Source organism: Streptomyces sp. NPDC050546, assembly GCF_044457425.1.
Taxonomy (GTDB): Bacteria; Actinomycetota; Actinomycetes; order Streptomycetales; family Streptomycetaceae; genus Streptomyces.
This window is the reverse complement of the sequence record NZ_JBITGX010000006.1, coordinates 324,980-382,650: the sequence shown is the minus strand read 5'-3', so window position 1 is coordinate 382,650 and position 57,671 is coordinate 324,980. Positions and strand designations below refer to the sequence as shown.

Sequence of the window (57,671 nt, the reverse complement as noted above, 5' to 3'; positions counted from 1 at the left end):
GAGAGGCCACGACCACCGCGGACTTCGTCAAGACACCTTGAAACGAGGTGACCATGTGACTCCTTACCAGTACGCGTCGGTAGCGCTGACGAATCGTCAACCTACGGAGAAAGACGTAGGAGTTGCTCGTACAGTTGACGTGTTCGACGCCCCTTTTCATAGACGGCCGCTCACACCGGGTCGTAGACCCGCTCGAGCTTCTGCGTGCCGCTGCGGGTGCGGTAGGAGCGGGTCCACTTGGCGGTCGCGTCGCGTTTCGCGCGGTCGGACAGGACGTAGTAGTCCATCTGCGCGCGCTCGGCCGTGATGTCCAGGACGCCGTAGCCGTGGCGGTCGGTGTCGACCCAGTGGACGTGCCGGTTGGCGGCGCGGATGACGGGTGAGGCGACCGCCGAGACCGTGCCCTCCGGGACCTTGACGATGTCGTCGAGGTTGTCCGAGGTGACCGAGGTGACGACGAACTCCGTGGCGGCGGACGGGGAGAGCGGGTACGTGCCGGCGTCCACCGGCACGTCGTTGGCCCAGGCCATGTGGATGTCGCCGGTGAGGAAGACGGTGTTGCGGATCGCGTTGGCGCGCAGGTGGGCGAGGATCTCGCGGCGGTCGTCGGTGTAGCCGTCCCACTGGTCGGTGTTGAGGGCGAGGCCCTCCTGCGGCAGACCGAGCAGCTTGGCGAGGGGCTTCAGCAGATCGGCGGAGAGCGAGCCGATGGCGAACGGCGAGACCATCACCGAGTTGCCGACCAGCCGCCAGGTGGTGTCGGACGCCTTCAGCCCCGCCTTGAGCCAGTCGAGCTGGGCGCGGCCGGTGAGCGTGCGGTCCGGGTCGTCGACCTCGCCGTTGCCCACCTTGACCTGCTGCGAGCGGAAGGACCGCAGGTCCAGCAGCGAGAGGTCGACCAGCTTGCCGAAGCGCAGCCGACGGTAGGTGGTGCCCGCGATCGCCGGGCGCACCGGCATCCACTCGAAGTAGGCCTGCTTGGCGGCGGCCTGGCGGGCGGACCAGGCGCCCTCCGCGCCCTCCGTGTGGTTCTCGGCGCCGCCCGACCACGCGTCGTTGGCGAACTCGTGGTCGTCCCAGATCGCCACCACCGGGGCCGTGGCGTGCAGGGCCTGGAGGTCCGGGTCGGTCTTGTACCGCGCGTGCCGGATCCGGTAGTCGGCGAGCGTGACGATCTCATGGGCCGGGGCGTGCGGGCGTACGACCTTGCCCCGCGTGCCGTACTCGCCGGTGCCGTACTCGTAGATGTAGTCGCCGAGGTGCAGCCAGGCGTCCAGGTCGCCGCGTGTCGCGAGATGGCGGTACGACGAGAAGTATCCGGCCTCCCAGTTGGCGCAGGAGACCACGCCGAAGCGGAGGTTGGTGACGGCCGCGTCGGCCGCCGGGGCGGTGCGGGTGCGCGCGGCGGGGGAGTCGGTGCCGCCACAGGAGAAGCGGAACCAGTAGTCGGTGGCCGGCCTGAGGCCGCGGATGTCGGCTTTCACCGTGTGGTCGGAGGCGGCCCTCGCCGTGGTGGAGCCCTTGGCGACGATCGTGGTGAACGACCGGTCCTCGGCGACGACCCAGCTCACCTCGGTGTCCGGCCCCAGTCCGGAGCCGGGTATCGCCTCCGGGACGGGGGTCACGCGGGTCCACAGCAGGACGCCGTCGGGCAGGGGGTCACCGGAGGCGACACCGTGCAGGAAGGCGGGAGCCTGGTCGGCGGCGCGCGCGGGCAGGGAGGCGGCGAGCGGCCCGGCCAGGACAGCGGTCGCCGCCGCGGCCTTGACGACCGTACGGCGGCGGGGGTTGAGGGAGTTGAAGCCCTCGGACGTCTTCGATGATCTGTATCGACTGGTCACGGACGATCAGGTTACTGATCGGTATGCACCAGAGCGGGCGAACTCCGGAAAGTTCGCCCGCTCTTCACGCGGTGGCCCGTACCGGACCCGCCGTCACTTCTTGAGGGCTTCGCCGACCACCCTGTTGAAGTCGGCCACGGTCATCAGCGGCGTGCCCTGGCTGTCGGCGGTGAGCTGCTTGCCGTCCATGGCGAAGCCCGGGGTGCCCTTCACGCCTTCCTTGTTGTCGTCGAAGGTCTTCGACATGGCCATGGCCCAGGCGTCGTAGGTGCCCTTCTCGACCGCGTCCTGGAACTTCTTGTTGCCCTTCAGCTCGGGGACGCTGTCCGCGACCTTGATCAGGTAGCTGTCGTCCTTGAACTCGTCGGTCGTCTCCTCCGGGTGGAACTTCGCCGAGTACAGGGCGGCCTTGTAGTCGAGGAACGCCTTGTCGCTCACGTTCAGTGCGGCGCCCATGGCGCTCAGGGCGTTCTTGGAGCCCTCGCCGTTGTCCTTGTTGTCGATGAACGTGGCGCCGATGAACTGCATCTTGTACTTGCCGTCGTCGATGTCCTTCTTCACGGTCGGGCCGACGGTCTGCTCGAACTGGGCGCACACGGGGCAGCGCGGGTCCTCGTAGACCTTCAGGGTCTTCTTGGCCGATTCCTTGCCGATGACGACCGTGGTGCCCTTGGTGCCCGTGGTGTTGGCGGGGGTGACGACCTTGGCGTCCTTCTGGCCCTCCCAGTAGCTGGGCTTGTTGGCCTGGACGACCGCGTAGCTGATGCCGCCGGCTATCGCCAGGACACCGACGATGGAGCAGGCGACGACGATCTGCCGCTTGACCTTCGCGCGCTTGGCCTCGCGCTCGCGCTCGACGCGCAGCCGCTCGCGGGCCGCCGTCTTCGCCGCCTGGGTGTTCCGCTTGCTCATGGTGATGTTCTCCGTAAGGGGACGCGCACACGTGGGTGTGCGGAATGCGTAGGGGGACTGCCTGTGCTCGAAGAGCTCGAAGGCTCGAAAGTGCGGGATGCCTCAGCCGAAGGCGGGCGAGCACGGCGGTCCACGCCGTCCCAGGGAGTACGTGAGGATCCGGTCGCGGGCGGTGGGCGTGCGGTCGGTGGCGCGCGACGGCAGACACCGCCCGGCCGGAGCCTGCTCCACCGCGCCCGCGGCGACGGCCAGCAGCAATGGCCGGAAGGTCGTGGCCCCCACGGCCCGCAGCAGCTGGGCCAGGGCCCGCTCGCCGCGGCGCAGCCAGACGGCGGCGGCCAGGCCCACGCCGATGTGCGCGCCGAGCAGCAGCCAGGCGGTGGCCGGGTCGGCATGCGCGACCGCGGCCGCGAGCCGGTCGGTGCCGGTGGCCCCGGCCATCCGGGCCAGCGGGGTGCCGACCTCGCCGCCCCCGCACAGCACGTCCAGGCCGACCGAACGCAGCGGACCGGCGACCGGGCCGCCCGCCCGGCCGTAGCAGGCGTGCTGACCCGTGGTGAACACCGTGTCGGCGGCCAGTTCCAGCGGGATCAGCAGGGCCGCGATCCTCCCGAAGGAGCGCTCGCGGCCCGCCAGGGCGTACGCGATCACGAACACGGCGGCGGCGACCGCGGCCACCGTGCCCATCGGGAGCGGGACCTGGGACAGCAGCACGTGCGACGCGGTGCTGAGCGTCACGACCACTGCCGTGAACAGCGCCGCGCGTACGGCTCTGAGCTGGATCCCGGATATGTCCATAGCGAAAGGAGAGTCTGTCATGGGGGCCGGTAAGGGACCCCTAAAGGATGCCTGTGGGAGAGCGGACGGCGAAAGCCCCGGCTACAGGCCCGGGATCCGGCCGTTGCGGAACAGGTCCACGAAGGTCTGGTGGTCGGCGCGCGCGCGTGCACCGTAGCTGTGCGCGAAGTCGACCAGCAGCGGCGGGAAGCCGTCCTCGTCGGCCGCGATCGCCGCGTCGATGGCCCGCTCCGTGGAGAACGGCACCAGGGACTCCCCGGACTGGTCGTCCGCCGCCGAGTGCATCGTGGCCGTCGCCCGGCCGAGGTCGGCCACCACCTGGGCGATCTCCTCCGGGTCGTCGATGTCGCCCCAGTCGAGATCCACCGCGTACGGCGAGACCTCGGCGACCAGCTGGCCCGAGCCGTCCAGCTCCGTCCAGCCCAGCCACGGGTCGGCGTGGGCCTGGAGGGCGCGCTGGGAGATGACCGTGCGGTGCCCCTCGTGCTGGAAGTAGTCGCGGATCGCCTGGTCCGTGATGTGCCGGGAGACGGCCGGGGTCTGGGCCTGCTTGATGTAGATCACGACATCGTTCTCCAGGGCGTCGCTGTGGCCCTCCAGGAGGATGTTGTACGACGGCAGCCCCGCCGAGCCGATGCCGATGCCGCGCCGGCCGACGACGTCCTTCACCCGGTAGGAGTCCGGGCGGGCCAGGGAGCTGTCCGGCAGCGTCTCCAGGTAGCCGTCGAAGGCGGCGAGGACCTTGTAGCGCGTGGCCGCGTCCAGCTCGACGGAGCCGCCGCCCGGCGCGAAGCGGCGCTCGAAGTCGCGGATCTCCGTCATCGACTCCAGCAGGCCGAACCGGGTCAGCGAGCGGGCGTCACGCAGCGCGTCCAGCAGCGGGCCCTGCGCGGTGTCCAGCGTGAACGGCGGCACCTCGTCGCTCTTCGCACCCGTGGCCAGGGCGTGGATCCGCTCGCGGTAGGCGACGGCGTAGATCGTCACCAGCTCGGAGATCTGCTCGTCGCTGAGCGCCTTCGCGTACCCGATCAGCGCGATGGAGGCGGCGAAGCGCTTCAGGTCCCAGGTGAAGGGGCCGACGTAGGCCTCGTCGAAGTCGTTGACGTTGAAGATCAGCCGGCCGTTGGCGTCCATGTACGTGCCGAAGTTCTCCGCGTGCAGATCGCCGTGGATCCACACCCGCGAGGTGCGCTCGTCCAGGTACGGGCCGCCCCGCTTCTCAGCGTCGAGGTCGTTGTAGAAGAGGCATGCCGTGCCCCGGTAGAAGGCGAAGGCGGAGGCCGCCATCTTCCGGAACTTCACGCGGAACGCAGCCGGGTCGGCGGCCAGCAGCTGGCCGAAGGCGGTGTCGAAGACGGCGAGGATCTCCTCACCGCGGTGCTCGTCGTCGAGCTGCGGGAACGACATCGCTGGGTGCCTCCTGGTGCAGATGTTTCAGGGCGGCAGGTCCGCCCCTTGACTAACGTGCGGCGGGTCGCGGGAGTGCCCGCGACCCTCGCATGAAGGTACGCGGGTCAGCCCTCGGAGTGTCAGTGCCGAGGCATAGACTTCGACGCTGTCCCCCAGACTGTGCGCAGCCTGTCGGACCCCATTCGACGTACGTTTTCTCTGGAGGCCGCTGCCGTGTCAAAGCCGCCGTTCACGCACCTGCACGTCCACACCCAGTACTCGCTGCTGGACGGTGCCGCGCGGCTGAAGGACATGTTCAACGCGTGCAACGAGATGGGCATGTCGCACATCGCCATGTCCGACCACGGCAACCTCCACGGGGCGTACGACTTCTTCCACACGGCGCAGAAGGCGGGGGTCACGCCGATCATCGGCATCGAGGCGTACGTCGCGCCCGAGTCCCGCCGCAACAAGCGCAAGATCCAGTGGGGCCAGCCGCACCAGAAGCGGGACGACGTCTCCGGTTCCGGTGGCTACACCCACAAGACGATGTGGGCGGTGAACAGCACCGGACTGCACAACATCTTCCGGCTGTCCTCCGACGCGTACGCGGAGGGCTGGCTCCAGAAGTGGCCCCGGATGGACAAGGAGACCATCTCCCAGTGGTCCGAGGGCATCGTCGCCTCCACCGGCTGCCCCTCCGGCGAGGTCCAGACCCGGCTGCGCCTCGGTCACTTCGACGAGGCCCTCAAGGCCGCCGCCGACTACCAGGACATCTTCGGCAAGGAGCGCTACTTCCTGGAGCTGATGGACCACGGCATCGAGATCGAGCGCCGGGTCCGCGACGGCCTGCTGGAGATCGGCAAGAAGCTCGGCATCCCCCCGCTGGTCACCAACGACTCGCACTACACGTACTCGCACGAGTCGGTCGCCCACGACGCCCTGCTGTGCATCCAGACCGGCAAGAACCTCTCCGACCCCGACCGCTTCAGGTTCGACGGCACCGGCTACTACCTGAAGTCCACCGACGAGATGTACGCCATCGACTCCTCGGACGCCTGGCAGGAGGGCTGCGCCAACACCCGGCTGGTCGCCGAGATGGTCGACACCACGGGCATGTTCGAGAAGCGCGACCTGATGCCCAAGTTCGACATCCCGGAGGGGTACACCGAGGTCACCTGGTTCAAGGAGGAGGTCCGCCGCGGCATGGAGCGCCGCTTCTCGGGCGCCGTCCCCGAGGACCGCCAGAAGCAGGCCGAGTACGAGATGGACACCATCATCTCGATGGGCTTCCCGGGCTACTTCCTCGTGGTCGCCGACTTCATCATGTGGGCCAAGAAGCAGGGCATCGCGGTCGGCCCCGGCCGAGGCTCCGCGGCCGGCTCGATCGTCGCCTACGCCATGGGCATCACCGACCTCGACCCGATCCCGCACGGCCTGATCTTCGAGCGGTTCCTCAACCCCGAGCGCGTCTCCATGCCCGATGTCGACATCGACTTCGACGAGCGCCGGCGCGTCGAGGTGATCCGGTACGTGACGGAGAAGTACGGCGCCGACAAGGTCGCCATGATCGGCACCTACGGCACCATCAAGGCCAAGAACGCGATCAAGGACTCCGCGCGCGTGCTGGGCTACCCGTACGCGATGGGCGACCGCCTCACCAAGGCCATGCCCGCCGACGTCCTCGGCAAGGGCATCAACCTCGACGGCATCACCAACCCCGAGCACCCGCGCTACTCGGAGGCGGGCGAGATCCGGGGGATGTACGAGAACGAGCCGGACGTGAAGAAGGTCATCGACACCGCCAAGGGCGTCGAGGGCCTGGTCCGTCAGATGGGTGTGCACGCCGCCGGCGTGATCATGTCCAGCGAGACGATCACCGACCACGTCCCCGTCTGGGTCAGGCACACGGACAAGGTCACCATCACCCAGTGGGACTACCCGAGCTGTGAGTCGCTCGGCCTGCTGAAGATGGACTTCCTCGGCCTGCGCAACCTGACGATCATGGACGACGCCGTCAAGATGGTGAAGTCCAACAAGGGGGTCGACATCGACCTCCTGAGCCTCCCCCTCGACGACCCCACGACCTTCGAACTGCTCCAGCGCGGCGACACCCTCGGCGTCTTCCAGTTCGACGGCGGCCCGATGCGCTCCCTGCTCCGGCTGATGAAGCCGGACAACTTCGAAGACATCTCCGCCGTGTCGGCCCTGTACCGCCCGGGCCCGATGGGCATGAACTCCCACACGAACTACGCCCTTCGAAAGAACGGCCAGCAGGAGATCACGCCCATCCACAAGGAGCTCGAAGAGCCCCTCAGGGAGGTCCTGGACGTCACCCACGGGCTGATCGTCTACCAGGAGCAGGTGCAGAAGGCCGCCCAGATCATCGCGGGCTACTCGCTCGGCGAGGCCGACATCCTCCGCCGCGTGATGGGCAAGAAGAAGCCCGAGGAGCTGGCGAAGAACTTCGTCCTCTTCCAGGAGGGCGCCCGCAAGAAGGGCTACAGCGACGAGGCCATCCAGGCCCTGTGGGACGTGCTGGTCCCCTTCGCCGGCTACGCGTTCAACAAGGCGCACTCCGCCGCCTACGGCCTGGTCTCGTACTGGACCGCCTATCTCAAGGCGAACCACCCCGCCGAGTACATGGCCGCCCTGCTCACCTCGGTGAAGGACGACAAGGACAAGTCGGCCGTCTACCTCAACGAGTGCCGCCGCATGGGCATCAAGGTGCTCCCGCCGGACGTCAACGAGTCGATGTCCAACTTCGCGGCCCAGGGCGACGACGTGATCCTGTTCGGCCTCTCCGCCGTCCGCAACGTCGGCACGAACGTCGTCGAGTCGATCATCAGGTGCCGCAAGGCCAAGGGGAAGTACGTCTCCTTCCCGGACTACCTCGACAAGGTGGAGGCGGTGGTCTGCAACAAGCGCACCACCGAATCGCTGATCAAGGCCGGTGCCTTCGACGCCATGGGCCACACCCGCAAGGGTCTGACCGCGCACTACGAGCCGATGATCGACAACGTGGTCGCGGTCAAGCGCAAGGAGGCCGAGGGCCAGTTCGACCTCTTCGGCGGCATGGGCGAGGCCGAGACCAGCGAGCCGGGCTTCGGCCTCGATGTTGAGTTCTCCCCCGACGAGTGGGACAAGACCTATCTGCTCGCCCAGGAGCGGGAGATGCTCGGTCTGTACGTCTCCGACCACCCGCTGTTCGGGCTTGAGCACATCCTGTCCGACAAGGCGGACGCGGGTATCTCCCAGCTGACCGGCGGTGACTATTCCGACGGCTCGGTGGTGACCATCGGCGGCATCATCTCCGGCCTCCAGCGCAAGATGACCAAACAGGGCAACGCCTGGGCCATCGCCACCGTCGAGGACCTCGCCGGTTCGATCGAGTGCATGTTCTTCCCCGCGACCTACCAGCTCGTGTCGACGCAACTCGTCGAGGACGCCGTGGTGTTCGTCAAGGGGCGCCTCGACAAGCGTGAGGACATCCCGCGGCTCGTCGCGATGGAGCTGATGGTGCCGGACCTGTCGAACGCGGGTACCAACGCGCCCGTGATCCTCACCATCCCGGCCACCCGGGTCACCCCGCCGCTGGTCAGCCGTCTCGGCGAGGTGCTCAGCCACCACAAGGGCGACAGCGAGGTCCGGATCAAGCTCCAGGGGCCGACCAAGACCACCGTGCTGCGTCTGGACCGGCACCGGGTGAAGCCGGACCCGGCGCTCTTCGGCGACCTGAAGGTGCTGCTCGGGCCCTCCTGCCTGGCCGGCTGAGGCGGGGCCCGCGGGAGCAGGGCCGGCGGAGGGCTCTCGACGCGCGTGAGGGGCGTACCCGGTACCGGGTACGCCCCTCACGCATATGCGCAAGTGAGTGGGTCTCAACGACCCGTCACGCAGATGTCAGTTGTGGCCGAAGCTGCGCTTCCGCTTCCGGGTCGCCATGTCGCCGGGGGCGGCCACCTCGACCTCGGGCTGGGGCTCCGTCTGCGCAGCGGGGCTGCGGTCCGCCCGCTGGCCACGCTCGGTGGGACGCTGCTTGCGTTCACGGTTCTTGTTCTTGGCCATGGTGATGCCTCCTGTGGGGGATCTAGGGGCCAGGGCCGGGACCAGATTCACACAGGCCGACAACGATCGCATGTCGGACAATTACCGTGCGTGACAGGCCTGGTCGGAGCGGGAGCCCCGGAAACGCCACGCCGAAGATCGAGTTCCGGCCGTTAACCTCCGCGCGGTCGGGCAGACTCGAAGCAAGCCCGAAGCAAACCTCCTGGGAAGAGGGTGAGTCGTGTGGACCGCTGCATCGTCCTGGTGGACGCCGGGTATCTGCTGGGAGCGGCGGCGAGTCTCCTCGCCGGGGAACCCTCACGATCCCGTATCACCGTCGACCACACGGCCCTCATCCAGGGGCTGCGCGAACGCGCCGAGTCCGATACGCAGCAGCCCCTGCTGCGCATCTACTGGTTCGACGGCGCCCCCGACCGCGTCCCGCAACCGGAGCACCGCCGGCTGCGCGTGATGCCCCGGGTCACCGTCCGGCTGGGCGCGCTGACCCGCAGCGACGGCCGCTGGGCGCAGAAGGGCGTGGACGCCGCGATGCACGCCGAGCTCACCGAGCTGGCCCGCAACCGAGCCTGCTCCGACGTCGTCCTCGTCACCGGCGACGGCGACCTGCTGCCCGGCATGATGGCCGCCAAGGAGCACGGCGTCGCCGTCCATCTGTGGGCCGTCCAGGCCGCCGACGGCGACTACAACCAGTCCGAGGACCTGGTCGCCGAGGCCGATGAGCGGCGTGTCCTGGACCGGACGTGGATCACCAAGGCGGTCCGGGCCAAGGAGTACACCGGTGTGTGCGCCCCGCAGCCCGTGCCCCGGCCCGAGATCGCCGCGATCCTCTCCGCACCGCTGCCCGAGTCCTCGCTCGCCGCCACGGCCGAGCGGCCCGCCCCGCCGCCCCCGCACCCCGTCGCCGGCCCCGGGCAGAACGGCACCGAGGAGCGGGGCCCCGCCCCCAAAGGCGTCCCCACGCCCAAAGACCTGGCGGCCCTGCGCGCCCCCGGAACCCAGCCCGCCCAGCCCCCCGCCTCCGCCACCCTCCGCTGGTCCTCCGACAAGGGCTGGGTCGACCGGCCCACGGCCGAGCCCCCAGAAGCCGCCTCGATGCCGACGCTCGCCCAGCTGACCACGGCCGAGCAGCGGTGGGCCGACCGCGAGGAGGACATCACCACGGTCGGCGGCGACCCGTACGAGGTGGGGCAGGTCTTCGCGCGGCGCTGGGTGGAGCGCCTCGGCGACCAGAGCCAGCTGCCGAAGCTGTCGGGGATGTACCCGCGCATCCCGCACCGGGTCGACGGGGAGCTGCTGCGCTACGCCGCCCGCTTCGGCCTGCTCGCCCACAAGGACGACCAGATCGACGAGCGGGACCGGTACGCCATCCGAGCCGGTTTCTGGCGGGAGATCGGCGTACGCACGGGCGTGGAGCACACGCCCGTCGGTGACTGACTCCTTGCGGGCGGATTTCCCGGAATGGAGCGACCCGAGAACGGGCCGGGGTTCCCGACCCCGTAGTCTCGTCCCTTGTGAGTAAGCGCGCGGCACAGGCATTTCGGCACGAGGGTGACGTCGTGTGCGCGGTCCGCGGGCTGACCAAGACCTATCCGGCGGTGCGTGGACGGCGCGGCGCGCCCGGAACACCCGAGGTCCGGGCCACGGACGACGTACGGCTGGACATCAGGCGCGGCGAGATCTTCGGCCTGCTCGGGCCGAACGGCGCCGGCAAGTCCACTCTCGTACGGCAGCTCACCGGGCTGATGCGGCCCGACCGCGGCAGCGTGGAGATCCTCGGCCACGACATCGTCCGCCACCCGGAACGGGCCGCGCGCATCCTCGCCTACCTCGGGCAGGAGTCGACCGCCCTCGACGAGCTCACCGTGTCACTCGCCGCCGAGACCACCGGACGCCTGCGCGGCCTGGACGTACGGGCCGCGCGCGCCGAGCGGGACGACGTACTCGACGAACTGGGGCTCGCGCCGCTCGCCGGGCGGCCGCTGAAGAAGCTCTCCGGAGGCCAGCGGCGCCTGGCGTGCTTCGCCGCGGCACTGGTGGGGGAGCGGTCGCTGCTCGTGCTCGACGAGCCGACCTCCGGCATGGACCCGGTGGCGCGGCGGGCCGTGTGGTCCGCCGTCGACCGTCGACGTGCCGAGCGCGGGACCACCGTGCTGCTCGTCACCCACAACGTCATCGAGGCCGAGACCGTACTGGACCGGGTGGCCGTCCTCGACCGGGGGAAGGTGATCGCCTGCGACACCCCCGCCGGGCTCAAGGAACAGGTCGCCGGTGAGGTGCGGGTGGAGCTGGTGTGGCGGGACGCGGCGCCGCTGCACGTCCCCGAGGTGGCCGCGTTGCGGGACCGTGTCGTGGAGTCGGGCCGCCGCTGGACGCTCCGGCTCGGGCCCGAGGAGGCCCGGGCGGTCGTCGCCACCGTCACCGGCGGGGCCGCCTTCGCCGCCCTGGACGACTTCACGCTGGCCACACCGAGCCTGGAGGACGTGTACCTCGCGCTGGGCGGTGCCGTGCAGCAGGGGCTGGTGAAGGCGTGAGGAGCACCGGGGCCCTGAGCGCGGGGGACTTGAGTACACAGGCCGCCGCATACGTACCGAACAGGGCGACTGCCGCAGTGGACCCGAGCGAAGGGGAGCAGCGCGACGTGAGTGTCGTACCCGCCGATGTCCTGCCGGGCAGTGCCCTGGCCGCGGAGGAGCCCGCCGCGTGCGCGGCCGAGCTCGGGCCCAGGGCGCGGCTGTGGCCTTCGCTGGCGGCCGTGTACCGGGCACAGCTGTCCCGGGCGCGGGTCGCGCGGATCCCGCTGCTGTTCGTGGCGACCTTCCAGTCGATCGGGATCATGATCCTGATGCGCGGCGTCGTGGACGACGGGGCGGAGGCGCAGGCGGTCGTCGCCGGCTCTTCGGTCCTGGTCGTCGCCTTCGTCGCGCTGAACCTGCTCGCGCAGTACTTCGGGCAGCTGCGGGCCAGTGGCGGACTCGACCACTACGCGACCCTGCCGGTGCCGCCGGCGGCGGTGGTGCTGGGCGCGGCGGGCGCGTACGCCTCGTTCACCGTGCCGGGGACCATCGTGACGGCGGTGTTCGGCTGCGCGCTGTTCGGGCTGCCGCTGGCCCATCTGTGGGTCCTCATGGCCGTGATCCCGCTCGCGGGCGCCGCGCTCGCCGGGCTGGGGGCGGCGCTGGGGCTGCTCGCGCCCCGGCCGGAGCTGGCCACGCTCCTCGGACAGCTGGGCATGTCGGCGGCGCTGCTGCTGGGCGTGCTGCCGGCGGACCGGATGCCGGAGGTCGTGCGCTTCGCGCGGGACCTGCTGCCGTCGACCTACGGGGTCGAGGCCTTCGCGCGGACGTTCGGGCCGCACCCCGACTGGGCCTTCGTCCTCGGTGACCTCGCCGTGTGCGGGGTGGTGGGCGTCGTCTCGCTGGCCGTGGCGACCTGGGCGTACCGCCGGGCGGCCGTCCGGTGAGCGCGGAGCGGTCGTCCGGTGACGCGGCGCACAGGCGGGACTGGCACGATGGCAGGGTGACCGCACCACTGACTCCGCCACCGCCACCGCATGAACGTTCCGCGCAGGACGCGTGGCAGCCGCCGGCCGCCGGACCGGGCGCGAACGGGCCCCAGGCCCCCGGGTCCCAGCACGCCGAGTACGCCGGGCACGCCGAGTACGCCGGGCACGCCGAGTACGCCGGGCACGGCTGGTACGGACAGGACGGCCCCGGCATGAAGACCGAAGTGCGGGAAGCCGCCGTGATCTCGCTGGCCGTGGCGCTGGGCGGGGTGCTGCTCGGAGTGCTCTGGTGGTGGCTCGCGCCGCACGTGCCGCTGATCGGTGACGTGGCGGAGGGCAACTGGGTCGTCTACCTCAAGGACACCGAGGGCGAGCAGGCCGTCGGGGTCGACGGCGTGTTCACGCTGCTCGCGCTGGGCTTCGGGGCCGTCAGTGCGCTGGTCGTGTTCCTGCTGCGGCGGCGCGGGGGTGTGCCGCTGGTGGTGGGACTGGCCGTCGGCGGGCTGCTCGGGTCGTTGCTGGCGTGGCGGCTCGGGGTGTGGCTCGGGCCCGCGGAGGATGTCATCGCGCGGGCGCGGGAAGCGGGGCGGGGGGTGACGTTCTCCGCGCCGTTGAAGCTGGGGGCGAAGGGGGCGTTGCTGGCCTGGCCGCTGGCCGCGCTGGTGTTGCATCTGGGGCTCACGGCGTTGTTCGGGCCTCGGGATCCTGAGCCGGAGATTCCCGAGCAGCCGTATCAGGCGCCGCCTGCCGCGTAGGCGCTCGGCGTCGGGGCTGGGGGCGGGGGGTTCGCAGCCCGGCGTGGCGGGGTGCCTCCCCCACTCTCGGCTTCGCTCGAGCGGGGGGACCCCCACCGCCCACCCGTGCCGCCCCTAGCGGCACGCATGCCCGCAGCTAGGCGGCGCGTGTGTCCGCGGCTTGGCGGCGTGCGTGTCTGCGGCTTGGTGGCGGGTGTGTCCGCGGCTTGGCGGCGTGCGTGTCTGCGGCTTGGTGGCGGGTGTGTCCGCAGTTTGGTGGCGTGCGTGTCCGCAGCTAGGCGGCGCGTGTGTCCGCAGCGGGGGGCGGCCGGGTGCCCGCCAGGGAGGCGCTAGGCGCGGCTGACGGGTGCCAGTACCGCCTGCGTCAGCTTGGCCAGGGCCTCCGGGGACAGCTCCACCTCCAGGCCCCTGCGGCCCGCCGAGACGCAGATCGTGGCGTGGGACGACGCCGACTCGTCGAGGACCGTGGCCAGCTTCTTGCGCTGGCCCAGGGGAGAGATGCCGCCGCGGACGTAGCCCGTGGTGCGTTCGGCCAGGGTCGGGTCGGCCATCGTGGCGCGTTTGCCGCCGACCGCTGCCGCCAGGGACTTGAGGTCCAGTTGGCCTGCCACCGGGACCACCGCGACCGTCAGCGTGCCGTCGACGTCCGCCACCAGGGTCTTGAACACCCGGTCCGGTGAGACGCCCATCGCCTCGGCCGCCTCCTCGCCGTAGGACGGGTGGGCGGGGTCGTGGTCGTAGGAGTGGACCGTGAAGTCCACGCCCGCCGTCGTGAGCGCGACCGTGGCGGGCGTGCCCCCCCGGCTGCTGTTGCTTCTTCGACTTCTTCGCCATGCCGGTCCGCTTCAGTTGAGGCTCATCGGGCCGCGCGTCAGTTCCGACGCCGGCAACGACGGCAGATTACGGATGATGGCCGTCTCCGAGCGAAGGAGTTTCAGCTCGTCGCGCAGACGGGACGCCGTGTCGGGGGCCTGGAGCAGGCGTTGCTTGGAGGGGGTGTCCAGCATCATCGCCGCCGCCACCAGATACGACACCACGCCCGGTTCGTCGGGCAGCTCGGCACCGGTCGCCAGGGAGCGTTCCCGCGCGCCGGCCAGCCGCTTCTGGTACTGGCGGAAGGACCGCAGCACCCCCTCGGCCAGCGGCGCGGCCTCGTCGCCGGGCTCCTCGGGCAGCGTCTCCAGCTCGGCCGTCAGAAACGGGCCGGACCCGTCGACGGACAGCAGCCGCACCCGGGAGGTGCCGGTCGCCAGCACTTCGAAGGAGCCGTCGGTCCGCTCCCGGATCGTCGCCGCGTCGGCCACACAGCCCACCTTGTGGAACGCCTTGACCGGGTCCGCGCCGAAACCGGCCAGGGGGCCCCGGTCGGGCAGGGCCGTCGGGTCGGGCATGCCGGGCGCGCTCGGGGCCACCTCGTGGCCGTCGCGGATCGCCACGACGGCGAACCGGCGCGGCTCGTCCTCCGGGGTCTTCAGCAGCTCGCGCATCATGGCGCGATACCGCTCCTCGAAGACGTTGAGCGGGAGCACGAGCCCCGGGAACAACACCGAGTTCAGGGGGAAGAGGGGGAGCCGGACGGTGGTCACGACGCAAAAGCCTAATGGTCGCCGGAGCGGACTCGTCCGCCCCGTTCACTCCGTGGATGCCAGGGCGGCTGACCTGCCGTCGCGGCCCGGACGTCGTCGCGTACCCGCAGGAAGTGTCCGAGCGGGTCGTCCGACACCTGGTCCCAGGGGAACGAGGTGGCGTACGGGCCGTTCAGCCGCAGCTGCTCGGCGGCGTCCCGCCAGCGCTCCAGGCACACCAGGACGAAGATCAGCAGGTTCCGCATCCGGGCGGGCCAGGGGTCGGCCGCCGGCAGCAGCGGGGACAGCGCGATCGCCCGGTCGGCGGCCGCGTCCAGCCGCTCGCGCGGTACCTCGGGTCCGCAGCCGTCGGTCAGGTAGCCGAAGGCCGCCCGCAGCGGGAGTGCCTGGGCGAGCGCGTCGGCGGGCGCGTCCTGTGCGGCCCGGTCGGCGAAGTCGAAGCACTCCTGGTGCGAACCGTGCCAGTAGGCGGCCAGATAGCGCAGGGCCGCCACATGGGATCCGTAGTGGTGCGGAGACCGGCGTACGGCAGCCGCCCACAGCTCCTCGAAGTACTTGTGCCCGGCCTGCGCGCCCCGCGCGTGGTCGAGCGCGAGCCGCCACGGCACCGGGTCACGCTGGTCGCCCCGGGCCGCGGCCGTGAGCAGCGGGCTCACCTCGCGCAGCAGTTCGGTGCGGGCCGGTGAGAGCCAGGCGCGGTCCACCGCCAGCTGGGCCCCGACCAGCAGCGCGTCGGGGTCGTGCGGGGCGGTGGCGAGCCAGGCGTCCAGCCATTCGGGGCGCGAGTGGGCGAAGGCGGCCAGCCGGGTCACGTACCGGTCGCGCCGTTCCCACTCGGCCGCCGCGCGGGTGGCCTGGAGCAGCCCGGCGGCCGGTCCGTGGTCGCCGCGGGCGGCGGCGACCAGTGCCGGACTCAGCCGCGCGTCGGGCGCGTCGAGCAGCACCTCGTCGTCGGCGCACAGTCCGCCGACGAGGTGGGGGGCGGTCCTTGTCATCCGGCTCGCGCGGATGAACGGGAGCTGCAGAGCCATGGTGTCGACCATTGAAAGACCGCTGGTCACAGCGGCGCCAGATGGTTCGGGGAACTCGCCGAAAGTTGTACGCCCGTTGGTCAAGAGAAGGTAAAGGTGTGACAGTTCAACAACTGTGGTCACACCCGCAACATCAGTTGCGCCGCAGCAGTCGGGTGGCCCCCGCCGCCACCGTCGTCGCCAGGATCCAGCCCAGCAGGATCATCGCGGTCGCCAGCCACTGCCAGCCCCCGCGCAGCTGCCAGAAGCCCACCTGGCCCAGGTCGATGACCGGCAGCAGCAGATCGAGCGTGAAGAGCGTGGGACTCCACTCCGGATGCTCGCCCCGCTTCAGCGGCGGATGGCCGGCCTGCGCGAAGGCGAGCGAGCCCGCCGCCCACAGCACCGCCATCCACACGGCGGCCCGGCCCGGCCGGTACCCGTAGGCCACCGTCCAGTCCTGCACATAGCCCCACAGCTTGGCGGCCGGCGGCAGGCTCTCGCGGTGCCGGCGCTGCTTGGCGAGCAGCACCTCACGGGCGTCCTCGTCCTCCCCGCCGGCCCGCAGCACGGACGCCAGGCGCTCGTACGGCTCCGGGTTGTACTCGGCGGTCGCCGCCGCCACCCAGTCCAGCCGCTCGGCCAGCGGGAACGGGCCGCGCGGCACGAGGTTCTCGTAGGCGAAGCCGCCCATGTGCAGCCGCCCCGGGCCGGGCCAGGCGTCCGCCCGGTCCATCAGGTTGATGACCTTCGCCCCCGACAGCACCACCCGCCCGCGTGCCGGGTGCTCCCCGAGGAACCGCAGCTCGGGTGTCTGCACCCGGCGCAGCGACAGCTCCTGGTCCTCGGTGAGGGCGAACCGGGCCCGCTCGAAGTCGACGGCGTCGCCGAACCGCCCGTCGTCGAGCCGTATCCCGCCCTCGCACTCGAACCGCTGGATCCGGGTACCGCGTGCCGGGGTCATCCCGCTCATCGCCTGGGCGCCGACCCCCGCCGGGGTCAGATAGAGGCTGCGCTCGACGGTCAGCTGCGGGGCGTTCAGCGCGAGCCGCGCGTAGGGGTTGGCCAGGCGCGCGCCGCGCAGGCTCAGCGAGACGCCGATGGTGGCCGCGCGCAGGCTCAGCTCGCCGTGCGACTCCAGCAGCTCGGCCTGTAAGTCCTGGCCGACGGTCAGGCCGTCCGCGGCGATCGACCGGCCGCTGCGGTCCCGGTGCGCGATCGCCTGGTTGAGCATCAGGTCCGTGCCGATCTGCGCGTCCGTGAGCCGGATGCCGCGGTGGAAGCGGCAGCGCGGCAGATGCAGATCGCCCTCCGTGTGCACCCGGGCCGCCTCCAGCCGGGGCACCGAGCAGTCCACCATCCGCAGGGTCGTGAAACGGGCCTCCGGCACCAGGACGTCCTCGTCGAACCGGCACTGACGCATCTCGGCGTACGGCACCACCGTGCCGCCCGCGAGGTCCAGCGAGCCGCTGACCCGTACGCCGGCCAGCTTCAGCGAGGACACCCGGCCGGCCAGAGCGGGTGGGCCGTCCAGCAGCAGCCAGCACACGATCCGGGCCCGTACCGTCCGGTCCTCGCCCCAGGGGTGGCCGCCGTGCGGGTCGTCCACCAGCGGATCGCCGCTGCTCAGGTCGTACACGGTGCCGTTGCGGAAGGCCTGCCACATGCCGGCCTCGGCCGCGGTCAGGTCCTCGGGCACATCCCCGGCGCGCACGCCGGCCCCCTCGGTCACGTCTTTCCCTTCCTCCCCGGGTACTCGCGGGTTGGTTTCTTCGTACAACTGTTCATGCCCGCTGGGTGACGCCCCGAAAGCAGGATGTGAAGGGGATCTTCCGGGTTCCCGCGGCGTTCTGTATCAGCCATTGATACGCGCGGACGGCGGCTTACCCGGGTCTGAGAGAATTGAGCACGTGATCTCTCGTATCGATCTGCGCGGCGACGCCCTCCCCGAGGGCACCGCCCTGCGTGACCTGCTGCCCCGAGCCGAATTCGACGTAGCGGCCGCCCTGGAGAAGGTGCGTCCGATCTGCGAGGACGTGCATCATCGGGGCGACGCGGCGCTGATCGACTTCGCCGAGCGGTTCGACGGGGTCAGGCTCGACCAGGTACGGGTACCGGCCGCCGCGCTCACCCGCGCGCTCCAGGAGCTCGACCCGGCCGTGCGCGCGGCCCTGGAGGAGTCCATCCGCCGCGCCCGGACCGTCCACCGCGCGCAGCGCCGCGACACGCACACCACCCAGGTGGTGCCCGGCGGAGCCGTGACCGAGAAGTGGGTACCGGTCGAGCGGGTCGGGCTGTACGCGCCCGGCGGCCGCTCCGTCTACCCGTCCTCCGTGATCATGAACGTGGTGCCCGCGCAGGAGGCAGGCGTCGAGTCCATCGCGCTCGCCTCGCCCGCCCAGGCCGAATTCGACGGCCTGCCGCACCCCACCATCCTCGCCGCCTGCGCGCTGCTCGGCGTCGACGAGGTGTACGCGGCCGGCGGCGCCACGGCCGTCGCGATGTTCGCCTACGGCACCGAGTCCTGCGCGCCCGCGAACATGGTCACCGGCCCCGGCAACATCTGGGTCGCCGCCGCCAAGCGCTACTTCACCGGCAAGATCGGCATCGACGCCGAGGCCGGCCCGACCGAGATCGCGGTCCTCGCCGACGACACGGCCGACCCGGTGCACGTCGCCTCCGACCTGATCAGCCAGGCCGAGCACGACCCGCTGGCCGCCGCCGTGCTCGTCACCGACTCCGTCGAGCTGGCGGACGCCGTGGAGAAGGAGCTGGAGCCGCAGATCGCGGCCACCAGGCACGTCGACGACCGGATCGTCCCGGCCCTGTCCGGCAAGCAGTCCGCGATCGTGCTGGTCGACGGTGTCGACGAGGGCCTGAGGGTGGTCGACGCGTACGGCGCCGAGCACCTGGAGATCCAGACGGCGGACGCCGCGGCCGTGGCCGACCGGGTCCGCAACGCCGGCGCGATCTTCATCGGCCCCTGGGCCCCGGTCTCCCTCGGCGACTACGCGGCCGGCTCCAACCACGTCCTGCCCACCGGCGGCTGCGCCTGCCACTCCTCGGGCCTGTCGGTCCAGTCCTTCCTGCGCGGTATCCACATCGTCGACTACACGAAGGACGCGTTGGCCGAGGTCGCGCACCATGTGGTGACGCTGGCGGAGGCGGAGGATCTGCCCGCGCACGGCGCGGCGATCAAGGCGAGGTTCGGGTGGAAGGTTCCAGAAGGCAAGTGACAGGCATCGACGATCTCCCCGTACGGGACGAGCTGCGCGGCAAGTCCCCCTACGGCGCACCCCAGCTGGACGTCCCCGTACGGCTGAACACCAACGAGAACCCCTACCCGCTGCCCGAGCCGCTGGTCGAGCGCATCGCCGAGCGGGTCCGTGAGGCGGCCCGGAACCTCAACCGCTACCCGGACCGGGACGCGGTCGAGCTGCGCACCAAGCTCGCCCAGTATCTGACGGACACCTCCGGCCACGAGGTCGGCCTGGCCAACGTATGGGCGGCCAACGGCTCCAACGAGGTCATCCAGCAGCTGCTGCAGACCTTCGGCGGGCCGGGCCGTACGGCGATCGGCTTCGAGCCGTCGTACTCGATGCACGGGCTCATCTCGCGCGGCACGGGCACGGGCTGGATCTCCGGTCCCCGCAACGAGGACTTCACGGTCGACCTGGAGGCCGCCGAGAAGGCGATCGCCGAGCACCGGCCCGACGTCGTCTTCATCACCACCCCCAACAACCCGACCGGCAACGCGGTCCCGCCCGGGACCGTCCTCGCGCTGTACGAGGCCGCGCAGGCCGCCAAGCCGTCGATGGTCGTGGTGGACGAGGCGTACATCGAGTTCAGCCACGGCGACTCGCTGCTGCCGCTGCTGGAGGGCCGCCCGAACCTCGTCGTCTCCCGCACGATGTCGAAGGCGTTCGGCGCGGCCGGCCTGCGCCTCGGCTACCTGGCCGCGCACCCGGCCGTCGTGGACGCCGTCCAGCTGGTCCGCCTGCCGTACCACCTGTCGGCCGTCACGCAGGCGACCGCCCTGGCCGCCCTGGAGCACACCGCAACGCTGCTGGGCTACGTCGAGCAGCTCAAGGCCGAGCGGGACCGCCTGGTCACCGAGCTGCGCGCGACCGGCTACGACGTCGTCGAGTCCGACGCCAACTTCGTGCAGTTCGGCAGGTTCGAGGACGCGCACACGGCCTGGCGGAAGATCCTCGACCAGGGCGTCCTGGTCCGGGACAACGGCATCCCCGGGTGGCTGCGGGTATCAGCCGGAACCCCCGAAGAGAACGACGCGTTCCTCGACGCGGTACGTGCACTGAAGAAGGAGCAGAGTTCATGAGCCGCACCGGACGCGTGGAGCGGACGACCAAGGAGACCACGGTCCTCGTCGAGATAGACCTCGACGGCACCGGCAAGACGGAGATCTCCACCGGCGTCGGCTTCTACGACCACATGCTCGACCAGCTCGGCCGGCACGGTCTGTTCGACCTGACCGTGAAGACCGAGGGCGATCTGCACATCGACTCGCACCACACCATCGAGGACACCGCCCTCGCGCTCGGCGCCGCCTTCAAGCAGGCCCTCGGCGACAAGGTGGGCATCTACCGCTTCGGCAACTGCACGGTCCCGCTGGACGAGTCCCTCGCGCAGGTCACCGTCGACCTGTCCGGCCGCCCCTACCTCGTGCACACCGAGCCCGAGAAGATGGCGCCGATGATCGGCGAGTACGACACCACGATGACGCGGCACATCCTGGAGTCCTTCGTGGCCCAGGCCCAGATCGCGCTGCACGTGCACGTGCCCTACGGGCGCAACGCGCACCACATCGTGGAGTGCCAGTTCAAGGCGCTGGCCCGGGCCCTGCGCTACGCCTCCGAGCGTGACCCGCGCGCGGCCGGCATCCTCCCCTCCACGAAGGGCGCCCTGTGAACGGCATCTCGACCCTGCTGATCGTCGTCGGACTCTTCCTCGCCGGCGGGATCTACTCCTTCGTCAAGCAGAAGATGCCCAAGGGCCTGATCGTGCTGCTGTCGATAGGCGCCGCGATGTGCCTGGTGGCCGGTGTCGTGAGGCTGGAGGTGTGGAATTGAGCAGCGGCGCCAAGAAGGTCGTCGTCTTCGACTACGGCTTCGGCAACGTCCGCTCCGCCGAGCGGGCCCTCGCGCGCGCGGGAGCCGACGTCGAGATCACCCGTGACTACGACAAGGCCATGAACGCCGACGGGCTGCTCGTCCCCGGCGTCGGCGCCTTCGCCTCCTGCATGAAGGGGCTGCGCGAGGCGCGCGGCGACTGGATCGTCGACCGCAGGCTGTCCGGCGGCCGCCCGGTCATGGGCATCTGCGTCGGCATGCAGATCCTCTTCGCGCGCGGCATCGAGCACGGCGTGGAGACCGACGGCCTCGACGAGTGGCCCGGCTCGGTCGAGCCGCTCCAGGCCGACATCGTGCCCCACATGGGCTGGAACACCGTGGAGGCCGCGGCCGGCTCGCGGCTGTTCGCCGGCCTGGACGCGGACGCCCGCTTCTACTTCGTGCACTCCTACGCCGTCCACGACTGGTCGCTGGAGACCCACAACCCGGCCCTCGCACCCCCCAAGGTGACCTGGTCGACGCACGGCAAGCCGTTCGTCGCGGCCGTCGAGAACGGCGCCCTGTGGGCCACGCAGTTCCACCCCGAGAAGTCCGGCGACGCCGGAGCCCAGCTCCTCACCAACTGGATCGGAACACTGTGAGCAAGCTCGAACTCCTCCCCGCCGTCGACGTCCGGGACGGCCAGGCGGTCCGCCTGGTGCACGGCGAGTCCGGTTCGGAGACCTCCTACGGCTCCCCCCTGGAGGCCGCCCTCGCCTGGCAGCGGTCCGGCGCCGAGTGGCTGCACCTGGTCGACCTGGACGCCGCGTTCGGCACGGGGAACAACCGGGAGCTGATCGCCGAGGTCGCGCAGGCCATGGACATCAAGGTGGAGCTGTCCGGCGGCATCCGCGACGACGACACCCTCGCCGCCGCCCTGGCCACCGGCTGCAAGCGCGTGAACCTCGGCACGGCCGCCCTGGAGACCCCCGAGTGGGTCGCCAAGGTCATCGCCGAGCACGGCGACCAGATCGCCGTCGGCCTCGACGTACGCGGCACGACCCTGCGCGGCCGGGGCTGGACCCGAGACGGCGGCGACCTCTACGAGACGCTGGCGCGCCTCGACAAGGAGGGCTGCGCGCGGTACGTCGTCACGGACATCGCCAAGGACGGCACGCTCCAGGGCCCGAACCTCGAGCTGCTGCGCAATGTCTGCGCCGCCACCGATCGCCCTGTCGTGGCCTCCGGCGGCGTGTCCTCCCTGGACGACCTGCGGGCCATCGCCGAGCTCGTCCCCCTCGGTGTCGAGGGCGCGATCGTAGGGAAGGCGCTGTACGCGAAGGCGTTCACCCTGGAAGAAGCCTTGGAGGCTGTGTCGTCATGACCACCCGGCGCGTGCAGAGCGGAAGTCCCTGGGAAGAGTCCTTCGGTTTTGCACGCGCCGTCGAGGCGGGCGACCGCGTGCTGGTCGCGGGCACGACCGCCTTCAAGGGCGATGTGCTCTACGGCGAGGGCGACCCGTACGAGCAGGCCAAGGTGGCCTTCACCACCGCCCTGGAGGCGATCACCGAGTTCGGGCTCACGGCCGATTCCGTGATCCGCACACGGGTGTATCTGGCCCACGCGCGGGACGTCGACGCGGTGGGGCGGGCCCACAAGGAACTGTTCGACGCCGTACGGCCGGTCACGACCCTGCTGGTCGTGGAGGGCTTCATCGACTCCCGGGTCCTGGTGTCGGTGGAAGTGGAAGCATTCAGAGGGACACCTTCAAAGGAAGACTAGAGGAGCACGATTCATGACCCTGGCGGTCCGAGTCATCCCCTGCCTGGACGTGGACAACGGCCGGGTCGTCAAGGGCGTCAACTTCCAGAACCTGCGCGACGCGGGCGACCCCGTCGAGATGGCCAAGGTGTACGACGCCGAGGGCGCCGACGAGCTGACGTTCCTGGACATCACCGCCTCGTCGGGCAACCGCGAGACGACGTACGACGTGGTGCGCCGCACCGCCGAGCAGGTCTTCATCCCGCTGACGGTCGGCGGCGGCGTCCGCACGGCCGAGGACGTGGACAAACTGCTGCGGGCGGGCGCGGACAAGGTCGGCGTCAACACGGCGGCGATCGCCCGCCCCGAGCTGATCCGCGAGATCGCCGAGCGCTTCGGCCGCCAGGTACTGGTCCTCTCGGTGGACGCCCGCCGCACCGAGTCGGGCTCCTTCGAGGTGACCACCCACGGCGGCCGTCGCGGCACCGGCATCGACGCCGTCGAGTGGGCGCACCGGGCCGCCGAGCTGGGCGCGGGCGAGATCCTGCTCAACTCGATGGACGCGGACGGCACGAAGGACGGCTACGACCTGGAGATGATCCGGGCCGTACGCAAGCACGTGACCGTCCCCGTCATCGCCTCGGGCGGCGCCGGCAGGCTGACCGACTTCCCGCCGGCCGTCGAGGCCGGCGCGGACGCGGTGCTGGCCGCGTCGGTCTTCCACTTCGGGGACCTGCGGATCGGCGAGGTCAAGGAGACGCTGCGGGAGGCGGGTCACCCGGTGCGGTGACCCGCTCGCCCCGGCCCCTTCGCCGGGAGCCCCTGCCTCAGATGCCCAGCTGCTTCGTCTCGTGCAGCTTCGCGATCGCGTTCTCGTCGCCGTCCAGGTCCACCTTCGCCGCGCTCTGCCGGCCGTAGGAGAACAGGACCAGCTCGGACGGCTCGCCGGTCACCGTGACGACCGGGGTGCCGCGCTGGGCGACCGTCGTCTGGCCGTCGGGGCGGCGCAGGACCAGGCCCGTCGGGACGCCGCGGCCCATCAGCCGGGCGGTGCGCTCCAGACGGGACCACAGGGCGTCCTGGAAGACCGCGTCGAGCTCACGCGCGGACCAGTCGGGCTGGGCCCGCCGGATGTCCTCCGTGTGGACGTAGAACTCGATGATGTTCGACGCCTCGTCGACCGGCTTGAGGGAGAAGGGCGAGAAGCGCGGCGGGCCCGTACGGATCAGCTGGATCAGCTCCTCGTACGGCTTGTCGGTGTACTCGGCCATCACCCGGTCCAGGCGCGACGCGAGCTGCTTGATCAGTATCCCGCCGGCGGCGTCCGGGCGGCGCTCGCGCACCACCACGTGCGCGGCGAGGTCCCGGGTCGTCCAGCCCTCGCACAGGGTGGGCGCGTCCGGGCCCGCGGTCTCCAACAGATCGGCGAGGAGAAGTCGTTCACGCTTGGCATGGGTCGACATGCGGCAAGCCTACGACCGCCCGTCAGGTCCGCACAGCGGACACTCCACCCGGCCTGTCAGTGGCGCGCGGCACAATGGACGGCATGACCAGCCTGCCCAGCCGCCTCGACCCGGAGATCGCCGCGCGCCTCAAGCGCAGCGCCGACGGCCTCCTGCCCGCCATCGCCCAGCAGTACGACACCGGAGAGGTGCTGATGCTCGGCTGGATGGACGACGAGGCACTGCATCGCACCCTGACCACCGGCCGCTGCACGTACTGGTCCCGCAGCCGCCAGGAGTACTGGGTCAAGGGCGACACCTCCGGCCACTTCCAGTGGGTCAGGTCCGTCGCCCTGGACTGCGACGCCGACACCGTGCTCGTCAAGGTCGACCAGGTCGGCGCCGCCTGCCACACCGGAGCCCGCACCTGCTTCGACGAGGACGTGCTGCTGAAGGACGGCGGTTCGGACCCCGCCGCCGCGGATCAGTAGGGTCAGCCGCCATGGACCTCGAGACGTTCCGCAAGCTCGCCACCGACCGGCGGGTCATCCCGGTCACCCGCAAGCTCCTCGCCGACGGCGACACCCCGGTCGCGCTCTACCGCAAGCTCGCCGCCGAGCGCCCCGGCACCTTCCTGCTGGAGTCCGCCGAGAACGGCCGCTCCTGGTCCCGGTACTCGTTCGTCGGAGTCCGCAGCGCCGCCACCCTGACCACGCGTGACGGGCAGGCGCACTGGCTCGGCACCCCGCCCGTCGGGGTCCCCACCGACGGCGACCCGCTCGCCGCCCTGCGCGCCACCATCGAGGCCCTGCACACCCCGCACCAGGAGGGCATGCCGCCCTTCACCGGCGGCATGGTGGGCTATCTCGGCTACGACATCGTCCGCCGCCTGGAGAAGATCGGCCCCGGCGAGCGCGACGACCTGAAGCTGCCCGAGCTGACCATGCTCCTCACCAGCGACCTCGCCGTCATGGACCACTGGGAGGGCTCGGTCCTGCTGATCGCCAACGCGATCAACCACAACGACCTGGACACCGGTGTCGACGAGGCGTACGCGGACGCGATCGCCCGTCTGGACGCCATGGAGGCGGACCTCTCGCGCGCGGTGGCCCAGCCCCCCGCCGTCCTGCCGCCCTCCGAGACCCCCGAGTACTCCGCGCTCTGGGGCGGCCCCGACTTCCAGGAGGCCGTCGAGGACATCAAGGAGCGCATCCGGGCCGGCGAAGCCTTCCAGGTGGTGCCCTCCCAGCGCTTCGAGACGCCGTGCACGGCGAGCGCGCTGGACGTCTACCGGGTCCTGAGGGCGACCAACCCGTCGCCGTACATGTACCTGTTCCGCTTCGACGGGTTCGACGTCGCAGGCTCGTCCCCCGAGGCCCTGGTCAAGGTCGAGGACGGACGGGCCATGGTCCACCCCATCGCCGGCACCCGCTGGCGCGGCGCCACCCCGCAGGAGGACCAGGCCCTCGCCGACGAACTCCTCGCCGACCCCAAGGAGCGCGCCGAGCACCTCATGCTCGTCGACCTGGGCCGCAACGACCTGGGGCGGGTCTGTGAGCCCGGCTCGGTCGAGGTCGTCGACTTCATGTCCATCGAGAAGTACTCGCACGTCATGCACATCGTCTCGACGGTGACGGGCCGCGTCGCCCAGGGACGCACGGCCTTCGACGTCCTCACCGCCTGCTTCCCGGCCGGCACCCTCTCCGGCGCCCCGAAGCCCCGCGCCATGCAGATCATCGACGAACTCGAACCGTCCCGGCGCGGGCTGTACGGCGGCTGCGTCGGCTATCTCGACTTCGCGGGCGACTCCGACACCGCCATCGCCATCCGCACGGCCCTGCTGCGCGACGGCACCGCCTACGTCCAGGCGGGCGCGGGCATCGTCGCCGACTCCGACCCGGTCGCCGAGGACACCGAGTGCCGCAACAAGGCGGCGGCGGTCCTGCGGGCCGTCCACACGGCGAACCGGCTGGGAAAGGCCTGAGATGAACCCCGGGTGACGGTTCGCCCGGGGTTCAGGCGATAGTGGAGTACGTGACTGCCGTACCGCACCCACGTTCCCAAGCCTCCGGATCCGCCCGGGCCGGCCGCCTGAGCCTCGCCGTCGCACTGCTGTGCGGCGCGCTCGGCGCGGCCGTGGCGCTGCTCGCCACCCGGCAGAACTGGTCGGAGGGCACCGCGACGGTGGCCGGCGGCGCCTTCCCCCTGACCGCCACGGGCAGCGACGTCACGGGCGTGCCCGCGGCGCTCGCCGTGGTGGGCCTCGCCGCGCTCGTCGCCGTCTTCGCCGTCCGCCGGGCCGGCCGCGTCGTCGTGGCCGCCCTGCTGGCGCTCTCCGGCGCGGGCACCGTCGCCGCCGCCCTGCTCGGCGCCTCCGACAGCTCCGCACTCGACGAGAAGGCCGCCGAGGCCTCCGGCGACACCTCCGCCTCCGTCGCGGCCCTCAGCCACACCGCCTGGCCCTACGTGGCGGCCGTCGGAGGCGTCCTGCTCCTCCTGGCCGGACTGCTCGCCCTGCGCTACGGCCGGCTGTGGCCCGCGATGTCCGGCCGCTACGAGCGGGACGGCACGCCCCGGCCGCGCCGCAAGGCCCCTGCCGTCGACCCCGACCGGCCCGAGGACCTGTGGAAGGCGCTCGACCGGGGCGAGGACCCGACCGGGGCGTGACGCCGCACGCGGGCGGGGCACGGGGAAGCGGAGGGAGCACCCCCGCTCACCGGACGCGCGCCCGTGCGGGACAATGGGCGCGAGCGTCCTGCTCAGACACGCACACAGCAACGAGGAGCAAGCAATGGCGGGCAGCAGCCACGGTCACACCCCGGCCGCCTGGACCGGTGTCACGATCGCCTTCATCGGTTTCTGCGTCGCGGGCGCGTTCATGGTGTTGGACCAGCCGGTGGGCTTCTGGGCCGGCATGGTGGTCGTGCTGCTCGGCGGTGTCGTCGGCATGGCCATGCGGGCGATGGGCATGGGCCAGCCCAAGGACCTGCACCAGCCGCACGCGATGACGGGCGACCGCGAGCCGGCGCGCGCCCAGGGCTGATCCCCGGAACACCGCGTTGTCGCATGAGGGGCGGCCGGCACTCGGGTGCCGGGACCGCCCCTCACGCGCGTGCGGGGCACAATGCGTACCGTGAACACCGACAGCCGAAGGGTGACGCGCGGCGTCCCGGGCCGCCTGGCCGCTCCCGCCGGGGTGCTCGCGGCCGTCGCCGCCGCCTTCGCCTACGTGGGCACGGTGGACCCCAACGAACCCGGTCACTATCCCGTGTGCCCGCTGCTGCACTACACCGGCCTGTACTGCCCCGGCTGCGGCGGGCTGCGCAGCGCGCACGCCTTCGTCCACGGCGACCTCGCCGCGGCGCTCCAGGACAACGCGCTCGCCGTCCTCGGCTATCTGGGCTTCGCCGTACTGTGGACCGTATGGGTGGTCCACGCCGTACGCGGGCGCCCGCTGCGGATCGATCCCCGGCCGGCGCAGGTGTGGAGCCTCGGCGCGTTGCTGCTGGTCTTCACGGTTGTCCGGAACCTGCCCTTCGGTGGCTGGCTCCACCCTTGATCCACGGGCAGACGTCCAGGTAGTGGGACCGGCGTCAACCGGATGTGAGGCCTACGCCCCGCTGCGGATACCATCGCAGTGACCATCGGTTTTCGACTGGTCGCTGGAACTGTCAAGCGTCTGGAAGGGGGCCGCTCGCGTGAGTGTGCTCGACGAGATCATCGACGGAGTCCGTGCCGACCTCGCCGAGCGGCAGGCGCGCGTCAGCCTCGACGAGCTCAAGGAGCGCGCGGCGAAGGCTCCCGCGGCCAAGGACGGCGCGGCGGCGCTGCGCGGCGACGGCGTCAAGGTCATCTGCGAGGTAAAGCGCTCCAGCCCGTCCAAGGGCGCGCTGGCCGCGATCGCCGACCCGGCCGGGCTCGCAGCGGACTACGAGGCGGGCGGCGCGGCCGTCATCTCGGTGCTGACGGAACAGCGGCGCTTCGGGGGCTCGCTCGCCGACCTCGAGGCGGTCCGCGCCCGTGTCGACATCCCGGTCCTGCGCAAGGACTTCGTCGTCACGTCGTACCAGCTCTGGGAGGCCCGGGCCTACGGTGCCGACGTCGTCCTGCTGATCGTCGCGGCCCTGGACCAGCCCGCCCTGGAGTCCCTCATCGAGCGCGCCGAGTCCATCGGGCTCACCCCGCTCGTCGAGGTGCACGACGAGGACGAGGTCGAGCGGGCGGTCGACGCCGGTGCCCGTGTGATCGGCGTCAACGCGCGCAACCTCAAGACCCTCGAGGTCGACCGCGGCACCTTCGAGCGCCTGGCCCCCGAGATCCCCGACCACATCATCAAGATCGCCGAGTCCGGCGTCCGCGGCCCGCACGACCTCATCGCCTACGCCAACGCCGGCGCCGACGCGGTCCTGGTCGGCGAGTCCCTCGTCACCGGCAAGGACCCCAAGACGGCGGTCTCCGACCTGGTGGCGGCGGGCGAACACCCCGCACTCCGGCACGGCCGGAGCTGATCACCCGCTAGGCTTGCCCCGATGACTCCCACCCTGACGACCGTGGACCGGTACGCCCGCCTCGCGCGCGGCTGCCGCCCCCGCGGCTGCCGAGCCCCGGCCCGCCGGGTCCACGGCCGCCGCGTGCGGTACGTCATCGGTGACGAGCCGGGCCAGGTCAACGGCATGCGATGGCAGCGCCCCTTCCTTTAGGGGCGCGGGGCTCTGTTTGATTTGCGGCTATCGCCGCGCGGGCGCGACAAGCCACATACGGCCCGCGGTCAACAGACGAACCCCGCCCCCACGGCGACTAGTGCATTCCACACACACTCACCGTGAGGTTTCCGCATGCCCAGCCAGTTCTTCATCCCCGACCCGGAGGGTCAAACCCCCAACCCCGAAGGCTACTTCGGGGCCTTCGGCGGCAAGTTCATCCCCGAAGCCCTCGTCGCCGCAGTCGACGAAGTAGCCGTCGAATACGACAAGGCCAAACACGACCCGGAGTTCGCCAAGGAACTCGACGACCTCCTGGTCAACTACACCGGCCGCCCCTCGGCGCTCACCGAGGTGCCCCGCTTCGCCGAGCACGCGGGCGGCGCCCGGATCTTCCTGAAGCGGGAAGACCTCAACCACACCGGCTCCCACAAGATCAACAACGTGCTCGGCCAGGCCCTGCTCACCAAGCGCATGGGCAAGACCCGCGTCATCGCCGAGACGGGCGCCGGCCAGCACGGCGTCGCCACGGCCACCGCGTGCGCGCTCTTCGGCCTCGAGTGCACGATCTACATGGGCGAGATCGACACCCAGCGCCAGGCCCTCAACGTCGCCCGGATGCGCATGCTCGGCGCCGAGGTCATCGCCGTGAAGTCCGGCAGCCGCACGCTGAAGGACGCCATCAACGAGGCCTTCCGCGACTGGGTCGCCAACGTCGACCACACGCACTACCTCTTCGGTACGGTCGCCGGCCCGCACCCCTTCCCGGCGATGGTCCGCGACTTCCACCGGGTCATCGGCGTCGAGACCCGCCGCCAGCTCCTGGAGCGGGCCGGACGCCTCCCCGACGCGGCCGTCGCCTGCGTCGGCGGCGGCTCCAACGCCATCGGCCTCTTCCACGCCTTCATCCCGGACACGGACGTACGCCTCATCGGCTGCGAGCCGGCGGGCCACGGCGTCGAGACCGGCGAGCACGCGGCGACCCTCACCGCCGGCGAGCCCGGCATCCTGCACGGCTCGCGCTCCTACGTCCTCCAGGACGAGGAGGGCCAGATCACCGAGCCGTACTCGATCTCGGCCGGTCTTGACTACCCGGGCATCGGCCCCGAGCACTCCTACCTCAAGGACTCCGGCCGCGGCGAGTACCGCGCGGTCACGGACGACGCGGCCATGCAGGCCCTGCGCCTGCTGTCCCGCACCGAGGGCATCATCCCGGCCATCGAGAGCGCCCACGCGCTGGCCGGCGCCCTCGAGGTCGGCAAGGAGCTGGGCAAGGACGGGCTGATCGTGGTCAACCTGTCCGGCCGCGGCGACAAGGACATGGACACCGCAGCCCGTTACTTCGGCCTCTACGACACCGACGCCGAGGTCGCCGCCGACGCGGACACCGACACCGCCGAGATCGAGGGGGACGCCAAGTGAGCGGCAACATCCAGCTGTTGGGCGACACCCTCGCCACGGCGAAGTCCGAGGGCCGGTCCGCCCTCATCGCCTACCTCCCGGCCGGGTTCCCGACCGTGGACGGCGGCATCGAGGCCATCAAGGCCGTCATCGACGGCGGCGCCGACGTCGTCGAGGTGGGCCTGCCGCACAGCGACCCCGTCCTCGACGGACCCGTCATCCAGACCGCCGACGACATCGCCCTGCGCGGCGGCGTCAAGATCGCCGACGTGATGCGCACCGTCCGCGAGGCCCACCGGGCCACCGGCAAGCCCATCCTGGTCATGACGTATTGGAACCCCATCGACCGCTACGGCGTCGAGCGGTTCACGGCCGAGCTCGCCGAGGCGGGCGGCGCCGGGTGCATCCTGCCCGACCTGCCCGTGCAGGAGTCGGCGCTGTGGCGGGAGCACGCGGAGAAGCACGGGCTCGCCACGGTCTTCGTCGTCGCCCCCAGCAGCAAGGACGAGCGGCTCGCGGACATCACCGCCGCGGGCAGCGGCTTCGTCTATGCCGCTTCCCTCATGGGCGTCACCGGCACCCGCGCGACCGTCAGCTCGCAGGCCGAGAACCTGGTGGAACGCACCCGCGCCACCGGCACCGGCCTGCCGGTCTGCGTGGGGCTCGGCGTCTCCAACGCCACCCAGGCCGCCGAGGTCGCCCGCTTCGCCGACGGCGTGATCGTCGGCTCGGCGTTCGTCAAGGCCATGCTGGACGCCCCGGACGACGCGGCCGGTGTCGAGGCCGTCCGCGCGCTCGCGGGCGACCTCGCGAAGGGTGTGCGCCGGCAGGCGTAAGAAACCGGGAAGTCATACCGGTCCCTCGTACGGGTGGACCTGGGGCTGGGGAGGCGCGCTGCGCCTCCCCGGTTCGTTTCCGGGGTGTGAGCGAGAAGAACCGTGAGGGAAAGCGCACCGCCCGGGAGAAGCTGGCGGTCGAGCGCGAGAAGCAGAAGTCCGCGGACAAGCGCCGGCGCGCGCTGATCGTGGGCGGGGCCGTCGTCGCCGTCCTGGGTCTCGCGGCGGTGATCGGCGTCGTCGCCGCCAACGCCGGCAAGGAGGACGACAGCGAGGCGTCGGGCCCGGTCGTGGCTCCCTCGGGAGCGCAGGGCAAGGACGGCCTCGCCATTCCGGTCGGCAAGGACAGCGCCAAGTCCACGCTCACGGTGTGGGAGGACTTCCGCTGCCCGGCCTGCAAGTCCTTCGAGACGACGTACCGGCCGGTGATCCACGAGCTGACGAAGGCCGGCGAGCTGAAGGTGGAGTACCACCTGGTCACCCTCATCGACGGCAACATGGGCGGCACCGGCTCCCGCAACGCGGCCAACGCTGCGGCCTGCGCCCAGGACGCCGGGAAGTACCCCGCGTACCACGACGTGCTCTTCGACAACCAGCCCCAGGAGGTCGACGACGCCTATGCGGACAACGACAAGCTGATCGAGCTGGCCGGCAAGGTCGACGGCCTGGACACCCCCGCGTTCCGTAAGTGCGTGCAGAACGGTACGCACAACGGCTGGGTCGCCAAGTCCCACCAGGCGTTCGACAAGGGCGGCTTCTCGGGCACGCCGACCGTGCTGTTCAAGGGCGAGAACATCTACCAGGACCGGGCGATGACCCCGGCGAAGCTGAAGAAGATGGTGCTGGAGGCGAACAAGGGGTAAAGGCTTTTCTCACGCCCCCGTTATGGACCCGTAGCCGGGCTGCCTGCCGTGGGCCCGGTGCGGCAGGGTAGCGTCGACCTTGCCATGGAACTTGCCTTCATTCCCAGCCCGTCGCGCGGGGTGCTGTACCTCGGCCCCATTCCGCTGCGCGGCTACGCGTTCTGCATCATCATCGGCGTCTTCGTTGCCGTCTGGCTCGGCAACAGGCGCTGGATCGCCCGGGGCGGGCGGGCCGGCACGGTGGCCGACATCGCGGTCTGGGCCGTGCCGTTCGGCCTGGTCGGCGGCCGGCTCTACCACGTGATCACGGACTACGAGCTGTACTTCAGCGAGGGCCGTGACTGGGTGGACGCCTTCAAGATCTGGGAGGGCGGTCTCGGCATCTGGGGCGCCATCGCGCTGGGCGCGCTGGGCGCGTGGATCGGCTGCCGCCGCCGCGGCATCCCGATGCCGGCCTACGCCGACGCCGTCGCCCCCGGCATCGCCCTCGCCCAGGCCATCGGCCGCTGGGGCAACTGGTTCAACCAGGAGCTGTACGGCAAGCCGACCGATCTGCCGTGGGCCCTGGAGATCACTTCCTCGGCGGACGGACGGGTGCCGGGCACCTACCACCCGACGTTCCTGTACGAGTCGCTGTGGTGCATCGGCGTCGCGGTCCTGGTCATCTGGGCCGACCGCCGCTTCCGGCTCGGGCACGGGCGGGCGTTCGCGCTGTACGTCGCCGCGTACTGCGCGGGGCGCGGGTGGATCGAGTACATGCGCGTCGACGACGCCCACCACATCCTGGGCCTCCGGCTGAACGTGTGGACCGCGATCCTGGTGTTCCTGCTCGCGGTCGCCTACCTGGTGATCTCGTCGAAGAAGAGCCCCGGCCGGGAAGAGGTCGTCGAGCCCGGCGCGGAGGCTTCCGCCGGTGAAGCCGACGGGGGCGAGAAGGCCGCCGCTGACGCCGGCAAGGACGCCGACGAGGCCAAGGACGACGAGGCCAAGGACGGCGCCGGGTCGGCGAAGAAGACCTGACCGTCCGCCGTACGTGTACGTGCGACCGAGGGCGCCCGGAGATCTCCGGGCGCCCTCGGCGTGTCTCAGCGGCGGCGGGCCAGGGACAGCGTGCGCTGGGCCGCCGTCACCACCGCCGCGTCGACGAAGCAGCCGTCCGGGAGAGCCTGGGCGCCCTGCTGCGTCGCCGCCGCCTTGAGGATCGCCTCCGCGTGTTCGATCTCCGCCTCGGTGGGCAGATAGGCCCGTTCGATGACCGGCAGCTGACGGGGGTGGATCGCGGCGCGGCCCAGGAAGCCCAGGGCACGGCCGTGGGCGCAGGAGGCGGCCAGGCCCTCCAGGTCGCGGACATCGGGGTGGACCGACTGCGCCGGCGGGGGCAGGCCCGCCGCCCGGGCGGCCACGATCACCCGGGAGCGGGACCAGTCGAGACCCGCGTCGTCCCGTACGCCCAGGTCGGCCCGTAGGTCCGCCTCCCCGAGCGCGATGCCCCGCAGGGACGGATGGGCGCCGGCGACGGCGTACGCCTGTTCCACACCGAGGGCCGTCTCCAGCAGGGCGTACAGGGGCAGCCCCGGGGGGACGGCGCGCTCGGCGATGCGGACGACCTCGGTGGGTGAGGTGATCTTGGGGATCCGCAGGGCGCAGAGGCCGGGAGCGCGGGACACGGCCGCGATGTCCGGCGCGGCCCACGGGGTGTCCAGGGCGTTGACGCGGACGTGCACCGGGATCGCCGGCAGGTCGCCGAGCAGGTCGGCGGTGGCGGCGCGGGCGTAGGCCTTGCGGTCCGGGGCGACCGCGTCCTCCAGGTCGACGACGACGATGTCGGCGCCGGAGGCGAGGGCCTTCGCCACCACGTGCGGGCGGTCGCCCGGGGCGTACAGCCAGGTGAGCGGGTACGCCGCCGTCACAGGGCGCCCTCCGCGCGCAGCGCCGTGAGGTCGGCCGGGGACAGGCCCAGCTCGGTCAGGACCTCGTCCGTGTCGGCGCCGTGCGGGCGGCCGGCCCAGCGGATCGCGCCGGGTGTGGCGGAGAGGCGGAAGAGGACGTTCTGCATGCGCAGGGGGCCCAGTTCCGGGTCGTCGACCGTGGTGATGGTGTTCAGGGCCTGGTACTGCGGGTCCGTCATCACGTCCCGGACGTCCTGGACCGGGGCCACCGCCGCCTCCGCCTTCTCGAAGGCCGCCAGGACGTCCGTGCGGGTGCGCGCGGCGATCCAGGAGCCGACCGCCTCGTCCAGGAGGCCGGCGTGGCGGGCCCGGTCGGCGCCCGTGGCGAACCACGGTTCGTCGATCAGTTCCGGGCGGCCCACCAGGTGCATCACGCGCTCGGCGACCGACTGGGCCGACGTCGAGACCGCGACCCAGGTGCCGTCCGCGGTGCGGTAGACGCCGCGCGGGGCGTTGTTGGGGGAGCGGTTGCCGGTGCGGGGCTGGACGTGGCCGAGCTGGTCGTACCAGAGGGGCTGGGGGCCGAGGGCGGCCAGGATCGGTTCGATCAGGGCCATGTCGACGACCTGGCCCTCGCCGGTGCGCTCGCGTGCCGCCAGCGCGGTCATCACCGCGTACGCCGTCGTCAGGCCCGCGATGGAGTCGGCCAGGCCGAACGGCGGGAGGGTCGGGGGCGCGTCCGGTTCGCCGGTGATCGCGGCGAAGCCGCTCATCGCCTCGGCGAGGGTGCCGAAGCCGGGGCGGTGCGCGTAGGGGCCGAACTGGCCGAAGGCGGTGACGCGGGCCAGGACCAGGCGGGGGTTGGCGGCCGACAGCTCCGGCCAGCCCAGGTCCCACTTCTCCAGGGTGCCGGGGCGGAAGTTCTCGATGACCACGTCGGCCGTGGCGGCGAGGCGCAGGAGGGTGGTGCGCCCGCCGGGCTTCGACAGGTCCAGGGTGATGGTGCGCTTGTTGCGGCCGAGCATCTTCCACCACAGACCGACGCCGTCCTTCGACGGTCCGTGGCCGCGGGAGGGGTCCGGTTTCGCCGGGTGCTCGATCTTGACGACCTCGGCGCCGAAATCACCGAGCAGGGTGGCGGCGAGCGGGCCGGCGAAGAGGGTGGCGAGGTCGAGGACGCGCAGGCCGGTGAGGGGAGCGGGCATGGGCGCGGTCGCGGTCGTGGCAGCGGTCATGGGCGGTGGGTCTCCCGGTGCGTGAGGTGGGCGAGTGCGTCGAAGCCGATGCCGTCGAAGTCGCCGATGGACGTGGCGAGACGGTTCTTCAACGGGGCCGTCCAGCGGTCGGGGAGGGCCGCCGGGTGTCCTGCCAGCAGGCCGGCGACGCTGCCGGCCGTCGCGCCGTTGGAGTCGGTGTCCCAGCCGCCGCTCACGGCACGGCAGACGGAGCCGGAGAAGTCGCCGTTCGCGTGGGTGAGGGCGGCGGCGATCAGGGCGGTGTTGGGGACGGCGTGGACCCAGTGGTGGGTGACGGCGTGGGTGGCGTGGAGTGCGTCGACGACCGTGTCGAAGTCCGGTTGCTCGTGGGCCAGTTGGATGGCGTGGCGGACGGCCTGGGCCAAGCGGGAGTGTGGCGGGACGACGGTGAGGCCGGTGCGGAGGCAGGTGTGGATGTCGTGTTCGCCTGTCGCCGCCGTCGCGATGGTGGCTGCCGCGAACATCGCCGCGTAGACGCCGTTGGCGGTGTGGGTGAGCGTGGCGTCGCGGTGGGCCTGTTCCGCGGCGGCGGCCGGGTCGCCGGGGTTGGTCCAGCCGTGGACGTCGGCGCGGATCAGGGCGCCGATCCATTCGCGGAACGGGTTGCGGTGGCGAGCGGTGTGCGGGGGTTCCAGGCCGGTGAGGAGGTTGCGGTAGGCGATGCGTTCGGCGGTGAAGGTGCGGCCGGCGGGGAGTTCGTCGAGCCAGGTGCGGGCCACGTCCGTGGTGGTGAAGGTCCTGCCGTGGCGTTGGAGGACGAGGAGGTTGAGGAGGGGGTAGTTGAGGTCGTCGTCCTCGGGCATGCCGTCGATGTTCTCGGCGAGGGAGGTTGTCGCCGAGCGGCGGTTCCAGGGGTGTGCGGTGAGGAGTTCTGCCGGGACGCCTCGGGCTGTGAAGTAGGTGGTGAGGGGCCAGTTTCCTGTTGAGTGGGCCAACTGGCGGATGGCTTCCAGGGGGAGTTTCTCTACTGGTTTGCCGAGCAGGCAGCCGACGGCTCGGCCCAGCCAGGCGGCTTCGAGGTGCTGCGGCGTGGTGGCTGGGGTCGGGGTGGGGGCGCTCACCCGCGCTGGCGGGGTGCTGCTGCGCCCACCCGTGCCGCCCCAGCGGCACGATTGCCCGCAGCTGGGTGGCCAATGCGCCCTGATCTTCTCCAGGTCCGTTGGTTCGTCGTCTGCCAACGTGCTCGGCAGGTCCGCCAGTTCGTCCAGGAGGTCTTTCGCCAACTGGCGGAGGTAGCGGGACGCGGGGGTCGGGGAGGCGCCTGCTGTGAGAGGGGCGTCGGGTCCGCCCGCCGCTCGCCAGCGGGTCGCGATCGCCTTGGGCTCGCGGCCGTCCTGGGATGCCTGGCGGAGTTCGTGGCCGATCAGGTCCTCCGGCTGGACCCAGGTCAGTCGGAGCATTCCGGCCCTCCGAGGGACGCGAAGGCCTCTTCGTGGGCGCGCCGGCGGGATACGTCCCGGGCGAAGATCTCGCGGGTGACCGCCGTGAGGGTCGTAGCCGGTTCCCAGAGGTCCAGGCGGCTGGCCTCCGCGACGGTCTTGGACCAGTCCTGGGGGACCGGCGAGCCGAGGGCGCCGGCCATGGCCCCCGCCATCGTGGCGATGGAGTCGCAGTCACGGCCGTAGTTCACCGACCCGAGGACCGCGTGGCGGTAGTCGCCCCGGGCCACGAGCAACATGCCCAGGGCTACGGGGAGTTCCTCGATCGCGTGCAGGCGGGAAGGGCGGCGGGCGCCGAGGGAGGGGGACCGGTAGTCGGGGCCGACCGTGTCGTAGGGGGCCACCGCCTCGCGCAGGGGGCGCAGCGCCGACTCGAAGTCCGTGTGCCGGGAGGCCTCCTCGCAGACCCGCTCGATGGCGGTGCGGGTGCCGTCCTTCGCGAGGGAGAGGCATGTCGTGACGACCGAGTCCGGGGTCGCCCCGGGCGTGCACGCCGCCGCGACCGCCGCGGCCAGGACGCCCGCCGCCTCACGGCCGTACGACGACTGGTGCGCGCCCGCGATGTCGAGGGCCTCGGCGTAGGCGGCACGGGGGTCGGCCCCGTTGACCAGGCCGACCGGGGCCATGTACATCGCCGCGCCGCAGTTGACGATGTTGCCGGTGCCGGCCTCGCGCGGGTCGGCATGGCCGTAGTGGATCCTCGTCACCAGCCATTTCTCCGCCAGGAAGATCCGCTGGAGGGGGAGGGCCTCGGTCTCCAGCTCCGGGATCCAGCGTGGCTCGGTCATGAGGTCGGGGACCAGGTGGTCGGCGACGGCGTAGGCGTCGAGGTGGTCGCGGACCCGGGCGTAGGCGCGGACCAGGGCGTGGGTCATCAAGGTGTCGTCGGTGACGTGGCCGTCGCCCTTGTGGTACGGGGCGAGGGGGCGGGCCGTGCGCCAGGCGTCGCCGTGCCAGGGGCTGACGATGCCGTGCACGCGGCCGCCGTGGCGTTCGAGGATCTGCTCGGGCGCGTAACCCTCGACGGGGCCGCCGAGGGCGTCGCCGACGGCGGCTCCTACCAGGGCACCGGTGATCCGCTCGTCCAGTGGGGTGTTTTGATGTGGTTTGGGATGCATGGCCGCATCATCCACCTGGGCGGGCCGGTTGTACGGCTTCGAGGAGTTCGGCGAGTTCGACGAGGTCGGTGCCGGTGAGACGGGGCAGGACGCAGCCGGAGAGCGTGCGGCAGGTCTCCCGCCAGGAGGCCGGGATCGAGGCGCCGCCGCCCAGCGCGCCGGTGAGGGCGCCCGCCAGGGCCGGGGCGGAGTCCGCGACCCGGGACAGACAGGCCGCCGCCGGGACCGCCTCCGCGATGCGGCCGCGGGCGGCGGTGGCCAGGGCGAGGGCGACCGGGACCGTTTCGGCGGCGGCGATGCCGTAGCTGTAGACGTGGTCGACGATCTGGTGTTCCAGGGGCGGGACCAGGGCGAAGGCGCTGTCCGCCGTGGCGGCGAGACGCAGGGCGTGCCGGGCGTTGCGGCCGATCTCCGTCTCCTCGGGGAGTTCGGCGAGGGCCGCCGTGACGCAGGCGTCGACGTGCGCGCCGGCCAGGGCGAGGGCGAGGGCCGCGGCCATCGCGCGGGCGCCGTGCACACCGTCGCCGTCCTGGGTGTAGCGGGCGTCGAACTCGGCGAGTGCGGCGGCGCGGCCCGGGTCGCCCGGGTGGGCCATGGCCAGGACACAGGCGCGTACACAGGCCGCGTCGTCGAAGTAGTGCGGGTTGTCGTGGCCGGTGGCGGGCGGTCGCAGGCCGGTGGCGAGGTTGCCGAGGCCGGCGCGGACCGAGATGCGGGCGCGCAGGGGGAGGACGGCGGACTCGATCTCGGGGGCGCGGTCCGCGGCGGCGGCGACCTCGCTGGCGATGGCGTTCCAGGTGAGGTCGATCGCGGCTCGGGTGCGGCGTTCCCGGCTGAGGTCGTTCAGGACGGTGTCGTCGCCGGCGCGGAGGAGCGCCTCCGCGGCGAAGGCCGCCCATTCGGCGTCGTCTGAGGGGCCGAGGCGGAGGGGTTCGGGGGGTTGGTTCAGGGCGATGGGGACGGGGAGGGTGGTGGTGGCGTTGTGTTCGGCGAAGGTGTCCAGTTCGCGGGTGAGGCGGCGGGTCCAGTCGGGCATGCGGGCGGCTCTGTGGCGGGCGGCGGGCCAGCCGGCGGCGTCTCCGGCGGCCAGCCCCAGCAGGAGGCCTTCGGGCCTTCTGGCCTCGGCTTCGCCTCCGGCCCTTTTGTCTCCCACCCGTGCACCGTCCGTGACTGTCACCCGGGGGGTCCTGGTCTCCCGTGGGGCGCCTTCGCCGTCGGCGGCCGCGAGCAGAGGCCCCTGGGGATGCTTCTCGCCGTCGGCGGCCGACGGTGCCAGTGGGGTCATGTCAGTACCTCCGTCTCGCTGTCCGCTGTCAGGAGGTCCGCCACGTCCCGTACGTGGTAGCCCGCCATCGCCGGGAGGCAGCGGCCGCGGACCGGGCCGATGGGGGTGGTCCAGGCCTCCGGGATCGCCGAGACGCCCCGTGTCGCGCCCGCCAGGGCCCCCGCCACCGCCGCCGTCGTGTCCGCGTCGCGGCCCATGTTCACCGCTGTCAGAACGGACTGCTCGAAGTCGCCGTCGGCCGCCGCGTACGCGCCGAAGGCGAGGGCGACCGCCTCGGGGGCCAGGTCGGTCCAGGGGTAGCCGCCGATGACGACCGCGGAGCGGACCGCCCGTTCGCCGCGGTGGGCCACCGCGACCGCGCGGCGCAGACTGCGGGCCGTCCACGAGTCGTCGGGCACGACCGCGAGGGCGGCGGCCACCACCGCGATCGCCGGGGCGCCCGCCATCGCCGCCGCCACACCCGCCGCCACCGCCTGGCCGCCGTAGATGCCCTCGCCGTCGTGGCTCACCGAGCCGTCGATCGCCACCAGGCGGGCCGCTTCCGCCGGGCGGCCCGCCGCGAACACCCCGAAGGGAGCCGCGCGCATGGCCAGGCCGTCGCTCCAGGCATGCCGGTGCTGGGCGGAGATGGGGGCGGCAAGGCCTCGGCGGAGGTTCTCCAGCGTGCCGCGTTCGCTGAAGCCGGCGCCCCGGAAGGGGCCCTCGTCGCGGTCGGCGATCCACTCGTGCCAGGCCGCCTCCACATGCGCCGGCGTGAGTGCGGAGCCGTGCCGGGCCAGGAGGAGGCCGGAGAAGATCGCGTACTCGGTGTCGTCCGTGCCCGACGGGTTATCAGAGACATAGCCGGTGATACGGCCCCACCGGGCGCGGATCTCGGAGGGCTTCATGTTCTCGGCCGGGGCCCCGAGGGCGTCACCGACGGCCAGGCCCAGCAGCGCGCCCCGTGCCCGTTCGCGGAGTTCGGCGGCGTCCCCGGGCGCCGGGACGGAGGGGATGCAGGCGATCGATGCCATGGGGGATGTGTCCCACTCCGGCGAGCGGCCCGAGCCTCAGGAGCCTCAGCATCACCCGGTCGACATCTGCGCGAGGTCATGATCAAGTGAGCGCAGAAGGGTAAAACCGCAGGTTAGCGCAGCCTTTCCTTGCTGGCGGCGCCGGAATTCACGGCGTACTTTGGGTGTTGTAAAAATCTGGAACTCGTCCAAAGAAGCCGTTGAGGCAAGGGAATCGGGGATCTTTCATGGCCATCATCGAGACCGAGGCGACGCTGCACGAGGCGCACCGGGACAACCACACGCACCGGGACGTGAACGGCGGCTGGCTGCGTCCCGCGGTGTTCGGTGCCATGGACGGCCTCGTCTCCAACCTGGCCCTGATGACCGGTGTCGCGGGCGGGGCCGTGAGTCAGCAGACCGTCGTCCTGACCGGACTCGCGGGTCTGGCCGCCGGAGCCTTCTCCATGGCCGCCGGCGAGTACACCTCGGTGGCCTCGCAGCGTGAGCTCGTCGAGGCCGAGCTGAACGTGGAGCGGCGTGAGCTGCGCAAGCACCCGCAGGACGAGGAGGCAGAGCTCGCCGCGCTCTACCGGTCGAGAGGGGTCGAGCCGAAGCTGGCCGACGAGGTCGCCCGGCAGCTGTCGAAGGATCCGGAGCAGGCGCTGGAGATCCACGCCCGGGAGGAGCTGGGTATCGACCCGAGCGATCTGCCCTCGCCCACGGTGGCCGCGGTGTCGAGCTTCGGCTCCTTCGCGCTCGGCGCGCTGGTCCCCGTACTGCCGTATCTGCTGGGTGCGAGCAGCTTGTGGCCCGCCGTGCTCCTGGCGCTGCTGGGGCTTTTCCTGTGTGGCGCTGTGGTGGCCAAGGTGACGGCCCGCACCTGGTGGTACAGCGGGCTGCGGCAGCTGTTCCTGGGAGGCGCGGCGGCCGGTGTGACGTACGCCCTGGGCACCTTGTTCGGAACGGCCGTAGGATAGCTCGGCTCGGACTTATGCGTGGGGCCGTATAAGTAGCCGTTACTCGCTGGTTTCGGATGTGGAACCACGGGGCATGAGCCGTAAGCGCTGCGGGCAATGACGCTCGCCGCGCACCCCCCAGCGGGAGGGGCGAAGACGCCCGTTCCGCCATCGGGCCCGACGGGCATCGATCTCACCCGGTCGTTCCGTACTGGCCCCCCATAGCTTCCACCGTCGGCGCGGAACCCCCGCCGCGCACCCGCGGTGTCCGCATGTTGGAACGGATTATCCCGCTTCCCGAGAACCGCTCCATCATGTAACCTGCACGAAATTTTGCGATCACGCAGAGGGCCAACGTCGTCCCTCGGCACCTTGCATATGCCACATGACGACGACGGGAGAGCCGATGCGTACGCCGCGCCAGCCGTCCCAGCACTCCGCGAATGGCCAGAACTGGTCGTTCATGGATGCTCGCCCTGCTGCGCAGGGTATGTACGACCCCCGCAACGAGCACGACGCCTGCGGCGTCGGCTTCGTCGCCACCCTCACAGGCGAGGCGTCCCACACGCTGGTCGAGCAGGCTCTGACCGTCCTGCGCAACCTCGAACACCGCGGTGCCACCGGCTCCGAGCCCGACTCCGGCGACGGCGCCGGCATCCTGTCGCAGGTCCCGGACGCCTTCTTCCGTGACGTGGCCGGATTCGATCTGCCCGAGGCCGGCGGCTACGCCGTCGGTATCGCCTTCCTGCCGGAGGACTCCACCGCCGACGCCGTCTCGAAGATCGAGACGATCGCGTCCGAAGAGGGCCTCACCGTGCTTGGCTGGCGCGAGGTGCCGGTCGCTCCCCAGCTGCTGGGTGCCACGGCCCGGTCGACCATGCCGGTCTTCCGCCAGATCTTCGTCGGCGACGGCTCCTCGACGGGCATCGCCCTCGACCGCAAGGCCTTCGTGCTGCGCAAGCGCGCCGAGCGCGAGGCCGGTGTGTACTTCCCGTCGCTGTCCGCGCGGACCATCGTCTACAAGGGCATGCTGACCACCGGCCAGCTGGAGCCCTTCTTCCCGGACCTGTCCGACCGCCGGTTCGCCTCCGCGGTCGCGCTCGTGCACTCCCGGTTCTCGACGAACACGTTCCCGTCGTGGCCGCTGGCCCACCCCTACCGGTTCGTCGCGCACAACGGTGAGATCAACACCGTCAAGGGCAACCGCAACTGGATGGTCGCCCGCGAGTCGCAGCTCGGCTCCGAGCTGTTCGGCTCCGACGACAAGGCCATAGAGCGGATCTTCCCGGTCTGTACGCCGGACGCCTCCGACTCCGCCTCCTTCGACGAGGTCCTCGAACTCCTGCACCTGGGCGGCCGTTCCCTGCCGCACTCCGTGCTGATGATGATCCCGGAGGCGTGGGAGAACCACGACTCCATGGACCCGGCCCGGCGCGCCTTCTACCAGTACCACTCCACGATGATGGAGCCCTGGGACGGCCCGGCCTGTGTCACCTTCACCGACGGCGTCCAGGTCGGCGCCGTGCTCGACCGCAACGGCCTGCGCCCCGGCCGCTACTGGGTCACCGACGACGGCCTCGTCGTCCTCGGCTCCGAGGTCGGTGTCCTGGACATCGACCCGGCCAAGGTCGTCCGCAAGGGCCGCCTCCAGCCCGGCCGCATGTTCCTCGTGGACACCGCCGAGCACCGCATCATCGAGGACGACGAGATCAAGGCCGAGCTCGCCGCCGAGAACCCGTACGCGGAGTGGCTGGAGGCCGGCGAGATCGAGCTGGGCGACCTGCCCGAGCGCGAGCACATCGTGCACACCCACGCCTCGGTCACCCGCCGCCAGCAGACCTTCGGCTACACCGAGGAGGAGCTGCGCGTCCTCGTCGCGCCGATGGCCAAGGCCGGTGCCGAGCCGATCGGCTCGATGGGCACCGACTCGCCCATCGCGGCGCTCTCGGACCGCCCGCGGCTGCTCTTCGACTACTTCACCCAGCTGTTCGCGCAGGTCACCAACCCGCCGCTGGACGCGATCCGCGAGGAGCTCGTCACCTCGCTGCGCTCCGCGCTGGGCCCGCAGGGCAATCTGCTCGACCCGAACGCGGCCTCCTGCCGCAGCGTCCTGCTGCCCTTCCCGGTGATCGACAACGACGAGCTGGCCAAGCTCATCCACATCAACGCCGACGGCGACATGCCCGGCTTCAAGGCCGCGACGCTGTCCGGCCTGTACCGGGTGCACGGCGGTGGTGACACGCTGGCCGCGCGCATCGAGGAGATCTGCGCCGAGGCCGACGCCGCGATAGAGAACGGCGCCCGGCTGATCGTCCTGTCGGACCGCCACTCGGACGCCGAGCATGCGCCGATCCCGTCGCTGCTGCTCACCGCGGCCGTCCACCACCACCTCATCCGCACCAAGCAGCGCACCCAGGTGGGCCTGCTGGTCGAGGCCGGTGACGTCCGCGAGGTCCACCACGTCGCCCTGCTCATCGGCTACGGCGCCGCCGCCGTCAACCCGTACCTGGCGATGGAGTCCGTCGAGGACCTGGTCCGCGCCGGCACCTTCCTGCCCGGCATCGAGGCCGAGAAGGCCATCCGCAACCTCATCTACGCCCTCGGCAAGGGCGTGCTGAAGGTCATGTCCAAGATGGGCATCTCGACCGTCGCCTCCTACCGCGGCGCCCAGGTCTTCGAGGCCGTCGGCCTGGACGAGACCTTCGTGGAGAAGTACTTCAACGGCACGGCCACCAAGATCGGCGGCGTCGGCATCGACGTCATCGCCAAGGAGGTCGCCGCCCGCCACGCCAAGGCCTACCCGGCCTCCGGCATCGCCCCGGCGCACCGCGCGCTGGAGATAGGCGGCGAGTACCAGTGGCGCCGTGAGGGCGAGCCGCACCTGTTCGACCCGGACACGGTCTTCCGCCTCCAGCACTCCACGCGCGCCGGCCGCTACGACATCTTCAAGAAGTACACCGAGCGTGTGAACGAGCAGTCCGAGCGGCTCATGACGCTGCGCGGCCTGTTCGGCTTCAAGTCGGGCCGCGAGCCGATCTCCATCGACGAGGTCGAGCCGGTCTCCGAGATCGTCAAGCGGTTCTCCACGGGCGCCATGTCGTACGGCTCCATCTCCCAGGAGGCGCACGAGACCCTCGCCATCGCCATGAACCAGCTGGGCGGCAAGTCCAACACCGGTGAGGGCGGCGAGGACCCGGAGCGTCTCTACGACCCGGCCCGCCGGTCGTCCATCAAGCAGGTCGCCTCCGGCCGCTTCGGTGTGACCTCCGAGTACCTGGTCAACGCGGACGACATCCAGATCAAGATGGCCCAGGGCGCCAAGCCCGGCGAGGGCGGCCAGCTGCCCGGCCACAAGGTCTACCCGTGGGTCGCCAAGACGCGTCACTCGACGCCGGGCGTGGGCCTCATCTCCCCGCCCCCGCACCACGACATCTACTCCATCGAGGACCTGGCCCAGCTGATCCACGACCTGAAGAACGCGAACCCGCAGGCGCGGATTCACGTGAAGCTGGTCTCGGAGGTCGGCGTCGGCACGGTCGCCGCGGGTGTCTCCAAGGCGCACGCGGACGTCGTCCTGATCTCCGGCCACGACGGTGGTACGGGCGCCTCGCCGCTGACGTCGCTCAAGCACGCCGGCGGTCCCTGGGAGCTCGGCCTCGCCGAGACCCAGCAGACGCTGCTGCTCAACGGCCTGCGCGACCGCATCGTCGTGCAGACCGACGGCCAGCTCAAGACCGGCCGTGACGTGGTCATCGCCGCGCTGCTCGGCGCCGAGGAGTTCGGTTTCGCGACCGCGCCGCTCGTCGTCTCCGGCTGCGTCATGATGCGCGTCTGCCACCTGGACACCTGCCCGGTCGGCATCGCCACCCAGAACCCGACGCTGCGCGAGCGCTACTCCGGCAAGGCCGAGTACGTCGTGAACTTCTTCAAGTACATCGCCGAAGAGGTCCGCGAGATCCTCGCCGAGCTGGGCTTCCGCTCCATCGAGGAGGCCGTCGGCCACGCCGAGACCCTCGACGTCACCCGCGCGGTCGACCACTGGAAGGCGCAGGGCCTGGACCTGGAGCCGCTGTTCCACGTGCCCGAGCTGCCCGAGGGCGCGGTCCGCCACCAGCTGATCGCCCAGGACCACGGTCTGGAGAAGGCGCTCGACAACCAGCTGATCAAGCTGGCCGCCGACGCCCTGTCCGCCTCGGACGCCACCGAGGCCCAGCCGGTGCGCGCCCAGGTGCAGATCCGCAACATCAACCGCACGGTCGGCACCATGCTCGGCCACGAGGTGACGAAGAAGTTCGGCGGTGCGGGCCTGCCCGACGACACCGTCGACATCACCTTCACCGGCTCCGCCGGCCAGTCCTTCGGCGCGTTCGTGCCGCGCGGTGTCACGCTGCGCCTGGAGGGCGACGCCAACGACTACGTCGGCAAGGGCCTCTCCGGCGGCCGTGTGATCGTCCGCCCGGACCGGGGCGCCGACCACCTCGCCGAGTACTCGACGATCGCGGGCAACACCATCGCCTACGGCGCGACCGGCGGCGAGCTGTTCCTGCGCGGACGCACCGGCGAGCGGTTCTGTGTCCGCAACTCCGGCGCGACGGTCGTCTCCGAGGGTGTGGGCGACCACGGCTGCGAGTACATGACCGGCGGTCACGCGGTGGTGCTCGGCGAGACGGGCCGCAACTTCGCGGCCGGTATGTCCGGCGGTATCGCGTACGTCATCGACCTGGACCGCGACAACGTCAACGTCGGCAACGTGGACGCCGTGGAGCCACTGGACGACACCGACAAGCAGTGGCTGCACGACGTGGTCCGCCGCCACCAGGAGGAGACGGGCTCGACCGTCGCCGAGAAGCTCCTGGCCGAGTGGGACACCGCTGTCGAGCGCTTCAGCAGGATCATCCCCAGCACGTACAAGGCAGTGCTCGCCGCCAAGGACGCCGCCGAGCGAGCCGGTCTCTCCGAGACCGAGACCCACGAGAAGATGATGGAGGCGGCGATCAATGGCTGACCCGAAGGGCTTTCTGAACCACGGCCGCGAGGTCGCCAAGTCCCGCCCGGTCGAGGAGCGCCTCAAGGACTGGAACGAGGTCTACGTCCCCGGCTCCCTGCTGCCCATCATCAGCAAGCAGGCCAGCCGCTGCATGGACTGCGGCATCCCGTTCTGCCACAACGGCTGTCCGCTGGGGAACCTCATCCCCGAGTGGAACGACTACGCCTACCGCGAGGACTGGGCCGCCGCCTCCGAGCGGCTGCACGCCACGAACAACTTCCCGGAGTTCACGGGCCGTCTGTGCCCCGCTCCCTGTGAGTCGGCGTGTGTGCTCGGCATCAACCAGCCGGCCGTCACCATCAAGAACGTCGAGGTCTCGATCATCGACAAGGCGTGGGAGACCGGGGACGTCGCCCCGCAGATCCCGGAGCGCCTCTCCGGCAAGACGGTCGCGGTCGTCGGCTCGGGCCCGGCCGGTCTGGCCGCCGCCCAGCAGCTGACCCGGGCCGGTCACACGGTCGCCGTCTACGAGCGCGCGGACCGCATCGGAGGCCTCCTCCGCTACGGCATCCCCGAGTTCAAGATGGAGAAGCGGCACATCAACCGCCGTATCGAGCAGATGCGCGCGGAGGGCACCCGCTTCCGTACGGGCATCGAGATCGGCCGCGACCTGAAGGCGACGGACCTGAAGAAGCGGTACGACGCGGTGGTCCTGGCCGTCGGCGCGACCACGGCCCGCGATCTGCCCGTGCCCGGCCGCGAGCTCCAGGGCATCTACCAGGCCATGGAGTACCTGCCCCTGTCCAACAAGGTCCAGGAGGGCGACTTCGTGGCGCCCCCCATCACGGCCGAGGGCAAGCACGTCGTGGTCATCGGCGGCGGCGACACCGGCGCGGACTGCGTGGGCACCGCCCACCGCCAGGGCGCGGCCTCCGTCACCCAGCTGGAGATCATGCCCCGCCCGGGCGAGGAGCGGAACACCTCTCAGCCGTGGCCGACCTTCCCCATGCTGTACAAGGTCACCTCCGCGCACGAGGAGGGCGGCGACCGCGTCTACTCGGTGTCGACGACCCACTTCGAGGGCGACGAGGACGGCAACGTCCAGTGGCTGCACCTCACCGAGGTGGAGTTCATCGACGGCAAGCTGACCCCGAAGCCGGGCTCCGAGCGCAAGATCCCCGCCCAGCTGGTCACCCTCGCCATGGGCTTCACCGGCACCGACCGGGAGAACGGCCTCGTGGACCAGTTCGGCCTGGACCTCGACGAGCGGGGCAACATCGCCCGCGACGCCGACTTCCAGACCAATGTGCCGGGCGTGTTCGTCGCCGGTGACGCGGGCCGCGGCCAGTCGCTCATCGTGTGGGCGATCGCGGAGGGCCGCTCGGCCGCGCGCGGGGTGGACCGCCGCCTCACGGGCGTCAGCGAGCTGCCGGCTCCGATCCGCCCGACGGACCGTGCGCTGATGGTCTGAGCGCACCCCAGAACGTCCCGTACAAAGGCGTGCGGAACACAGACGGCGCCTGCCCCTTGTCCCCGACCGGACGAACGGGCAGGCGCCGTCGCCTTCTTCCGCACACCTACTTGCCGCCCGGGGACACCCACGTGACGATCACGGCACCGGCGACGCACAGCACACCGGCCAGGGCGAGCCAGCGCGCGCACTCCACCAGCCGCCAGATGGTCCTGGTCCGCTTCTTCTCGTACCGCAGCAGCCTGCCCGCCTCCAGCAGGATCTGCTCACCCGGCCGCCCGTGCACGGCGACGACGCCCAGCCAGGACGCGGCGACGAGAGCGACGAACCCGGCGATCAGCAGCCCGGTCACCCACCAGCGCGTGGTGTCCCCGAGCTTGCTCAGATCCTCCTGGCCCTTGAGGACGAAGACGGCCGTGAGCAGGCCGGTGAGCGAGGCCAGGAAGTTCCGGTAGCCCTCGGCCTGACGCAGCGCCGCCTGCAACTGCCGGTCCGGAGAGGCCGCCTCGCGGCCCCGGCGGTCCGCGTCGCGGAGCTGCCGGGGCGTGGGCGTGAAGGTCATGGCGTCGCTCCGGACTGCCCGGCCGTGGGCGGTGGCGCGATGGTCAGCAGGGCACCGCAGCCCAGGGGTTCGCTCGCGGGACGGTTCATGTGCAGGGTGCGGCACTGGCACACCGTGTAGTACGGCTCGGGCCCCGGCTCCTCGCGCCGCCCGAGGAATCCGCCCTTGGCGACCAGGGGCTGTCCGAAGGTCCACGTCCGTGTCATCGGGCAGGTGCAGACCGGGCAGGTCCCGGAGGCTTCGTACGAGGCGTCGTCGCCGTTCTTCCGGACGGCCCAGCGGAAGGCGAGGACAGCGGGGTGGACGGCGTCGGGGTCGTACTCGATCGGGGGCGTCACTCGGGGGTGCCTTCCAGGTGCGGGGCGGCGGAGGGGAGTTCGAGGGAGAAGAGGCCCGCGTACCGGGCCAGCCGTTCGCGGACCTGGGTCTCGGGCAGGTCCGTCTCCTCCGCGCAGAGGGTGATGTGATCCTCGGAAACGGTGCCGGACAGGGCCGGGGCCCGGCCGGTGAGCTGCTCGGTGAGGATGATCAGGTCCTGCCAGTCGGGGACGCGGTCGGCCACATCGCCCTCCGGCTCGCGGACGGTGACGTCCAGACCGAGACAGGCGAAGGGGGCGTAGCGGGCGTAGGTCCTGCCGAGGGACCAGTCGAAGCGGCCGGCTGTGCGGATGAGTTCGAGGGGGCCGAGGACGCCCTGGCCGAGCAGGCCGTCGTCGAACGCGACCAGGTCGAAAAGGTGCGGTGCGAAATCCCGCAGGGCGGCGGCCTCGGGAACGGCCGGGTCGCACGGGGGCGAGGGGGCGCCCAGGGGGGTGAACCGGCTCAGGCGTGCGAGGGACTCGGCGACCGTGCGGCGGGTACTGCGGGCATGCGCCAGCAACTGCTGGATCGTGAGCTCGGAAGCGAATCCCTTCCACACGGCGAGCGCTCTCGTGTCCTCGGAGGTCGCCTGCAGTTCCAGCACCTCGGCGGGGAGCCGGTCGACGGACAGGGGCAGATGGAGGTCCTCGCCGGTGAGCCTCTCCACGACATCGCCGACAGTCCGCCGTTCGACCACGCTGAGTTGGACCAGGGCAGCGGCCGGGATGCAGTACTCGCGCAGCCGTAGCGTCCCGCGGGACGGGAAGCTGCGGACCAGCGGGTGGTTCCCGGAAGCAAGCTGGCGGATCGTCTGGTCGATCCGGCCCTCGAAGTCCGCGGAGAGCATCCCGGCAGCATCCAGGCGACGCAGAACGTCCTCGGCCTCCTGGAGATCGACTCTGGAGGCGGAGCGCTCGATCGGCGGGGGAGGGGCTCCGTCGCTCGTGAGGGCCTTGATGAACTCCCAAGGAGAGATGCGCCTCTCGCGGCTGCGCCGGACGGCGCGCAGCGCCGCGAGTGCCAGGCGGGGCGGAAGCCAGTCGGCCACCTCCTCCGGCGGCAGCGCGGCCTCGACGCCCGTCACCGGCGTCAGGGCGTTCACACGTGCGGCCAGCTCACGGGGCGCAAGCCCCAACTCGGCGGCGAGCAGCAGCAACTCGACGAACGAAAGATCGTCGTCGCGATACGCCGGCCTTCCCCCCGGGCTGACGAGGGAGCGGCTGAACAGCGGGCGTTCCGAAGGCTGGAGAGGACCATGAGCGAGCGCCGCCTGCGACGGTTCCGTCCGCAGGCTGAAGCCCAGCGGCTCGAAGCGCCGGACCCGCGCCACCAGATCACGGACGGAGACACTCGCGTCGGCCCGGGTGAGGAGGTCGATGACGCGCAGCTCGCCGGGCCTCATGGGCCCCTCCGGGTCCAGCTGCTCGTTCACCAGCAGTGTCGCGTCGACAGGGGAGGGCGTCGAAGTGAGCAGGTCCTCGTCGAGTACGGGCGGGGCGGGCAGGTCGGGATTCCAGGCCCGGAGTTGCTCGAGCAGGGCCACGGCCCCAACCAGGGGGATCCGGTACCGCGCCGCGATCAGGAGCAGCGGCGCGTGCCGGGCCGGCTTGGGGCGGGGGCTGACGTCCTCCGCACGGCTCACCGAACCGTAGGCGACGCAGAGGTCGATCAGTGCCCAGTTCGGCCGAACGGTGCGCAGTGCACGGATGTCCGGCGCGGCGGGAACGCAGAGCCCGGCGATCGCGTAGCGGCGCAGGGCCTTCAGGGTGCTGCCCACCGGCACTTCTGCTGCGCGGGCGGCTGCCAGAACCGTCTCCCACCCACGCGGTTCGGAGTTCTTCGGGAACAGGACGGCGTCCAGGCTGCGCGGTTGCGGATACCCGGCGGGCCGGAACGGCGGCCCCGTGTCGGGCACGCACAGCCGGGTTTCCTGCCACTTCCGCACCAGGGCGGCCTCGTGCTCCCCGAGGACCGAACGCCAGGCGGGGCCCGTGGTGCTGGTTTCCGCGTCGAGGGGCAGGCATCCCGCTGTCGCCAGGCTCACCGCGCGCGGCAGGTGCTTGCGACGGGCCGTCCTCGGCGGTTCGATGACGGCGGTGACATCACGCGGCAACGAGTCGAGCACCTTGACGGCGAGCTGTGGAGAGAGGGTGGCGAGCTCCCACAACCAGGAGAGCGAGACCTCGGTCCACTGTGGCGTGGCCCTCTCCGTGGCCTCCAGGAGCTCGGTGGTCACCGCCGCAGCGTCCCAGGAGATGAGGTTGTTGCGGTCCACGCTGGGTTCCGGGCGATGCCGCTCACGCAGGTTGACGATCCGCCCGTAGACCTCGGGCGCGTCCTTGATCACGACCCCGTCCAGCAGCCACTGGCCCTTGCCCTGCACCAGCCAGATGTCGCGGGCTCCCTGTACGGCGTCATAGCGCCAGGGCTTCGGCGTCGGAGCGGTGAGCATGCCCGGCTCCCAGCGGGAGTGCCCCGGCGCGGAACCGGGGGCGTCGTCGGTGAACTCCCATGCCTCAACCTCGAAGTCCGCCACCCACAGGAAGGACTCGAGGGTCTCGATCAGCGAAGGCCGCTGCGCCTGGTCCTGCCCCAGATACAGCCGTACCCGAGTCCCCCCGTCCAGCGCGACGTGTGGATCCTCGCCGATCCGCAGCAGGCCCGAGCCCGACTGGATGTCGGCGCGCAACGGTTCCACCTGGGGCGCGCGGCCGTAGTGGTCGACCGGGCTCGTCCAGACGACCACCTCCTCGGCCAGCATGAAGTAGCTGAACACGCCGATGCCGAAACGGGAGTTGAGCGGCATCTCGCCGAGCTCGGCGCGGCGCCAGTTGCGTCGTTCCTGGACGAACTCGGGGTCCTGCTCGTACCGCTTGCCGGCGCGGGCGAACATCGAGGTCAGCTTGGCGCGGTTCATGCCGGAGCCGTTGTCCGTGCACTCGATGTAGGGCCTGCCCTCGGCGTCCCAGCCCTGGGTGAACGTGATCTTCGGCTGCCAGTCGGGCCCGGGCCGCCCCTGCGCCGCGCCGTACTGGCGGCGCATGTCCCGGTAGCGGCAGGCGTCCAGGGCGTTCTGGTACAGCTCCCGGACCGCCAGCATCGGGTCGCCGTAGAGCTGCGTGCCCATCAGCAGCGGCCGGATCTCGTCCTCCGCCAGCCGGAAGCGCTCCAAGGGCTGCTTGTACCCGTCGTCCAGCGGGACGAGCTGCTCACACGTGACGCCCTCGGGGAATCCGCGCAGCAGGGCCGGCGGGGTCGTACGGGCCTTCTGGCACTCCTGGTACAGTAGGCTCACAGTCGCGTTCGTCCGCGCCGCGAGCTCCTCGACGGCCACGTGCAGCGCCGGATGGGGGCAGGCGAACCGGACGGTGAGTTCGTAGGCGCAGTCGTCCTGATCGCCCAGGGGCGTCACGTCGTAGTCGAAGTCGGCGGACAGGGCGGCCACCACGTCGTCCGGGTCCAGGGGCTCATGGGCACCGAGGTGGTCGACGAGGACGCTCGACATCCGGCGCGGGTCGGCGGCCTGGAGGCCGGCCGTCCACAGCAGCCGGGCCAGGTCCGAGGCGCGCCATTGGTTCCCGGGCACCGGCGGGTAGGTGCTCCAGTCGTCGCCGCCGCGCGCGTCGTTGATACGCGGGCTGGTACTCGGATGGACCGTCAGATGGCCGAGGACCTGGCGCACCTGGCCGTCGATGGTGAGCCTGGTCGTCTCTCGGACCGGGGTTCCCGTGGGGTCGGCCGCCGCGTCCAGGATCGCGCTCACCAGCAGGTCGAGGATGGTGTCCACGGCCGCGTAGTCGCCGGTGCGCTCCCACAGCAGGTCCCAGTCCGTGATGAAGCGGTGCCGCAGCCAGTGGTCCGCCGCCGTGGTCTGCTCCTTGAGGCCCCGGCGGCGCAGGGTCGCGACGGTGCGCCTGACCTGGGAGTGCGCGCGGGCCACGTCATGGGCGGCGTCCCGCACCAGGCGGTCATGGCCTTCGAGCGCGTCGTCCGCCGTGCTCTTGACGTCCATGCCCTCGGGCATCGTCCGGCGCAGCTCCTCCAGGGCGATGGCGACGATGCCCTCCTGCACGACGGGCGCGGCGAGCAGCGCCGCCGTCTCGGCGGGCGAGAGCAGGTCACGGCCCTCCAGACGGGCCCGCCTCACCAGGACCTCCGTCCGCTCGACCACCCGGACCGGATACGTCGGGTCGGACCACGGGTCGTCGCGGTGCGCGCCCTCCGTGGAGAGGGAGTCCACGATGTGCTCCACGAGCGCGCCGAGCCGCTTCTTGACCCGTTCGTGCACGGCGTCGGTGCCCGAGGTGTACTCCCACAGGCCCGACTGCTCGATCATGGTGGTCCACCGGTACGCCTCCTGCGCGCCCTCGCACAGCACGGGCCCGGGGCCGTCCGCGTTCAGCCCGTGCGGGAAGTACCGGTCGACGGTGGGCGGCCTGACCCCAGCGTCGGAGGCGTTCCGGCGCACGGCGGACCGCGTGTAACGGACGAGGTCGGCGAAGGTGGTCGGCTGGGTCGTCGGCGCGAGCGCCTTGGCGAGGGCCCGGCCGAACCAGCTGCCTTCCTGGGGGTCGGCGTAGGAGCGCTCGCCCCGGCCGCAGCTGTACAGCCAGTACACGTCCTCGGCGGCCGAGAGCACCGTCGCGATGCTCTGCTGGGCCAGGGGCGTCGGCTCCTCGGTACGGCAGGTGTCCAGGCACACGACGGTGGTCACACCGGGCGGCAGACCGTCGAGCAGTCCCTCGGGGTCGGCGGCTATCAGAGTGCGGTCGAGCAGGGACCGGCCGCCCGCCGGGTCCGCGCGGCCCGGCTGTACGTCGGCGGGCAGGAGATGGTCCCGCTTGCCCACGGTCGTACCGTGACAGGAGATGTAGAGGAACGCGGTGTCGCCCGGGGAGCACTCGTCGAAGAACTCCTGGAGGGCGCCGAGCAGTTCGAAGCCGCCCGGATCGTGCAGCGGCCGCACCTCGTAATGCGACTGGCGCAGCGCACGGCTCACGAGTTCGACGTCCTCGACGGCGCTCTCCAAGGTGGGGAAACGCCGGGCCAGATGCTCGTCCCGCTCCAGCGCGGGGGTCCGCCCCACCCCGACGACCAACGCCCGCCGTGTGCCCGTCCCAGCGGCCTCGGCCTCTCCAGGTTCCACTCGTCCCCCCATGCTTTTCACGAGTGGGACATCATCGCAGAGCGAGGGAGCCGTGGTGCCGTCCTCTTGCCAGGGGGCCGGTGCGCCGGCGGGGGTTCTCAGACGTTCTCGCTGCCGTTCCGGTCCGGCCACACCTGGATGTGGTCCTCCTCCAGCTCCAGCAGCACCCGGTCCGCGATGCCCAGCGCCGTCGTGTAATCGTCCGGCAGCTGCAGGCGGCCCGCGCGGTCGAGCATCGCGTACTCGCGGGCCACCAGGGACTCCTGGCCCGCCTCGTCGACCTCCGTGCGGCGCAGCACCTCCGTCGAGGTGCGGCCGTCGCGGATCGCGACCGTGCGGCGGACCTCGCCGGCGACCGCCTGGTCGTGCGTGACGATGACGATCGTCGTGCCCAGCTCCTCGTTGGCCCGGCGGAACGCCGCGAAGACCTGCTGTCCGGTCGCCGAGTCCAGTTCGCCGGTCGGCTCGTCGGCGAGCAGTACGGCGGGTGCGTTGGCCAGGCCGACGGCGATCGCGACGCGCTGCTGCTGACCGCCGGACAGCTGCCCCGGACGCCGGTCCCGGCAGTCGGCGACACCGAGCATGGCCAGCAGGTCGTCCACCCGCCCGACCTGTTTCCGCCGTGCGCCGCCCGCCAGTTGCATGGGCAGGGCGACGTTCTGCGCCGCCGTCAGATAGGGCAGCAGATTGCGTGCCGTCTGCTGCCAGACGAAGCCGACCACCTCGCGCCGGTAGTTCAACCGCGCCTTCGCGTCCATCGCCAGCAGGTCGCGGCCCGCCACCTTCGCCGCCCCCGCGGTCGGGACGTCCAGGCCCGCGAGGATGTTCATCAACGTCGACTTGCCGCTGCCGGACGCCCCCACCAGGGCCATCAACTCGCCCTCCCGCACCAGGAGATCGAGCCCCTGGAGCGCCTGCACCTCCACGGCGTCCCTACCTCCGCGCTTGGCGAAGATCCGCACCAGCCGGTCGCAGGCGATCAGGGCGTCGTGCCCGTAGGCGGGCCGGTCGCGGTGGTGCGCCGCCCTCCGCTCCAGCTCCGCGAGCGACTCCGTCGTACCGCTCATCGCATGTCTCCCGCCCTGAGGTGAGTGATCGGTGTACGGCGGCCCGCCCACCAGGCCTGCGCGACGGCCACCGCCCCCGCCAGCAGCACCGCGCCCAGCGCGGGCAGGGTCAGTGACCAGACGTCGGCCCGTAGCGCGGCACCCCCCGGCGCCGTGACGCCGGACGCGCCGGCCAGGGCGAGCATGTCCAGTTCGATGCCCGGCGCGAGCAGCCACACCGTGGCCCAGCCGACGGCCATGCCTCCCCCGGCCGCGAGCAGCGCCTGGGGGAGCGCCTCCAGGCCGAGCAGGCGCCGCCCCTGGCGTGCCGTCAGGCCCAGGGTGCGCAGCCGGGCCAGGAGCGCGGCACGTTCCGGCGCGGACCGCAGCATGCCGAGCACCAGGGCGACCAGGGCGTACCCCGCGCCCGCGGTGACGGCCCAGACGTAGATCCGTCCGGCGCCCGCCTGCAACGGCGAGTCGGACAGCGCGGCCCGCCGCTCGGCGCGCAGCGTCACGGTGAGCTTCGACCCGGCGCCGCGCACGGCCGCCCGCAGCGCCTTCGCGTCGAGGCCCGCACCGGCCGCCAGCAGGACCGTAGGGCCGCCGAAGTCCCGTAGAGCGGCCGCGTCGACCAGCAGGAACTCGCCCTCGGGGACGGCCGGGGTGCGGGGGCTCACGGCCGTGATCCGTATCGTGACCGGACCGCCGTCCGTGACGATCCGGCGGGGCGCACGGCCGAGCCGCTCGGCGACGCTCGGGGAGGCGACGGCGTCCAGCACCCCGCCCCCGCTCCCCAGCCGGTCGGCCGCGAACGCCCCGAGCCCCATCTCCCGGGCCAGCTCCGCGTACGAGTCCGGCTCGACCCCGACCACGGCCAGCGACCGTGTCTCGTCGGAGGCGTCCTCCGAGGCGAACTGGATCCCCGTGGAAGTGACCTGCCGTACGCCTTGCACCTCACGTACCGCCCGCGCGAGTTCCGCCGGGAGCGGGGTGCCGTCGGTCGTGGTGACCAGCGCGTCGGCGCCCGTCTCCAGCAGCGCGGCACGGTCCCGGGCGTCCGCCACGCCCGTCAGCACCGACCCTCCGAACGCCGCCGTCGTCAGAGCCGTCAGCAGGGCGAGCAGCGGCAGCGTGGCGACCGCCGCCGGTGAGCGGCCCGCGCGGGCCAGAGACAGGAACCCGACCAGGCCGCGCGACCGCCCGGCCGGGCCCGCGGCCCACCGCAGGGGCAGCGGGTACAGCCGGACCAGGAGCAGCGCGGCGACCACGCCGACGAGCACCGGTGCGGCGCTCACCAGGAGGTCGCCCGCCCCGTCCGTACCGCGGCGGCGCAGCGCGGCCACCGCGCCGACGGCCAGCACCAGCACGGTCAGTTCGGCGACGGTGCGGCGCGCTCCGGGCCTGGCCTCGGCGAGATCGTCGCGCTCCCGGTGGACCCGCGGCCTGCGATGCGCCACGACCACCAGCACCGGCAGCACGGCACAGGCGAGCAGCGCCACGGCGCCGGCCCCGAGGACGGACGGCGGCAGCCGGGCCTCGTCCACGACGAGCACGGCGAGCAGCAGCCCACAGGCCGCGGCGGGCAGCGCCGGGACCGATGTCTCGGCCAGCAGCCGCCCGGCGAGGCCGCGCAGGGAGCCGCCCCGGGCCCGCAGCAGGGCGAGTTCCCTCTCGCGGCGGGCCGCGGCCAGGGCACCGCTCATGACCAGGACGACGACGGCGACCGCGGCGATCCCGAAGGCCGCGACGGAGACCACGGGCGTGATCGCGTCACGGGTCGCCGTGTAGGAGCCGACGACCTGCTCCAGGCCGGTGGACAACTGCGCCACCGGGCCGGCGGCCCCGCGCATCCGCACCAGCCCGGGCCCGTTCTCCAGGGACGCGACGGCGGCGACGAGTGCCGGCGCGTCCGACCCGGTGAGCCGCCCCGTCGCGGGCGCCATCCGCCAGTACTTCTCCGGCTCGCCCTGGCCGCCGAGGAGCGCCGGCGCGGCATCGGGCGCCAGCAGGACGCCCGCCTCCCAGTAGTACTGCGGCGGAACGCCGCCGTTGGACGCGAGGGCCGGGGTGCGCAGGACCGGCTCCGCCGACCAGTAACTGCGCTGTGGCTGCCGGGGGTCGAGGATGCCGGTGATCCGTACGGTCAGCGGCCGGCCGGGGAAGGCGGCCAGGGTGAGCGTGGAGCCGGTCCGCAGACGCAGGGTGCGGGCGGTCTCGGTGGTCACGGCCCCTTCCACCGTCCTGGTGTCCACGCTCACCGGTGCGCTGGCGCTGGGCAGCCGGCCCTCCCGCACGGTGGCGTGGTCCGCCGCTCCCGACTGCGCGAGCAGGGTGAACCGGGGCGGCAGCCCTTCGGGCCGGGGCAGCGCCCGGTCCAGCCCCACCAGGCTCTTCCCCGTCCGCACCCCGTACGCCGACTGGGCCGGGTCCGCCCGCAGCGGTGCGGGCAGCAGCGCCCGCACCTGGGCGTCGACCGCCGCGAGCGCCTCCTGCCGCACCGCGTCCTCACGGGCCCGGTCCGGTTTCTCGAGCCCCGGTTGCGGCGCCCTCAGCTCCAGCACGGTGGCCTCGGGGGAGGCGACGGCGAGGCCCTCGCGCAGCCCGTCCGTCTCGTACGCCTCCACGGCCCGGGGCAGCACGGCCGCGAGGAACGCCGTGACCAGTACGAGCAGGGCGAAGGCGACGGTGGACAGGGGCGTGGTCCGCAGGCGCGTCCGCACCCAGGGGGCGCCGTGTGCGTGCCGTGGCATGTCAGTCCTCCCCCTGATGGCGCAGCGCCACCACCGGCTCCGCCCGGCGCAGCGCCGCCGCGGCGGTGATCAGCAGCAGCGGGGCGGCGACCCCGGCGAGCAGCAGGGCCACCTGGGAGACCGGCAGTTCGACGAGGACGGGCGGGACCGGCCGCGCCGCATCGGAGGTCAGCACGATCAGCGGTACGACGGCCCGGGTCAGGACGGCACCGAGACCGAGCCCGGCGAGCAGACCGACGCCGATGAGCAGGCTCTGCTCCGTGGCGACCAGCCGGGCGAGATCCCGGCGGGGCGCGCCCAGGGCACGCAGCACCGCGAACTCGGCCGACCGCTCCCGCCGCGCACCGGCGGCGCTCACCGCGAAACCCCCGGCGGCGAGAGCGACGGCGGCGACCGCCACGGCGCTCAGTGCCGAGCGCGGCCCGGCACCGAGCGGGTCCCGCAGCAGCTCGGCCGCGGTCTCGTCCCGCACCAGCAC

The 57,671-nt window shown here is 71.8% G+C and carries 49 protein-coding genes and 1 pseudogene (2 of these 50 running past the window's edge); 27 read left to right on the top strand and 23 right to left on the bottom strand.

Annotation, left to right across the window (positions count from 1 at the left end; genetic code table 11):
• The 5 genes from ACIBK5_RS17785 to ACIBK5_RS17765 form a co-directional block, all read right to left on the bottom strand.
• Positions 1–31, bottom strand: partial view of a hypothetical protein gene (locus ACIBK5_RS17785; RefSeq protein ID WP_399020634.1) — the start only. 305 nt of this gene lie to the left of the window's left edge; 31 of the gene's 336 nt are visible here — the first part of the coding sequence; it begins with the start codon at positions 29–31; its stop codon lies off the left edge, out of view.
• 139 nt (positions 32–170) lie between these two features.
• The gene (locus ACIBK5_RS17780; RefSeq protein ID WP_399020633.1) at positions 171–1,841 is read right to left on the bottom strand and encodes an alkaline phosphatase D family protein; all 1,671 of its coding nucleotides are present in this window, start codon (positions 1,839–1,841) and stop codon (positions 171–173) included.
• 93 nt (positions 1,842–1,934) lie between these two features.
• Complete coding sequence (locus tag ACIBK5_RS17775) at positions 1,935–2,753, bottom strand: thioredoxin domain-containing protein (protein ID WP_399020631.1); 819 nt, start codon at positions 2,751–2,753, stop codon at positions 1,935–1,937.
• Positions 2,754–2,855: 102 nt separating this feature from the next.
• The gene (locus ACIBK5_RS17770) at positions 2,856–3,551 is read right to left on the bottom strand and encodes a hypothetical protein (protein WP_399020629.1); all 696 of its coding nucleotides are present in this window, start codon (positions 3,549–3,551) and stop codon (positions 2,856–2,858) included.
• A gap of 81 nt (positions 3,552–3,632) precedes the next feature.
• Positions 3,633–4,958, bottom strand: coding sequence for a DUF2252 domain-containing protein (locus ACIBK5_RS17765; protein WP_399020627.1), 1,326 nt, complete (start codon positions 4,956–4,958; stop codon positions 3,633–3,635).
• 216 nt (positions 4,959–5,174) lie between these two features.
• Between ACIBK5_RS17765 and dnaE the strand changes: the two genes are divergently transcribed.
• Positions 5,175–8,714, top strand: a complete 3,540-nt coding sequence (dnaE, locus tag ACIBK5_RS17760; protein ID WP_399020625.1) for a DNA polymerase III subunit alpha — start codon at positions 5,175–5,177, stop codon at positions 8,712–8,714.
• A gap of 126 nt (positions 8,715–8,840) precedes the next feature.
• Here dnaE and ACIBK5_RS17755 read toward each other — a convergent pair whose 3' ends face one another.
• A complete protein-coding gene (locus ACIBK5_RS17755) occupies positions 8,841–9,005 on the bottom strand; it encodes a hypothetical protein (RefSeq protein ID WP_229873351.1) in 165 nt (54 codons plus the stop codon).
• Positions 9,006–9,227: 222 nt separating this feature from the next.
• Between ACIBK5_RS17755 and ACIBK5_RS17750 the strand changes: the two genes are divergently transcribed.
• The 4 genes from ACIBK5_RS17750 to ACIBK5_RS17735 all read left to right on the top strand — a co-directional run bounded on the left by ACIBK5_RS17750 (position 9,228) and on the right by ACIBK5_RS17735 (position 13,262).
• On the top strand, positions 9,228–10,439 hold the full coding sequence (locus tag ACIBK5_RS17750; protein WP_399020623.1) for an NYN domain-containing protein: 1,212 nt from the start codon (positions 9,228–9,230) through the stop codon (positions 10,437–10,439).
• Positions 10,440–10,561: 122 nt separating this feature from the next.
• Positions 10,562–11,536, top strand: coding sequence for an ABC transporter ATP-binding protein (locus ACIBK5_RS17745; protein ID WP_382499059.1), 975 nt, complete (start codon positions 10,562–10,564; stop codon positions 11,534–11,536).
• 107 nt (positions 11,537–11,643) lie between these two features.
• Positions 11,644–12,465: an ABC transporter permease gene (locus ACIBK5_RS17740; protein WP_382499057.1), complete on the top strand. Its 822-nt coding sequence runs from the start codon at positions 11,644–11,646 to the stop codon at positions 12,463–12,465.
• 56 nt (positions 12,466–12,521) lie between these two features.
• Positions 12,522–13,262 carry an AAA family ATPase gene (locus tag ACIBK5_RS17735; RefSeq protein ID WP_399020621.1) on the top strand — a complete coding sequence of 247 codons (741 nt, stop codon included), beginning with the start codon at positions 12,522–12,524 and terminating at the stop codon, positions 13,260–13,262.
• A 329-nt stretch (positions 13,263–13,591) separates the two neighbouring features.
• Here ACIBK5_RS17735 and ybaK read toward each other — a convergent pair.
• From ybaK to ACIBK5_RS17715, 4 genes and pseudogenes are all read right to left on the bottom strand, one after another.
• Positions 13,592–14,096 (bottom strand): annotated as a pseudogene (gene ybaK / locus ACIBK5_RS17730) (Cys-tRNA(Pro) deacylase).
• Positions 14,097–14,107: 11 nt separating this feature from the next.
• A complete protein-coding gene (locus ACIBK5_RS17725) occupies positions 14,108–14,848 on the bottom strand; it encodes an LON peptidase substrate-binding domain-containing protein (RefSeq protein WP_399020619.1) in 741 nt (246 codons plus the stop codon).
• Between the two features lie 11 nt (positions 14,849–14,859).
• The gene (locus ACIBK5_RS17720) at positions 14,860–15,891 is read right to left on the bottom strand and encodes a hypothetical protein (RefSeq protein ID WP_399020617.1); all 1,032 of its coding nucleotides are present in this window, start codon (positions 15,889–15,891) and stop codon (positions 14,860–14,862) included.
• Between the two features lie 121 nt (positions 15,892–16,012).
• Positions 16,013–17,590: an oxidoreductase gene (locus tag ACIBK5_RS17715; protein ID WP_399020615.1), complete on the bottom strand. Its 1,578-nt coding sequence runs from the start codon at positions 17,588–17,590 to the stop codon at positions 16,013–16,015.
• Between the two features lie 178 nt (positions 17,591–17,768).
• Here ACIBK5_RS17715 and hisD point away from each other — a divergent pair, with 178 nt between their 5' ends.
• From hisD to hisF, 8 genes are read left to right on the top strand one after another with little or no spacing between them, the layout of a single operon-like run.
• Entirely contained in the window at positions 17,769–19,094 is a 1,326-nt protein-coding gene (gene hisD, locus ACIBK5_RS17710; RefSeq protein WP_399020613.1) for a histidinol dehydrogenase, read from the top strand.
• Positions 19,091–20,197 (top strand): histidinol-phosphate transaminase, encoded by a 1,107-nt coding sequence (locus ACIBK5_RS17705; protein ID WP_399020611.1) that lies wholly within the window; start codon positions 19,091–19,093, stop codon positions 20,195–20,197. The genes hisD and ACIBK5_RS17705 overlap by 4 nt, the downstream gene beginning before the upstream one ends.
• Positions 20,194–20,787: an imidazoleglycerol-phosphate dehydratase HisB gene (hisB, locus tag ACIBK5_RS17700; protein ID WP_030248649.1), complete on the top strand. Its 594-nt coding sequence runs from the start codon at positions 20,194–20,196 to the stop codon at positions 20,785–20,787. Before ACIBK5_RS17705 ends, hisB begins: the two co-directional genes overlap by 4 nt.
• Complete coding sequence (locus tag ACIBK5_RS17695; protein WP_355826654.1) at positions 20,784–20,948, top strand: hypothetical protein; 165 nt, start codon at positions 20,784–20,786, stop codon at positions 20,946–20,948. The genes hisB and ACIBK5_RS17695 overlap by 4 nt, the downstream gene beginning before the upstream one ends.
• Positions 20,939–21,589 (top strand): imidazole glycerol phosphate synthase subunit HisH, encoded by a 651-nt coding sequence (hisH, locus tag ACIBK5_RS17690; protein ID WP_399020608.1) that lies wholly within the window; start codon positions 20,939–20,941, stop codon positions 21,587–21,589. Before ACIBK5_RS17695 ends, hisH begins: the two co-directional genes overlap by 10 nt.
• The gene (priA, locus tag ACIBK5_RS17685) at positions 21,586–22,311 is read left to right on the top strand and encodes a bifunctional 1-(5-phosphoribosyl)-5-((5-phosphoribosylamino)methylideneamino)imidazole-4-carboxamide isomerase/phosphoribosylanthranilate isomerase PriA (protein ID WP_399020606.1); all 726 of its coding nucleotides are present in this window, start codon (positions 21,586–21,588) and stop codon (positions 22,309–22,311) included. Before hisH ends, priA begins: the two co-directional genes overlap by 4 nt.
• Complete coding sequence (locus tag ACIBK5_RS17680) at positions 22,308–22,709, top strand: RidA family protein (protein ID WP_399020604.1); 402 nt, start codon at positions 22,308–22,310, stop codon at positions 22,707–22,709. The genes priA and ACIBK5_RS17680 overlap by 4 nt, the downstream gene beginning before the upstream one ends.
• A 13-nt stretch (positions 22,710–22,722) precedes the next feature.
• On the top strand, positions 22,723–23,478 hold the full coding sequence (hisF, locus tag ACIBK5_RS17675) for an imidazole glycerol phosphate synthase subunit HisF (protein ID WP_399020602.1): 756 nt from the start codon (positions 22,723–22,725) through the stop codon (positions 23,476–23,478).
• Positions 23,479–23,515: 37 nt separating this feature from the next.
• Here the strand turns inward: hisF and ACIBK5_RS17670 are convergent, their stop codons facing one another.
• Complete coding sequence (locus tag ACIBK5_RS17670; RefSeq protein WP_399020600.1) at positions 23,516–24,151, bottom strand: TIGR03085 family metal-binding protein; 636 nt, start codon at positions 24,149–24,151, stop codon at positions 23,516–23,518.
• An 83-nt stretch (positions 24,152–24,234) separates the two neighbouring features.
• On the opposite strand from ACIBK5_RS17670, the gene hisI reads away from it, so the two are divergent.
• From hisI to lgt, 11 genes are all read left to right on the top strand, one after another.
• Positions 24,235–24,621, top strand: coding sequence for a phosphoribosyl-AMP cyclohydrolase (gene hisI, locus ACIBK5_RS17665; RefSeq protein ID WP_399020597.1), 387 nt, complete (start codon positions 24,235–24,237; stop codon positions 24,619–24,621).
• Positions 24,622–24,632: 11 nt separating this feature from the next.
• A complete protein-coding gene (locus ACIBK5_RS17660) occupies positions 24,633–26,114 on the top strand; it encodes an anthranilate synthase component I (protein WP_399020595.1) in 1,482 nt (493 codons plus the stop codon).
• 41 nt (positions 26,115–26,155) lie between these two features.
• Positions 26,156–26,797, top strand: a complete 642-nt coding sequence (locus ACIBK5_RS17655) for a TIGR02234 family membrane protein (protein WP_399020593.1) — start codon at positions 26,156–26,158, stop codon at positions 26,795–26,797.
• Positions 26,798–26,921: 124 nt separating this feature from the next.
• Positions 26,922–27,173, top strand: a complete 252-nt coding sequence (locus ACIBK5_RS17650; RefSeq protein WP_399020591.1) for an HGxxPAAW family protein — start codon at positions 26,922–26,924, stop codon at positions 27,171–27,173.
• A gap of 81 nt (positions 27,174–27,254) precedes the next feature.
• A complete protein-coding gene (locus ACIBK5_RS17645; RefSeq protein ID WP_399020589.1) occupies positions 27,255–27,689 on the top strand; it encodes a DUF2752 domain-containing protein in 435 nt (144 codons plus the stop codon).
• A gap of 139 nt (positions 27,690–27,828) precedes the next feature.
• On the top strand, positions 27,829–28,638 hold the full coding sequence (gene trpC / locus ACIBK5_RS17640; protein WP_184596632.1) for an indole-3-glycerol phosphate synthase TrpC: 810 nt from the start codon (positions 27,829–27,831) through the stop codon (positions 28,636–28,638).
• A gap of 21 nt (positions 28,639–28,659) precedes the next feature.
• Positions 28,660–28,830, top strand: coding sequence for a tryptophan biosynthesis modulator TrpM (gene trpM / locus ACIBK5_RS17635; protein WP_399020586.1), 171 nt, complete (start codon positions 28,660–28,662; stop codon positions 28,828–28,830).
• A gap of 135 nt (positions 28,831–28,965) precedes the next feature.
• Positions 28,966–30,252 (top strand): tryptophan synthase subunit beta, encoded by a 1,287-nt coding sequence (gene trpB / locus ACIBK5_RS17630; protein WP_399020584.1) that lies wholly within the window; start codon positions 28,966–28,968, stop codon positions 30,250–30,252.
• The gene (trpA, locus tag ACIBK5_RS17625; RefSeq protein WP_399020582.1) at positions 30,249–31,067 is read left to right on the top strand and encodes a tryptophan synthase subunit alpha; all 819 of its coding nucleotides are present in this window, start codon (positions 30,249–30,251) and stop codon (positions 31,065–31,067) included. The genes trpB and trpA overlap by 4 nt, the downstream gene beginning before the upstream one ends.
• Positions 31,068–31,153: 86 nt before the next feature.
• Entirely contained in the window at positions 31,154–31,930 is a 777-nt protein-coding gene (locus ACIBK5_RS17620) for a DsbA family protein (protein WP_399020581.1), read from the top strand.
• Positions 31,931–32,014: 84 nt separating this feature from the next.
• Positions 32,015–32,950 carry a prolipoprotein diacylglyceryl transferase gene (lgt, locus tag ACIBK5_RS17615; protein ID WP_399020579.1) on the top strand — a complete coding sequence of 312 codons (936 nt, stop codon included), beginning with the start codon at positions 32,015–32,017 and terminating at the stop codon, positions 32,948–32,950.
• Between the two features lie 65 nt (positions 32,951–33,015).
• Here the strand turns inward: lgt and ACIBK5_RS17610 are convergent, their stop codons facing one another.
• Genes ACIBK5_RS17610 through ACIBK5_RS17585 form a run of 6 tightly spaced genes read right to left on the bottom strand, consistent with a single transcriptional unit; the run spans position 33,016 to position 39,930 of the window.
• Complete coding sequence (locus ACIBK5_RS17610) at positions 33,016–33,840, bottom strand: HpcH/HpaI aldolase/citrate lyase family protein (RefSeq protein ID WP_399020577.1); 825 nt, start codon at positions 33,838–33,840, stop codon at positions 33,016–33,018.
• The gene (locus ACIBK5_RS17605) at positions 33,837–35,054 is read right to left on the bottom strand and encodes a CaiB/BaiF CoA transferase family protein (RefSeq protein WP_399020575.1); all 1,218 of its coding nucleotides are present in this window, start codon (positions 35,052–35,054) and stop codon (positions 33,837–33,839) included. Before ACIBK5_RS17605 ends, ACIBK5_RS17610 begins: the two co-directional genes overlap by 4 nt.
• Positions 35,051–36,475 carry an ADP-ribosylglycohydrolase family protein gene (locus ACIBK5_RS17600; RefSeq protein WP_399020572.1) on the bottom strand — a complete coding sequence of 475 codons (1,425 nt, stop codon included), beginning with the start codon at positions 36,473–36,475 and terminating at the stop codon, positions 35,051–35,053. Before ACIBK5_RS17600 ends, ACIBK5_RS17605 begins: the two co-directional genes overlap by 4 nt.
• The gene (locus tag ACIBK5_RS17595) at positions 36,463–37,632 is read right to left on the bottom strand and encodes an ADP-ribosylglycohydrolase family protein (RefSeq protein ID WP_399020570.1); all 1,170 of its coding nucleotides are present in this window, start codon (positions 37,630–37,632) and stop codon (positions 36,463–36,465) included. Before ACIBK5_RS17595 ends, ACIBK5_RS17600 begins: the two co-directional genes overlap by 13 nt.
• A gap of 7 nt (positions 37,633–37,639) precedes the next feature.
• The gene (locus tag ACIBK5_RS17590; RefSeq protein ID WP_399020568.1) at positions 37,640–38,917 is read right to left on the bottom strand and encodes an ADP-ribosylglycohydrolase family protein; all 1,278 of its coding nucleotides are present in this window, start codon (positions 38,915–38,917) and stop codon (positions 37,640–37,642) included.
• The gene (locus tag ACIBK5_RS17585; RefSeq protein ID WP_399020565.1) at positions 38,914–39,930 is read right to left on the bottom strand and encodes an ADP-ribosylglycohydrolase family protein; all 1,017 of its coding nucleotides are present in this window, start codon (positions 39,928–39,930) and stop codon (positions 38,914–38,916) included. Before ACIBK5_RS17585 ends, ACIBK5_RS17590 begins: the two co-directional genes overlap by 4 nt.
• Before the next feature lie 227 nt (positions 39,931–40,157).
• Here ACIBK5_RS17585 and ACIBK5_RS17580 point away from each other — a divergent pair, with 227 nt between their 5' ends.
• The 3 genes from ACIBK5_RS17580 (at position 40,158) to ACIBK5_RS17570 (ending at position 47,326) form a co-directional block, all read left to right on the top strand.
• On the top strand, positions 40,158–40,889 hold the full coding sequence (locus ACIBK5_RS17580; RefSeq protein ID WP_399020563.1) for a VIT1/CCC1 transporter family protein: 732 nt from the start codon (positions 40,158–40,160) through the stop codon (positions 40,887–40,889).
• A 385-nt stretch (positions 40,890–41,274) separates the two neighbouring features.
• On the top strand, positions 41,275–45,873 hold the full coding sequence (gltB, locus tag ACIBK5_RS17575; protein WP_399020823.1) for a glutamate synthase large subunit: 4,599 nt from the start codon (positions 41,275–41,277) through the stop codon (positions 45,871–45,873).
• Complete coding sequence (locus tag ACIBK5_RS17570; RefSeq protein WP_399020561.1) at positions 45,866–47,326, top strand: glutamate synthase subunit beta; 1,461 nt, start codon at positions 45,866–45,868, stop codon at positions 47,324–47,326. The genes gltB and ACIBK5_RS17570 overlap by 8 nt, the downstream gene beginning before the upstream one ends.
• A gap of 106 nt (positions 47,327–47,432) precedes the next feature.
• On the opposite strand, the gene ACIBK5_RS17565 is transcribed toward ACIBK5_RS17570, so the two are convergent.
• The 6 genes from ACIBK5_RS17565 to ACIBK5_RS17540 form a co-directional block, all read right to left on the bottom strand.
• On the bottom strand, positions 47,433–47,888 hold the full coding sequence (locus tag ACIBK5_RS17565; protein WP_399020559.1) for a hypothetical protein: 456 nt from the start codon (positions 47,886–47,888) through the stop codon (positions 47,433–47,435).
• Positions 47,885–48,226, bottom strand: coding sequence for a hypothetical protein (locus tag ACIBK5_RS17560; protein WP_399020557.1), 342 nt, complete (start codon positions 48,224–48,226; stop codon positions 47,885–47,887). The genes ACIBK5_RS17565 and ACIBK5_RS17560 overlap by 4 nt, the downstream gene beginning before the upstream one ends.
• Positions 48,223–53,394, bottom strand: a complete 5,172-nt coding sequence (locus ACIBK5_RS17555) for a caspase family protein (RefSeq protein ID WP_399020555.1) — start codon at positions 53,392–53,394, stop codon at positions 48,223–48,225. The genes ACIBK5_RS17560 and ACIBK5_RS17555 overlap by 4 nt, the downstream gene beginning before the upstream one ends.
• 98 nt (positions 53,395–53,492) lie before the next feature.
• Positions 53,493–54,461 (bottom strand): ABC transporter ATP-binding protein, encoded by a 969-nt coding sequence (locus tag ACIBK5_RS17550; protein WP_399020553.1) that lies wholly within the window; start codon positions 54,459–54,461, stop codon positions 53,493–53,495.
• The gene (locus ACIBK5_RS17545) at positions 54,458–57,193 is read right to left on the bottom strand and encodes an ABC transporter permease (RefSeq protein ID WP_399020551.1); all 2,736 of its coding nucleotides are present in this window, start codon (positions 57,191–57,193) and stop codon (positions 54,458–54,460) included. Before ACIBK5_RS17545 ends, ACIBK5_RS17550 begins: the two co-directional genes overlap by 4 nt.
• A gap of 1 nt (position 57,194) precedes the next feature.
• Positions 57,195–57,671, bottom strand: partial view of an FtsX-like permease family protein gene (locus ACIBK5_RS17540; protein ID WP_399020549.1) — the end only. It continues 2,853 nt past the right edge of the window; only the last 477 of its 3,330 coding nucleotides appear in the window; the start codon falls outside the window, past its right edge — the gene reads right to left on this strand; it ends in the stop codon at positions 57,195–57,197.

Bases quoted from the DNA above. Each gene is read 5' to 3' on its own strand.
- hisF (WP_399020602.1), top strand. From the start codon at position 22,723: ATGACCCTGGCGGTCCGAGTCATCCCCTGCCTGGACGTGGACAACGGC.
- ACIBK5_RS17645 (WP_399020589.1), top strand. From the start codon at position 27,255: ATGCGTACCGTGAACACCGACAGCCGAAGGGTGACGCGCGGCGTCCCG.
- ACIBK5_RS17600 (WP_399020572.1), bottom strand. From the start codon at position 36,475: ATGCTCCGACTGACCTGGGTCCAGCCGGAGGACCTGATCGGCCACGAA.
- ACIBK5_RS17720 (WP_399020617.1), bottom strand. From the start codon at position 15,891: ATGGTCGACACCATGGCTCTGCAGCTCCCGTTCATCCGCGCGAGCCGG.
- ACIBK5_RS17660 (WP_399020595.1), top strand. From the start codon at position 24,633: ATGGACCTCGAGACGTTCCGCAAGCTCGCCACCGACCGGCGGGTCATC.
- ACIBK5_RS17590 (WP_399020568.1), bottom strand. From the start codon at position 38,917: ATGACCCCACTGGCACCGTCGGCCGCCGACGGCGAGAAGCATCCCCAG.
- ACIBK5_RS17670 (WP_399020600.1), bottom strand. From the start codon at position 24,151: ATGTCGACCCATGCCAAGCGTGAACGACTTCTCCTCGCCGATCTGTTG.
- ACIBK5_RS17770 (WP_399020629.1), bottom strand. From the start codon at position 3,551: ATGGACATATCCGGGATCCAGCTCAGAGCCGTACGCGCGGCGCTGTTC.
- ACIBK5_RS17680 (WP_399020604.1), top strand. From the start codon at position 22,308: ATGACCACCCGGCGCGTGCAGAGCGGAAGTCCCTGGGAAGAGTCCTTC.
- ACIBK5_RS17765 (WP_399020627.1), bottom strand. From the start codon at position 4,958: ATGTCGTTCCCGCAGCTCGACGACGAGCACCGCGGTGAGGAGATCCTC.
- lgt (WP_399020579.1), top strand. From the start codon at position 32,015: ATGGAACTTGCCTTCATTCCCAGCCCGTCGCGCGGGGTGCTGTACCTC.
- ACIBK5_RS17775 (WP_399020631.1), bottom strand. From the start codon at position 2,753: ATGAGCAAGCGGAACACCCAGGCGGCGAAGACGGCGGCCCGCGAGCGG.
- hisB (WP_030248649.1), top strand. From the start codon at position 20,194: ATGAGCCGCACCGGACGCGTGGAGCGGACGACCAAGGAGACCACGGTC.
- ACIBK5_RS17550 (WP_399020553.1), bottom strand. From the start codon at position 54,461: ATGAGCGGTACGACGGAGTCGCTCGCGGAGCTGGAGCGGAGGGCGGCG.
- gltB (WP_399020823.1), top strand. From the start codon at position 41,275: ATGCGTACGCCGCGCCAGCCGTCCCAGCACTCCGCGAATGGCCAGAAC.
- ACIBK5_RS17570 (WP_399020561.1), top strand. From the start codon at position 45,866: ATGGCTGACCCGAAGGGCTTTCTGAACCACGGCCGCGAGGTCGCCAAG.
- ACIBK5_RS17595 (WP_399020570.1), bottom strand. From the start codon at position 37,632: ATGCATCCCAAACCACATCAAAACACCCCACTGGACGAGCGGATCACC.
- ACIBK5_RS17650 (WP_399020591.1), top strand. From the start codon at position 26,922: ATGGCGGGCAGCAGCCACGGTCACACCCCGGCCGCCTGGACCGGTGTC.
- ACIBK5_RS17605 (WP_399020575.1), bottom strand. From the start codon at position 35,054: ATGACCGCTGCCACGACCGCGACCGCGCCCATGCCCGCTCCCCTCACC.
- ACIBK5_RS17585 (WP_399020565.1), bottom strand. From the start codon at position 39,930: ATGGCATCGATCGCCTGCATCCCCTCCGTCCCGGCGCCCGGGGACGCC.
- trpM (WP_399020586.1), top strand. From the start codon at position 28,660: ATGACTCCCACCCTGACGACCGTGGACCGGTACGCCCGCCTCGCGCGC.
- hisI (WP_399020597.1), top strand. From the start codon at position 24,235: ATGACCAGCCTGCCCAGCCGCCTCGACCCGGAGATCGCCGCGCGCCTC.
- ACIBK5_RS17545 (WP_399020551.1), bottom strand. From the start codon at position 57,193: ATGCCACGGCACGCACACGGCGCCCCCTGGGTGCGGACGCGCCTGCGG.
- ACIBK5_RS17580 (WP_399020563.1), top strand. From the start codon at position 40,158: ATGGCCATCATCGAGACCGAGGCGACGCTGCACGAGGCGCACCGGGAC.
- ACIBK5_RS17565 (WP_399020559.1), bottom strand. From the start codon at position 47,888: ATGACCTTCACGCCCACGCCCCGGCAGCTCCGCGACGCGGACCGCCGG.
- ACIBK5_RS17755 (WP_229873351.1), bottom strand. From the start codon at position 9,005: ATGGCCAAGAACAAGAACCGTGAACGCAAGCAGCGTCCCACCGAGCGT.
- trpB (WP_399020584.1), top strand. From the start codon at position 28,966: ATGCCCAGCCAGTTCTTCATCCCCGACCCGGAGGGTCAAACCCCCAAC.